Annotated in this window: 59 protein-coding genes (2 of these 59 cut by a window edge); 25 read left to right on the plus strand and 34 right to left on the minus strand. The window is 49.6% G+C overall.

Going from position 1 to position 56,875, the window contains the following annotated elements; translation table 11 throughout:
- Positions 1–215 carry the end of an NAD-dependent DNA ligase LigB gene (gene ligB / locus KRX19_02850; GenBank protein ID MBV7433953.1) on the plus strand. It extends 1,507 nt beyond the left edge of the window, so only the last 215 of its 1,722 coding nucleotides appear in the window; its start codon lies beyond the left edge, outside the window; it ends in the stop codon at positions 213–215.
- On the opposite strand, the gene KRX19_02855 is transcribed toward ligB, so the two are convergent.
- From KRX19_02855 to lptF, 11 genes are all read right to left on the minus strand, one after another.
- The gene (locus KRX19_02855) at positions 212–811 is read right to left on the minus strand and encodes a sulfite exporter TauE/SafE family protein (GenBank protein MBV7433954.1); all 600 of its coding nucleotides are present in this window, start codon (positions 809–811) and stop codon (positions 212–214) included. The two genes, ligB and KRX19_02855, sit on opposite strands and share 4 nt — an antisense overlap.
- Positions 812–898: 87 nt before the next feature.
- A complete protein-coding gene (ccoS, locus tag KRX19_02860) occupies positions 899–1,090 on the minus strand; it encodes a cbb3-type cytochrome oxidase assembly protein CcoS (GenBank protein ID MBV7433955.1) in 192 nt (63 codons plus the stop codon).
- 2 nt (positions 1,091–1,092) lie between these two features.
- Complete coding sequence (locus tag KRX19_02865) at positions 1,093–3,513, minus strand: heavy metal translocating P-type ATPase (GenBank protein ID MBV7433956.1); 2,421 nt, start codon at positions 3,511–3,513, stop codon at positions 1,093–1,095.
- Positions 3,506–4,012 carry a FixH family protein gene (locus KRX19_02870; GenBank protein MBV7433957.1) on the minus strand — a complete coding sequence of 169 codons (507 nt, stop codon included), beginning with the start codon at positions 4,010–4,012 and terminating at the stop codon, positions 3,506–3,508. Before KRX19_02870 ends, KRX19_02865 begins: the two co-directional genes overlap by 8 nt.
- Positions 4,009–5,379 (minus strand): cytochrome c oxidase accessory protein CcoG, encoded by a 1,371-nt coding sequence (ccoG, locus tag KRX19_02875; GenBank protein MBV7433958.1) that lies wholly within the window; start codon positions 5,377–5,379, stop codon positions 4,009–4,011. The genes KRX19_02870 and ccoG overlap by 4 nt, the downstream gene beginning before the upstream one ends.
- Before the next feature lie 115 nt (positions 5,380–5,494).
- Entirely contained in the window at positions 5,495–6,415 is a 921-nt protein-coding gene (ccoP, locus tag KRX19_02880) for a cytochrome-c oxidase, cbb3-type subunit III (GenBank protein ID MBV7433959.1), read from the minus strand.
- A gap of 10 nt (positions 6,416–6,425) precedes the next feature.
- Entirely contained in the window at positions 6,426–6,593 is a 168-nt protein-coding gene (locus KRX19_02885) for a CcoQ/FixQ family Cbb3-type cytochrome c oxidase assembly chaperone (GenBank protein MBV7433960.1), read from the minus strand.
- Positions 6,594–6,596: 3 nt separating this feature from the next.
- The gene (gene ccoO / locus KRX19_02890) at positions 6,597–7,211 is read right to left on the minus strand and encodes a cytochrome-c oxidase, cbb3-type subunit II (GenBank protein ID MBV7433961.1); all 615 of its coding nucleotides are present in this window, start codon (positions 7,209–7,211) and stop codon (positions 6,597–6,599) included.
- Positions 7,212–7,232: 21 nt separating this feature from the next.
- On the minus strand, positions 7,233–8,708 hold the full coding sequence (gene ccoN, locus KRX19_02895; GenBank protein ID MBV7433962.1) for a cytochrome-c oxidase, cbb3-type subunit I: 1,476 nt from the start codon (positions 8,706–8,708) through the stop codon (positions 7,233–7,235).
- 237 nt (positions 8,709–8,945) lie between these two features.
- Positions 8,946–9,995 (minus strand): LPS export ABC transporter permease LptG, encoded by a 1,050-nt coding sequence (gene lptG, locus KRX19_02900; GenBank protein ID MBV7433963.1) that lies wholly within the window; start codon positions 9,993–9,995, stop codon positions 8,946–8,948.
- Complete coding sequence (lptF, locus tag KRX19_02905) at positions 9,992–11,044, minus strand: LPS export ABC transporter permease LptF (protein ID MBV7433964.1); 1,053 nt, start codon at positions 11,042–11,044, stop codon at positions 9,992–9,994. The genes lptG and lptF overlap by 4 nt, the downstream gene beginning before the upstream one ends.
- Before the next feature lie 209 nt (positions 11,045–11,253).
- Here lptF and KRX19_02910 point away from each other — a divergent pair, with 209 nt between their 5' ends.
- From KRX19_02910 to glmU, 14 genes are all read left to right on the plus strand, one after another.
- Positions 11,254–12,699 carry a leucyl aminopeptidase gene (locus KRX19_02910; GenBank protein MBV7433965.1) on the plus strand — a complete coding sequence of 482 codons (1,446 nt, stop codon included), beginning with the start codon at positions 11,254–11,256 and terminating at the stop codon, positions 12,697–12,699.
- The gene (gene rsmG / locus KRX19_02915; protein MBV7433966.1) at positions 12,699–13,337 is read left to right on the plus strand and encodes a 16S rRNA (guanine(527)-N(7))-methyltransferase RsmG; all 639 of its coding nucleotides are present in this window, start codon (positions 12,699–12,701) and stop codon (positions 13,335–13,337) included. Before KRX19_02910 ends, rsmG begins: the two co-directional genes overlap by 1 nt.
- Positions 13,330–14,106, plus strand: coding sequence for a ParA family protein (locus tag KRX19_02920; protein ID MBV7433967.1), 777 nt, complete (start codon positions 13,330–13,332; stop codon positions 14,104–14,106). Before rsmG ends, KRX19_02920 begins: the two co-directional genes overlap by 8 nt.
- Positions 14,107–14,985, plus strand: coding sequence for a ParB/RepB/Spo0J family partition protein (locus KRX19_02925; protein ID MBV7433968.1), 879 nt, complete (start codon positions 14,107–14,109; stop codon positions 14,983–14,985). It abuts the gene before it with no gap.
- A 64-nt stretch (positions 14,986–15,049) separates the two neighbouring features.
- Positions 15,050–15,394 (plus strand): ATP synthase subunit I, encoded by a 345-nt coding sequence (locus KRX19_02930; protein ID MBV7433969.1) that lies wholly within the window; start codon positions 15,050–15,052, stop codon positions 15,392–15,394.
- Between the two features lie 11 nt (positions 15,395–15,405).
- Positions 15,406–16,200, plus strand: coding sequence for a F0F1 ATP synthase subunit A (atpB, locus tag KRX19_02935; protein MBV7433970.1), 795 nt, complete (start codon positions 15,406–15,408; stop codon positions 16,198–16,200).
- Between the two features lie 55 nt (positions 16,201–16,255).
- The gene (gene atpE, locus KRX19_02940; GenBank protein MBV7433971.1) at positions 16,256–16,522 is read left to right on the plus strand and encodes a F0F1 ATP synthase subunit C; all 267 of its coding nucleotides are present in this window, start codon (positions 16,256–16,258) and stop codon (positions 16,520–16,522) included.
- Between the two features lie 34 nt (positions 16,523–16,556).
- Positions 16,557–17,027: a F0F1 ATP synthase subunit B gene (locus KRX19_02945; protein ID MBV7433972.1), complete on the plus strand. Its 471-nt coding sequence runs from the start codon at positions 16,557–16,559 to the stop codon at positions 17,025–17,027.
- A 3-nt stretch (positions 17,028–17,030) separates the two neighbouring features.
- Entirely contained in the window at positions 17,031–17,576 is a 546-nt protein-coding gene (locus KRX19_02950; protein MBV7433973.1) for a F0F1 ATP synthase subunit delta, read from the plus strand.
- Between the two features lie 10 nt (positions 17,577–17,586).
- Entirely contained in the window at positions 17,587–19,128 is a 1,542-nt protein-coding gene (gene atpA / locus KRX19_02955) for a F0F1 ATP synthase subunit alpha (protein MBV7433974.1), read from the plus strand.
- Positions 19,129–19,141: 13 nt separating this feature from the next.
- Positions 19,142–20,011 (plus strand): F0F1 ATP synthase subunit gamma, encoded by an 870-nt coding sequence (gene atpG / locus KRX19_02960; protein MBV7433975.1) that lies wholly within the window; start codon positions 19,142–19,144, stop codon positions 20,009–20,011.
- Between the two features lie 19 nt (positions 20,012–20,030).
- A complete protein-coding gene (gene atpD, locus KRX19_02965; protein MBV7433976.1) occupies positions 20,031–21,413 on the plus strand; it encodes a F0F1 ATP synthase subunit beta in 1,383 nt (460 codons plus the stop codon).
- 24 nt (positions 21,414–21,437) lie between these two features.
- Complete coding sequence (locus tag KRX19_02970; protein ID MBV7433977.1) at positions 21,438–21,854, plus strand: F0F1 ATP synthase subunit epsilon; 417 nt, start codon at positions 21,438–21,440, stop codon at positions 21,852–21,854.
- 78 nt (positions 21,855–21,932) lie between these two features.
- Positions 21,933–23,303 (plus strand): bifunctional UDP-N-acetylglucosamine diphosphorylase/glucosamine-1-phosphate N-acetyltransferase GlmU, encoded by a 1,371-nt coding sequence (gene glmU, locus KRX19_02975; GenBank protein ID MBV7433978.1) that lies wholly within the window; start codon positions 21,933–21,935, stop codon positions 23,301–23,303.
- A 165-nt stretch (positions 23,304–23,468) separates the two neighbouring features.
- Here the strand turns inward: glmU and KRX19_02980 are convergent, their stop codons facing one another.
- On the minus strand, positions 23,469–24,509 hold the full coding sequence (locus KRX19_02980; protein MBV7433979.1) for a galactose ABC transporter substrate-binding protein: 1,041 nt from the start codon (positions 24,507–24,509) through the stop codon (positions 23,469–23,471).
- Positions 24,510–24,602: 93 nt separating this feature from the next.
- Here KRX19_02980 and KRX19_02985 point away from each other — a divergent pair, with 93 nt between their 5' ends.
- From KRX19_02985 to KRX19_03005, 5 genes are all read left to right on the plus strand, one after another.
- On the plus strand, positions 24,603–26,789 hold the full coding sequence (locus KRX19_02985; GenBank protein ID MBV7433980.1) for an Hpt domain-containing protein: 2,187 nt from the start codon (positions 24,603–24,605) through the stop codon (positions 26,787–26,789).
- Positions 26,790–26,798: 9 nt separating this feature from the next.
- Positions 26,799–27,158, plus strand: a complete 360-nt coding sequence (locus KRX19_02990) for a response regulator (protein ID MBV7433981.1) — start codon at positions 26,799–26,801, stop codon at positions 27,156–27,158.
- A gap of 2 nt (positions 27,159–27,160) precedes the next feature.
- On the plus strand, positions 27,161–27,619 hold the full coding sequence (locus tag KRX19_02995) for a chemotaxis protein CheX (protein MBV7433982.1): 459 nt from the start codon (positions 27,161–27,163) through the stop codon (positions 27,617–27,619).
- Positions 27,620–27,761: 142 nt separating this feature from the next.
- The gene (locus tag KRX19_03000) at positions 27,762–28,310 is read left to right on the plus strand and encodes a VUT family protein (protein ID MBV7433983.1); all 549 of its coding nucleotides are present in this window, start codon (positions 27,762–27,764) and stop codon (positions 28,308–28,310) included.
- Between the two features lie 59 nt (positions 28,311–28,369).
- Entirely contained in the window at positions 28,370–28,672 is a 303-nt protein-coding gene (locus tag KRX19_03005) for a hypothetical protein (protein ID MBV7433984.1), read from the plus strand.
- On the opposite strand, the gene KRX19_03010 is transcribed toward KRX19_03005, so the two are convergent.
- From KRX19_03010 to KRX19_03030, 5 genes are all read right to left on the minus strand, one after another.
- Entirely contained in the window at positions 28,669–29,517 is an 849-nt protein-coding gene (locus KRX19_03010) for a penicillin-insensitive murein endopeptidase (protein ID MBV7433985.1), read from the minus strand. The two genes, KRX19_03005 and KRX19_03010, sit on opposite strands and share 4 nt — an antisense overlap.
- 40 nt (positions 29,518–29,557) lie before the next feature.
- A complete protein-coding gene (locus tag KRX19_03015) occupies positions 29,558–30,502 on the minus strand; it encodes an ABC transporter permease (GenBank protein ID MBV7433986.1) in 945 nt (314 codons plus the stop codon).
- Entirely contained in the window at positions 30,499–31,479 is a 981-nt protein-coding gene (locus KRX19_03020; protein MBV7433987.1) for an ABC transporter permease, read from the minus strand. Before KRX19_03020 ends, KRX19_03015 begins: the two co-directional genes overlap by 4 nt.
- Before the next feature lie 140 nt (positions 31,480–31,619).
- Positions 31,620–33,167, minus strand: a complete 1,548-nt coding sequence (locus tag KRX19_03025; protein ID MBV7433988.1) for an ABC transporter substrate-binding protein — start codon at positions 33,165–33,167, stop codon at positions 31,620–31,622.
- 35 nt (positions 33,168–33,202) lie between these two features.
- Positions 33,203–34,930 carry an ABC transporter ATP-binding protein gene (locus tag KRX19_03030; protein ID MBV7433989.1) on the minus strand — a complete coding sequence of 576 codons (1,728 nt, stop codon included), beginning with the start codon at positions 34,928–34,930 and terminating at the stop codon, positions 33,203–33,205.
- 192 nt (positions 34,931–35,122) lie between these two features.
- Between KRX19_03030 and ykgO the strand changes: the two genes are divergently transcribed.
- Positions 35,123–35,248, plus strand: coding sequence for a type B 50S ribosomal protein L36 (gene ykgO / locus KRX19_03035; protein MBV7433990.1), 126 nt, complete (start codon positions 35,123–35,125; stop codon positions 35,246–35,248).
- 66 nt (positions 35,249–35,314) lie between these two features.
- Here the strand turns inward: ykgO and KRX19_03040 are convergent, their stop codons facing one another.
- Genes KRX19_03040 through KRX19_03050 form a run of 3 tightly spaced genes read right to left on the minus strand, consistent with a single transcriptional unit; the run spans position 35,315 to position 38,345 of the window.
- On the minus strand, positions 35,315–36,421 hold the full coding sequence (locus tag KRX19_03040) for an FUSC family protein (protein ID MBV7433991.1): 1,107 nt from the start codon (positions 36,419–36,421) through the stop codon (positions 35,315–35,317).
- Between the two features lies 1 nt (position 36,422).
- Positions 36,423–37,676 carry a sodium:proton antiporter gene (locus KRX19_03045; GenBank protein MBV7433992.1) on the minus strand — a complete coding sequence of 418 codons (1,254 nt, stop codon included), beginning with the start codon at positions 37,674–37,676 and terminating at the stop codon, positions 36,423–36,425.
- A 36-nt stretch (positions 37,677–37,712) separates the two neighbouring features.
- On the minus strand, positions 37,713–38,345 hold the full coding sequence (locus tag KRX19_03050; protein ID MBV7433993.1) for a hemolysin III family protein: 633 nt from the start codon (positions 38,343–38,345) through the stop codon (positions 37,713–37,715).
- 120 nt (positions 38,346–38,465) lie between these two features.
- On the opposite strand from KRX19_03050, the gene KRX19_03055 reads away from it, so the two are divergent.
- Positions 38,466–39,086 (plus strand): methylated-DNA--[protein]-cysteine S-methyltransferase, encoded by a 621-nt coding sequence (locus KRX19_03055; GenBank protein MBV7433994.1) that lies wholly within the window; start codon positions 38,466–38,468, stop codon positions 39,084–39,086.
- Positions 39,087–39,099: 13 nt separating this feature from the next.
- Here KRX19_03055 and KRX19_03060 read toward each other — a convergent pair whose 3' ends face one another.
- The 14 genes from KRX19_03060 to KRX19_03125 all read right to left on the minus strand — a co-directional run bounded on the left by KRX19_03060 (position 39,100) and on the right by KRX19_03125 (position 54,634).
- Positions 39,100–39,342, minus strand: coding sequence for a hypothetical protein (locus KRX19_03060; protein ID MBV7433995.1), 243 nt, complete (start codon positions 39,340–39,342; stop codon positions 39,100–39,102).
- Between the two features lie 428 nt (positions 39,343–39,770).
- Positions 39,771–40,787, minus strand: coding sequence for a catalase (locus KRX19_03065; GenBank protein ID MBV7433996.1), 1,017 nt, complete (start codon positions 40,785–40,787; stop codon positions 39,771–39,773).
- A 270-nt stretch (positions 40,788–41,057) separates the two neighbouring features.
- Positions 41,058–42,203: an iron-containing alcohol dehydrogenase gene (locus KRX19_03070; protein ID MBV7433997.1), complete on the minus strand. Its 1,146-nt coding sequence runs from the start codon at positions 42,201–42,203 to the stop codon at positions 41,058–41,060.
- Between the two features lie 162 nt (positions 42,204–42,365).
- On the minus strand, positions 42,366–42,854 hold the full coding sequence (locus tag KRX19_03075) for an HXXEE domain-containing protein (protein MBV7433998.1): 489 nt from the start codon (positions 42,852–42,854) through the stop codon (positions 42,366–42,368).
- 21 nt (positions 42,855–42,875) lie between these two features.
- Positions 42,876–44,054 (minus strand): VWA domain-containing protein, encoded by a 1,179-nt coding sequence (locus KRX19_03080; protein ID MBV7433999.1) that lies wholly within the window; start codon positions 44,052–44,054, stop codon positions 42,876–42,878.
- Positions 44,044–44,868 (minus strand): MoxR family ATPase, encoded by an 825-nt coding sequence (locus KRX19_03085; protein ID MBV7434000.1) that lies wholly within the window; start codon positions 44,866–44,868, stop codon positions 44,044–44,046. The genes KRX19_03080 and KRX19_03085 overlap by 11 nt, the downstream gene beginning before the upstream one ends.
- Positions 44,869–44,934: 66 nt before the next feature.
- A complete protein-coding gene (locus KRX19_03090; protein ID MBV7434001.1) occupies positions 44,935–46,296 on the minus strand; it encodes a TolC family protein in 1,362 nt (453 codons plus the stop codon).
- Positions 46,297–46,298: 2 nt separating this feature from the next.
- The gene (locus KRX19_03095) at positions 46,299–48,221 is read right to left on the minus strand and encodes a MacB family efflux pump subunit (protein ID MBV7434002.1); all 1,923 of its coding nucleotides are present in this window, start codon (positions 48,219–48,221) and stop codon (positions 46,299–46,301) included.
- Positions 48,221–49,384: an efflux RND transporter periplasmic adaptor subunit gene (locus tag KRX19_03100; protein MBV7434003.1), complete on the minus strand. Its 1,164-nt coding sequence runs from the start codon at positions 49,382–49,384 to the stop codon at positions 48,221–48,223. The genes KRX19_03095 and KRX19_03100 overlap by 1 nt, the downstream gene beginning before the upstream one ends.
- Positions 49,385–49,512: 128 nt before the next feature.
- A complete protein-coding gene (locus KRX19_03105) occupies positions 49,513–50,337 on the minus strand; it encodes a transferrin-binding protein-like solute binding protein (GenBank protein ID MBV7434004.1) in 825 nt (274 codons plus the stop codon).
- A 119-nt stretch (positions 50,338–50,456) separates the two neighbouring features.
- Positions 50,457–51,713: an FtsX-like permease family protein gene (locus KRX19_03110; protein ID MBV7434005.1), complete on the minus strand. Its 1,257-nt coding sequence runs from the start codon at positions 51,711–51,713 to the stop codon at positions 50,457–50,459.
- On the minus strand, positions 51,710–52,423 hold the full coding sequence (locus KRX19_03115) for an ATP-binding cassette domain-containing protein (GenBank protein MBV7434006.1): 714 nt from the start codon (positions 52,421–52,423) through the stop codon (positions 51,710–51,712). Before KRX19_03115 ends, KRX19_03110 begins: the two co-directional genes overlap by 4 nt.
- Positions 52,401–52,832, minus strand: a complete 432-nt coding sequence (locus KRX19_03120) for a hypothetical protein (GenBank protein ID MBV7434007.1) — start codon at positions 52,830–52,832, stop codon at positions 52,401–52,403. The genes KRX19_03115 and KRX19_03120 overlap by 23 nt, the downstream gene beginning before the upstream one ends.
- Positions 52,833–52,834: 2 nt before the next feature.
- A complete protein-coding gene (locus KRX19_03125) occupies positions 52,835–54,634 on the minus strand; it encodes an alkaline phosphatase (protein MBV7434008.1) in 1,800 nt (599 codons plus the stop codon).
- Between the two features lie 229 nt (positions 54,635–54,863).
- Between KRX19_03125 and KRX19_03130 the strand changes: the two genes are divergently transcribed.
- From KRX19_03130 to KRX19_03140, 3 genes are all read left to right on the plus strand, one after another.
- Positions 54,864–55,454 (plus strand): DUF1007 family protein, encoded by a 591-nt coding sequence (locus KRX19_03130; GenBank protein MBV7434009.1) that lies wholly within the window; start codon positions 54,864–54,866, stop codon positions 55,452–55,454.
- Positions 55,445–56,500 (plus strand): nickel/cobalt transporter, encoded by a 1,056-nt coding sequence (locus KRX19_03135; protein ID MBV7434010.1) that lies wholly within the window; start codon positions 55,445–55,447, stop codon positions 56,498–56,500. Before KRX19_03130 ends, KRX19_03135 begins: the two co-directional genes overlap by 10 nt.
- A gap of 207 nt (positions 56,501–56,707) precedes the next feature.
- A protein-coding gene (locus KRX19_03140; protein MBV7434011.1) for a polysaccharide deacetylase family protein crosses the window boundary here: on the plus strand, positions 56,708–56,875 show its start. The gene runs 414 nt beyond the window's last position; the window shows 168 of its 582 coding nt (coding positions 1–168); it begins with the start codon at positions 56,708–56,710; the stop codon falls past the right edge of the window.

Raw genomic sequence — 56,875 nt, forward strand, 5'->3', positions numbered from 1 at the left:
TTGGTCTACCCGCCAATCGCGACGAATGGCAATACTGGCAGCAAGCCGGACTACCTGACAGCATCAGCGATCTTGCAGTCCTAACTGTACATGATTGGCAAAGCTATTCAGGCATCGGCAACCACCGCGCTGCAACCCTCATTCGCTTCTTCCAAGAATGGGAACAGCGCGGCTGGACACAGCGGCTGCATAATGCTGGTGTCATGGTCTTTTAATGCATGTGCAGGGCTTGCCATGCTGACCAGCAGCCGAGGGCGATGATGGTCAGGGCGAGGGTAATTTTACCGGCATCCGAGGTGAGGGGTTTGATGATTGCGGCTGAGAAGAAAGTGACCGAGAGCATGGACGGCAATGTGCCGATACCGAAGCAGAGCATAATCAGGGCAGCGGTGAGTGGATTGGCACTACTGATGGCAAGCCCGAGTGCGGAATAAATAAGGCCGCAAGGCAATAGTCCCCACAAAAGACCAAGAATAAAACCGTCACTGTGGCTGCGCACAGGGATAAAGGCGCGGGTGAGCCTGGCAATCGGTTGCCACAGTGTGTAGCCATAGCGTTCGAGGCGGCGTAATGGTGTGGCGGGCAGCAGCATAAAAATGCCGGTGAGAATAATAATGATGGCGCTGAACCAGCGTAAAGCAGCACTCCAGCGCGGCATTTGCGCGTGAATACCGAGCAGCGGCAAGACGATACCGAGTACGATGCCGAGCAGCGTGTAACTCAACAAACGGCCGCCGTGATAAGCGGGGATAAAGCGCTTGTGGCTGGCGTTTAAACCAAGGCTGGCGCCGATGCCGCCACACATGCCCATGCAGTGGGCGCTCCCTGCGAGTCCGGTAGCAAAAGCGCTGAGCAGTAGTGTAGATAGGTCTGTGGTGAGCAAATGGATACCGCGTACTTATGACTGTTTTTCTTGTTCGCTATTTCTGCGTTGGCGCTCGCGTTCGGCGTCGCTGTCATCAAGCAAGGGAATCATGCTGGGTGCGTCGAGGTCGTCGAATTGTCGGTTTTTGATCGCCCAGCGGAAGGCAATGATGGCGATGACGACCATCATGATCGATAGGGGAATGAGCAGGTAGAGGATGGTCATGTTTAGCTGTCCGTTGGGTTGTGTGCGGTGGGTGGTGGCGGGGTGCGGTGCACGCGCAGGGCGTTGAGGACGACGAGCAGCGAGCTGGCAGACATGCCGAGCGCGGCAATCCACGGGGTGAGCAGGCCGAAGATGGCGAGTGGCAGTACGGTGAGGTTATAGACGGCTGACCACACGAGGTTTTGCTTGATCAGGCGTTTGCTGTTCGCCGCGAGGTCGAACAGAAAGGGCAATGCTTCGGGGCCGTGGTGTAAAAATACGATGTCGGCGTGGGTTTGCGATAGCGGGTTGGCTTTGCCAACCGCGACGGATACGTCGGCGGCAGCGAGGACGGGCGCATCGTTGATGCCGTCACCAATCATTAGCGTCGAGCCTTGCAGGCTGTTGAGGTAGTCGAGTTTGGCGGCGGGGGTGAGGTCGCCATGTGCATCGTTGATGTGTAGGGCATTGGCAATACTGCGTACGTTGTCGCTGCGGTCGCCGCTGGCGATGTGCAGTTGGTAGCGGCGCAGTTGTGCGAGGGTGCGTGCGAGGTCGGGGCGTAGCGGGTCGGCAAAGGTGAAGTGTGCCTGTATGCCGTCGGCATTGGCGAGATATACATCTATGCACGGTTGGTCGTGCGTCGGGTCAGAGAGCGGTTGGTGACCGTGCTGCTGCATGAGTGTGGCGCTGCCGATGTACCACGTTTCGCCGTCGATGTTGCCGCTGATGCCCATGCTTTCGTGTTGTTCGATGTTGGTTGCGTTAGCTGCTTCGATGGGCTGACGGATAAAGTACCACGCGATGGGGTGGCTGCTGTTTTGTTCGAGGGCTTTGGCGATTTGCCAGATGCGGGCTGGGTTGGGGTGGCTAATGTGTTCGTGGGTGAGGGTGAGTTGCCCACCGGTGAGGGTGCCGGTTTTGTCGAACAGGATGTTGTTTATGTCGCCGAGGCGGTCGATGGTGTTGCTGTCTTTGATCAGGATGCCGAGGCGGTTGGCGTGGTTGAGTGCGCTGGTCAGTGCGGTGGGGGTGGCGAGCGACAGGGCACAAGGGCAGGTGGCGACGAGGACGGCGAGGGCGATGTCGAAGGCGCGTTCGGGGGCGATGAATTGCCACACGAGGTAGCCCGCAGCGGCAAGAACGAGGACGAGGGCGATGGTGTGGCGTGCGATGCGTTCGTTGCGGTCGATGATGGGCGAGCGGTGTTGCGCGGCGCGGTCGATAAGGCGGCGGATGGCGGCGAGGGTGGTTTGTTGGCCGGTTTGTTCGACGTGGATGTCGATCGGGCTTTGCAGGTTGGTGCTGCCGGCGAGGACGGGATCGCCGATGCTGCGCGTGAGCGGGGTGCTTTCACCGCTGAGCATGGCTTCGTCAATACGCGTGCTGCCGCTGGCGATGGTGCCATCAACGGGGATGGTGTGTCCGGCGTGGACGGTGATGGTGTCGCCGTGCTGGACGGTGGTGAGTGGAATGAGGGTGTGGCTGCCGTCGGCTTCGCGGCGGCTGACGGCATCGGGTAGCAATTTGGCAAAGCGGATGTCGTTGAGGCGGGCGCGGCGGCGGGCGAGAAATTCGAGGAAGCGGCTGATCGAGAGGAAAAAGATGAACATAGTGACGGAGTCAAAATAGACTTCGCCGCTGCCGATAAGGGTGTGGTAAACGCTGGCGAGGTATGCGCCGAGGGTAGCGATGGCGATGGGTAGATCCATGTTGATGCGGCGTACGCGCAGCCCTTGCCATGCACCAGCGAGGAATGGCCAGCCGCTGTAGAACATGACGGGCGTGGTGAGTGCCATGCTGACCCAGCGCAGCAGTTCGCTGTATTCGCGTTCGATACCGAGGAAGTCGCCGCTGTAGAGGCCGGTGGCGAACATCATGACTTGCATCATGCCGAGGCCGGCGACGATGAGGCGCAATAGGCTTTGGTTGCGGATGCGGTGCTGGTGCGATTCGTCTTGTGATGGGGTAAAGAGATTGGGGGTGTAGCCAAGGCGGGCGATGGTGATGAGGATATCGCTGAGTTGGCTGTCGTGCCAGCGGATTTCGGCGCGGCCGTTGGTGGTGTTGACGCGTACGTCGTCGACCAGTTCGGCGCGCTCAAGGGCGCTGCGGATTAGCCAGCTACAGGCGGCACAGTGGATGCCGTCGATATAGAGGTGTAGCTCGTGGCTGCCGCTTTCATCGGTATAGACGTATTGTTCGGCGACGGCGGGTAGGCCGTAGGCGCGCCAGTGCTGCTCGTCAGTGATGTTGTCGGGACGTGGGGCGGCGTTGTCGCGTGCTTGGTAATATGCGCCAAGGTCTTGCTGATGAATGAGGCTGGCAACACCGAGGCAGGCGTGGCAGCAGAAGTGGCGTTCTGCGCCGTTGAGGTCTGCGTGGACGTCGATGCCGGTAGGGATAGGCAAGCGGCAGTGGTAGCAGGTGGTGGCGTCACTCATGCAGGGTTAGCGGTATGGCCTTGGCGTTCTTTTGGTGGCGGACATCACTGATGCCCTGTAGTTCCCAAGTTGGATTTTCGGCTGGCCGTAGGCGCACGTACCATTTTTGCCCAACCAAGGTATTGATAAGGGTATCAGTCAGAGGGTAGGTATTGGGCGCAAAAGCTTTGAGGGTATGGCTTTGGTCGGCATCAGCACGCGTGGCGTGCTCAAGTACGAAGGTTAGCGGCTCGCTGATCGGCGGGTCGGTGTCGAGCACAATCGCGACTTGTGCCGGATCGAGCGTGGCGCTGATAGCGATATCGTTGGCATAGATGCTGTGTTTACCCGGCGCCAAGCCTTGCTTTTGATAGCTTTCCATTACTGCTGATTCCTTGCTCGATAAGGCGAGGTAAATCGTCACTGCACTGCCACATACAGTGAGAAATGGCACGACGATAATCAGGATAAGAATATAGTTTTTATACCACGGGATGTGTGGCGTTGATTCGTTACTCAATGCAATGGCCTTAAAAATTTACTTTCGGTTTCAGCGCTGTCACTCTGGTCATCGCTTGGCGTGACGATGAAACGAATGGGTTGGCTTGGCACGGTCAAGTCATGCGATGGTACGTTGACGCGAACTGTCTCATCATACACCTGTGCGGGGGCAATCGTGAAGGTGGTTTTGCCGTCAATCTCTGCGCCAGTTATACCATCAATACTTAAGGTGTAATCGCGGACACGCTCAGTTTTGTTCATGATTTGGACGGTATAAATATTCTGAATGCGATCGCCGGAAATGGCACGCGAGAGGACGTTACGGTCACGCAAGACGCTGATGTCGACGTTACTTTTGTTAATCAGTGCAACCACAAACAGGACGAAGGCAATCGATAATACAAATCCATAAGCGAAAGTTTTTGGGCGCAGGAAGCGGGTCGGCTTGCCGGCCAGTGCCTTGGTCGAAGTGTAGCGGATCAGGCCGCGTGGAGCGTTGATTTGATCCATCATGTTGTCGCAAGCATCGATACAGGCGGCACAAGCGATACACTCAAGTTGCAGACCATCACGGATGTCGATACCGGTCGGGCACACTTGTACGCACATGGTGCAATCGACGCAGAAGCCGAGATTTTCAGGGTTATCGCGGTCTTTTCTTTTCAGGCGGCGACGTGGTTCACCGCGGTTTTCGTCGTAGGCGATGATCAGGGTGTCCTGATCAAACATTGCACCCTGAAAGCGCGCATACGGGCACATGAATTTACAGAATTTCTCACGCACGATACCCGCTTGAAGGTAGCAGAAGCCACCGTAAAACAGTACCCAGAAATAAGTGATGATGCCGAGGTTTGCGGTGAAAAAGTCCGGGATCAGTTGGCGGATAGGGTAGAAATAGCCAACGAAGCCAATGCCGGTGAAGATGCACACCAGCATCCAGGCGCTGTATTTACCGAAGCGCTTGCTGATTTTTTTAGCATTCCATGGTGAGCGGGTCAGCTTGAGCTGCTCGGAGCGGTTACCTTCGATCTTTTGCTCAATCCACAGGAAAACTTCGGTATAGACAGTTTGCGGGCAGGCATAGCCACACCAGACGCGCCCGAGCAAAGAGGTGAAGAAGAACAGGACAAGCGCAAGGCCGAGCAGAATGAAGGTAAGCAGGATGAAGTCTTGTGGCCAGATGTTGAGGCTGAAGATGTAGAAGCGGCGGTGTGCGAGGTCAAACCAGATTGCTTGACGGCCATCCCACTGGATGAAAGGCAAAATATGAAAGATACCGAGTAGGGCGAGAACTGCTATTTTGCGCAGATTTTGAAAGCGGCCTTTAACTGGTCGCGGACGGATTTTGACGTGTTTGTCGTAAGCCGGTGCGGAAACGTTTGCCATGGTATTTAAGTTTCATGATGAAAATGGATGAGTGGCACTGATATAGTCATTATGTATAAAGCGGCCGTGCCAGCCGTAAAAGAAACTGGCGCGGCTTAATGCCGCGCCGGTTGGTTTAGTTGTTAGATGCGCTTGCCGGGTCGTGGCTGAGTGAGTAGATATAAGCCGCAACAACCTTGATTTTTTGTGGGCCAAGGTTTTCACTCCATGCAGGCATGACGTGGTTTTTCGGATGTACTATCTGGCTGATGATGTCGTCGATAGTGCCGTCTTGACTATAGAGCCAAATATCATCGGTCAGATTCGGTGCGCCGAGGAGCTGGTTACCGGTGCCGTCTGCGCCGTGGCAGGCGATACAGCTTTGGTTATAAAGTGCTTTGCCTTTCTCAGCGAGTGCTTTGTCGTAGTCACGTCCGCCAAGCTCATGCACATAGTTAGCCACCGCAAGCAGGTTTTCTTCTGAAGGATCTGCAAGTGCCCCGTTTGCCGGCATGTTGCCAATACGGCCGTTGGTGATGGTTTGGACGATCTTGTCCGCTTCACCGCCCCACAGCCAATCGTTGTCAGTCAGGTTCGGGTAGCTGCCCGGGGTGCCTGCTGCATCAGAGCCGTGACAAACAGCGCAGTTCTGCAAGAAAATACGGCGACCAGAAGCAACGGCTTGCGGGTTTTCAGCCAGTTCTTCGACGCCTTTGGTGTCGTAGAAAGCAAAGTATTCAGCTTCCTGCATGTCAGCTTTTAGGCTTTGCTCTTCGTATTGGCCGACCTGTGTCCAGCCGAGTACGCCACGCCAAACGCCCGGGAACAGGATCAAATACACCACAGCCACGCCGATCATGCCGTAAAAGAGAACCAGTATCCAACGTGGTGAAGGGTTATTGATTTCTCGCAGATCACCATCCCAAGTGTGGTTGATGATTTCACCCGGGGGTGTGTTGTCGTCGGGGCGGATGTTGGTTGTCCATAGGACGAATACCGCGTAGGCAATCAGGTGTCCGACCGTGATGATGCCGATAATCCATGCAATCGTCGTCATTGTTTACCTCTCATGATTTTTTGTCTTGCCGTGGCGTGATGATTTCATCATCATCTTTTAGCGCCAGTTTTTCGGCATCTTTATAGGGTTTGTCACCACGGCGTGGCCAGTACAGCAATATACCCATCAGGATAAATGCTGTGAACAGGACCGCCGTAGTGATGCTTTGCCAGTTCATGGCTTAGCGGTTCTGCTGGAAGGCAACGCCAAGGCCTTGCAGGTAAGCAATTAATGCTTCCATCTCGGTCTTACCTTCAATGGCTGCAGGAGCTGCTGCGATGTCTTCTTCCGTGTAAGGTTCGCCAAGCGCCATTTTGGTACGCATGCTCTTAACGGTGCGTTCGACGTCAATTTCGCGCTCAGCAAGCCATGGATAAGCTGGCATATTTGATTGCGGTACAACGTTGCGCGGGTTCAGTAGGTGCAGGTAGTGCCAGTCATCTGAGTACTTGCCGCCAACGCGTGCGAGGTCAGGACCGGTACGCTTTGAGCCCCACTGGAACGGACGGTCATAGATTGACTCTTCCGCGACTGAGTAGTGGCCGTAGCGCTCTGTTTCCCAGCGGAATGGGCGGATCATCTGCGAGTGGCAGCCGTAGCAGCCCTCGCTGATGAAGACGTTAAACCCGGCAAGACGCAATGGATCATAAGGTTTGACGTATTCGGACGTCGTGAGTGATTTGTCGAACGGCAACGGCAGGATCTGCACCATGCCGCCCCAAATGACGGCAAGGAAAGTGAGGATACCGAGCAGGACGACGCTTTTTTCAACGTATGCGTGACTGAGTAATTTCATGATGATGTTCCTCTACAGTGATCAAGCAGTTTGAGCAGTTTGTCCGGCAACAGGCGCAGTCTCTTTAGACCGGCTGCTGAGGACGGTACGCAGGCAGTTATATGCCATTAGAACCATGCCACTGAGGAAGAATGCACCGCCAAGGAAGCGCACGAAGTAGAAGATGTACTTACGCTCGAGGATCTGCACGAAGGTGTAAACCAAAGTGCCGTCTTCGAAGGTTTCACGCCACATCAAGCCTTCCATGATACCGGCAACCCACATTGAGGTAACGTAGAGAATGATACCGATGGTTGCGAGCCAGAAGTGTACGAAGATCAGGTTGCGGCTGTACATTTCGGTTTTGCCGTAGAGGCGTGGCAGCATGTGGTAGATTGAGCCCATGGTGATCATAGCTACCCAGCCGAGCGCACCAGAGTGTACGTGGCCAACAGTCCATTCAGTGTAGTGCGACAGGGCGTTGACGTCTTTGATTGCCATCATTGGGCCTTCAAAGGTCGACATACCGTAGAACGACAGCGCGACGAACATGAAGCGGATGATTGGGTCAGTGATCAGCTTATGCCATGCACCGGAGAGTGTCATCATACCGTTAACCATACCACCCCATGATGGAACCCAAAGGACAACCGAGAATGCCATACCAAGAGACTGAGTCCAGTTTGGCAGTGCAGTGTAGTGCAAGTGGTGCGGGCCAGCCCACATGTAGATTGAGATCAGTGCCCAGAAGTGCATGATCGACAGGCGATAAGAGTAGATTGGGCGCTCAGCCTGCTTAGGTACGAAGTAGTACATCATGCCGAGGAAGGCCGCAGTGAGGAAGAAGCCTACCGCGTTGTGACCGTACCACCACTGGGTCATCGCACCAGTTGCACCAGAGACGACCGGGTAAGAGTGCAGCCAGTCGATTGAGGCAAAGAATGCGCCGGTACTTTCCGCCTGATAGTTGGCGACCGGGATTTCCAGGTTGTTGAAGATGTGCAGCAGGGCAACGGCGATGATGTATGCGCCAAAGAACCACAGGCCAACGTAAATATGCTTTTCTTTACGCTTGCCGATGGTGAAAAAGAAGACGATCGCGTAAGCCACCCAAACCACGGTCAGGAGTAAATCCAAAGGCCAAATCAGCTCAGCGTATTCTTTGCCTTGAGTGAAGCCAAACGGGTAGGTGAGTACTGCACCGAGGATAACGGCGTTGTAGCCGTAGAAGGTGAAGGCTGCGAGTTTGTCTGAAATCAGGCGTACCCCACAGCAACGCTGTACGACGTAATAAGAAGTCGCAAACAACGCATTACCGCCAAAGGCGAAGATTACCGCACTGGTGTGCAGTGGGCGTATGCGACCGTATGCAAGCCATGGAATGCCTTCTGTCATATCCGGCCAATAAAGCTGCGCGGCGATGATTACGCCGACCAGCATGCCGATGACGCCAAAGATGATCGCCGCCCAGGTAAACTGTTTGACGATGCGGTAATTATACGTCGTATCCGCTGTCATAATTAATGCCTCTTACTTATGATGATTTAGTGCTGTGACCGCACCTTGGGGCATTAATATTAACATCCAGATAAGGAGTTCTCAAAGTATTTTTCTAAATCAGTTTTTTGGATTTTTCCTGTAAGCACAGAATGTTATGAGAACCAATTTTGTTCTATATAAGCAAGGCTGAATGGGTTATTTTGAAAAATTTATAAAAAAATAATGCTAAATTTGATTTTTTTCAAAGGGATAGTTCTATCCTTTGAGCACGATCAGTGCCGGAATGGCAAAAATGATGATTGGTAACAATGCGCCAAGGAAGGGAGGCCAACCGAGAATAAGTGCGAAGTTTGTCAGGATGCCCTGACATATATAAAAAGCAACACCGAGCAAAATACCGATGACCAGTCTTGTGCCTTGATGTGCACTGCGTCCACGACTAAATGCAAGAGGCAGTGCGAGCAGAACCATGGTGAGGATGGTCAGTGGTAAAAAGAGTTTTTGCCAAAAGGCGAGGCTGTGCTCTTGATAATTGAGGCCGTTGTTCTTGAGAAATTGAATTTGTCGATAGCGCTCAATGAGCCCGGGGTGGCTATTTTGCTGGAATAGATAGGAGATATCTTGCGGCGCGATATTATTCGACCATTCTGTGGCACCTGGCTTAGGCGATGCATTGTCCTTATCTATAGTTAAAGAGCGACTGTCTGTTAAAAGCCAACGCCCATTTTCATAAGTGGCTTTGTTTGCTTGCTGAATGGTGGTCTGATTTTTTTCTGGGGTGATGCGTAGTAAGTCGCTGATGCTGCCGTCAGGGTTGACGTTGCCGATGCGTGTCATCGTGCCATGGTCATTGAGCCACATGCCTTCTTGGGCTGTTAAGGTTGCTGATTGCCCAAGTGCCTGACTGCGCAGTAATTCCCCTTTTGCCGCGAGGCGTGGCGCAGTGGACTCACCAAGTAGTAACAGGCAAAGGCCAATAATGGTTGCCAATATTAGGCCGCCACGGACTAGGCGCAAGCGGGAAACGCCGCTAGCGAGTACGATGGCTATTTCATTTTGGCTGGCAAGTTGGCCGAGCCCCATAATCGCGCCGATTAGCGTGGCTGCGGGTGCAAAAAGCAGCAGTTTTTCTGGTAACTGATAAATTTGGCTCACTACCATGATTGCTACGGTGTAGTTGTTTTGTCCTATGTCACTCGCTTGATCAGCACTTTGCAGGAGAAAATCAATGATCAACAAGAAAGTCACGGAGATCAGGGTCGTCATGAATAATGTGCGTATCAAGTAGCGGTCAAAACGGGTCATGCTTTGCGCCTCCATGATTGCGGCCGCCAAATGATCAGTAATAGCAGGATAATTGGAATATGAACCCATAGGCTGCCTGGCCATGGCGCAAGAGATTCGTTTCTGATCGCTGTGGTGGTCATGCCTAAAACGTTCAAGTAGATGGCGAACAGGACGAAAATCGGAATCAATTTTTGGTAGCGACTGCTACGTGGCCGGGTGCGCGCTAAAAAGGGCAATAGTGCGGAAAACAGAACCAGAGCTAAAGCCGGATTTATGCGATTTTGCAGTTCGGCGTTACCCTCGGCATTGTTCGGCAGAAGGCTTAAGGGTAAATTACGTAACCGATCACTGGCTGTGGCCCGATTGTCCGGTAGGCGCAAAACGCCGTGGGCGAAGTAGCTGAGCTGACTGTGCTGTGGTTGAAAAGATGAGCGCCAACTGGTGCGCATACCATCATCAAGCTCGAGGTATTTTCCTTGATCATTGCTGCTGAAATGGCCTTGAGGTGCAACGATAATACTTTGTTCATCATTTTGGCTGCGATAGACAAAAAACTGCGATAGTTGGTCGCCACTTGCATCGCCGGTAAAAACGACTGTTCCATCATCTAGTCGGCGAAATTCATTGGCCCGAAACAGAATCATGGCTGCTTCCTGCTCAGCCTGGCTGCGCAATGTATCCTGGCGCTCATATACTTCAGGAAGAAGAAATAGATTGCTGGCAGCGATAATCGCAGCAACCGGAATACTGAGTAGAAGGTTTGCTTTACAGATTTGCTGCTGACTGATGCCGCATGCAAGTGCTGCGGGCATTTCTTGTTCGCTGTAGAGACGCCCCATGCTCATGGCAAAGGCAAGAATCAGCGAGACCGGCATTAGAACGATCAAAAAACGCACTGATTGCAAGCCGATTAACTGCCATACCGCAGACAGGGATAGATCGCCCGTTGCCGCGCTGCCCAATAGATTGGTCAGGCGGAAGCTGATGATGATGGCAAGCAGAATCAGGCATGTTGCTGAGAAAATGCCCAGCGTTTCACGCGTGATATAGCGGTAGAAAATTGGCATAGCTGCGGTGAGTATAGGGTTTGCCCATAAAAATTTATGCGGATCAGTATAAACTGGCTTTGCCTAATTCCCAACGTCCATAAGCGATTACAGAGCACCCTGCGTGGTGATTATCACAGCGACTATATGGTATTCTAATATTTTGATTTGATTTTGAAGTGACAGCATCCTGATTATGGTATTGGATGGTGTCGAACCAGGAGAAATAAATGACTTTTAAAGTAAAATCTGCGGCTTTGCAAAATATTGAAGCCGATTTGCTGGTTTGTGCGATCAATGAACAAGGCGAGTTGCTTGCCAGCCTTGGTGAAGAAGCTGATGCTTATATTGCCAAACAGTCAGAGCAGGGCAACTTGCCGTCTAATAATGGCGATTACACGGTTTTTTATGAAGTATCTGCAGTTAAAGCTGCCCGCTTGATGGTGATTCGCGTCGGTGGTCACAAAGGTTTGGAAAAAGCGGCAGAAAAAGCAGCTGAATATGCGGTCTCTCGAGAGTGGCAAAATGTTGTTGTTGCTTTGACTCAAGATTTGGCCGAGCAAACCATCGTTGCACGTAAGCTAGCCTGTTCATCGTATCGCTTTGATCAATTCAAATCAGATAAGAAAAAAGCCGTAAAGGCAGTAACATGGCTGTTTAGCGTAGAACGAAAAGATATTAAAGATCTGGAACGCGATTTGGTTTTGGTTGATGCATGGGCCGCAGGTACGGCGCTGACTCGTGATCTTGGCAATATGCCACCGAATGTGTGTAACCCTCGCTATCTTGGCAAGCAGGCTGAAAAACTTGGCAAAGAATACGACTCACTGAAAGTTGAAGTGCTGAAAAAGAAAGCCATCATTGATTTGGGTATGGGTGCTTTGATGGGCGTTGCACAAGGGGCGGTTGCGCATCCGCGTTTCATCATTATGGAATACAAGCCGAAAAATGTCGTGAACAGCAAGCCAGTCGTACTGGTCGGTAAGGGTGTTACCTTCGATAGTGGCGGTATCTCACTCAAGCCGGGTGCTGATATGGACTTGATGAAATACGATATGGGCGGTGCTGCTGCTGTGTTTGGTGCAATCAAAGCACTGTGTGAATGTGAATTACCGGTGCATGTTGTTGCATTGATTCCTTCCGTGGAGAACATGCCTGATGGTGGCGCAACACGTCCGGGTGATATTCTCACCAGTATGTCTGGCAAGACCATTGAAGTACTTAATACCGATGCGGAAGGTCGCCTGATTTTGTGTGACGCACTGACTTATGCCGAGCGCTATAAGCCACAAGCAGTTATTGATATGGCAACTTTGACAGGTGCTTGTGTGGTTGCGCTTGGTTCGCACCGTGCAGGATTGTTGGGTAATGACGATAATCTTACTCAGGCGCTGTTCGATGCTGGTGAGCGTGCGCATGATCCTGTCTGGCGTTTGCCTATTGATCAGGAATACAAAGATCAACTCAAGAGCCCATTTGCAGATTTGCAAAATATTGGTGGGCGTGAAGCTGGCACAATTACTGCTGCTGCATTTTTGAGTGCCTTTGCCGAGAAGTATTCTTGGGCGCACCTTGATATTGCTGGTGTTGCTTGGCACTCAGGAAAGAATAAAGGTGGTACTGGGCGTCCTGTTGGTTTGCTGCTGGAATACTTCCGCAAACTGGCTGAGAAATGATGTTACCTTCTGCCGCTGAGCAGGCTTTAGGGCAAGGTATTGCAGCCTTGCCCTTTGCCATTACTGATGAGCAAATTGAGCAATTCCGCGCCTATTTGCAATTGCTCAATCGTTGGAACACCGTACATAATTTGACTTCTGTGCGTGATCCTCGTGAGCAAGTTATTGTGCACTTGCTGGACTGTTTAGCGGTATTACCGCATTTGCCTGACGTGAAAACACTGGCCGATATTGGCAGCGGCGCAGGATTGCCGGCATTGATTATTGCGATTATGCGCCCTGAAATGATTGTTTATGCTGTTGAGTCGAACAATAAAAAATCAGCATTTATTCGTCAGGTGGCTACGGCGTTGCACCTGTCTAATGTGAAGGTTGTTAGTGAGAGAGTGGAATCATGGTTGCCTGAACAAGCCATTAACTGCGTTATCAGTCGTGCAATGGCTGCACCACAAATGCTGCTTGATTTGACTGCTCATTTAGGCGACGCACAAACGCAGTGGTTAATGATGTGTGGTCATATGCCACAAGACGCGGAAACCAAACGATTTGTGGTTAAGAAAAAAATATCAGTCAAGGTGCCGATGCTTGATGCCACACGCTCATTGTTGGTGATGGTCAAGGAGGATGATGATGACTAAGCTGATTGCGGTCACTAACCAAAAAGGTGGTGTAGGCAAAACAACCTCTGCGGTCAGTATTGCAGCTGCACTTGCTGAGAATAACGCCAGTGTATTGCTGATTGATCTTGATCCCCAAGGGAATGCAAGTGTTGCTTGTGGGCAGCGTAAAAATGAAATGTCGCATACGGTGATGGACGTCATCCTTGGCGATGCTGCGGCCGAAGACGTTTGCTTGCCAGTAGCGGATAATGCCTTTTGGCTGTTGCCAGCTAATGATGAGTTGAGTGCATTGGAGAGTAGCTTGCATGATCATCCTCAGCGCCATTCATTGCTGAAACAGCATACAGCTGGCTGGATTGAGCGCTTTGACTACGTGATCATTGATTGCCCGCCAACGCTTAACTTATTGACGGTTAATGCGATGGTTGCTTCGCAATATATTTTGGTACCAATTCAGTGTGAGTATTTTGCTCTTGAAGGGGTAAGCAGCTTACTTGATACTGTCGGGCAAATTCGGCAGAGCGTTAATCCGGATCTGCGCATTGCCGGTTTTTTACGCACCATGTATGATTCTCGGTCACGGCTGACCCGAGAAGTTTCGGCGAGCTTATTCAAACATTTAAAAGATTTGGTCTTCCCAAGCGTTATTTCACGCAATGTGCGCCTTGCCGAAGCACCAGGCTATGGTATGCCAATTACTATTTACGATCGCCACTCGAAAGGTGCAAAAGAATATCGTAAAGCGGCCAAAGAGCTGCGTAAACGTATTGATGGAGGGAATGCTTAAGTGTCAGTTCAGAAAAAACGAGGATTGGGTCGAAGTCTGGATGCATTGATTGGCGATATTGGCCAATCAGTACTGGAGCAGCCTGAATTCGAGGCACTCAAGCAAATAGATGTATCTCGTATTGAGCCTGGGCGCTATCAACCGCGCAAGCGCTTTGATGAAGAGGCCTTACATGAGCTCGCCCACTCGATCGCTGAGCATGGGGTATTACAGCCACTTGTAGTGCGTCCAATTGGTGGTGAGCGCTATGAGATTATCGCCGGTGAGCGCCGTTTTCGTGCCGGGCAACAGGCTGGGCTGAGTCGTGTGCCTTGCGTGGTAAAAAACTACGATGACCGTCAGGCACTTGCAGTAGCACTGATTGAAAACCTTCAGCGCAGCGACCTGAATGTGCTCGAAGTCGCAGAGGGCTTACAACAATTGGTAGAAGACTTTACCTTGACGCACGACAGGGTTGCGCAGTTGGTTGGTCGGTCTCGCTCTTCAGTTACTAATACACTACGTCTACTAGATCTAGGTAGTACTGCCAAAAAAGCACTTGGTGAAGGTTCTATAGAAATGGGGCATGCCCGGGCTATGCTTGCTTTGAGCGAGGGTGAGCAGAATGCCTTGGTCAATGAAATTATCCGCAAGCATTTAACTGTCCGTCAGACTGAGCAGCGCGTTAAGCAGATCATGTCTGGTGCCGAGCCTGAAGCAACGACAGACCTCAGTGCAGGTAAAGAAGATATCTCAGCACTTGAATCTCAATTGACGGAATTTTTAGGTGCAAAGATCGCTATCACACATAAGAAAAAAGGTCACGGGAAACTAGTTCTTAAGTACGATAATGTCGATGAGCTAGAGCGCATTCTCAGCTTATGGGGATTTCGTCAATAAAAATAGCGTTTTTCATTTGACCTATTAGTAACGAACTTCTATAATCGCTGAGAATTTTGCATATATGCAAAGAAAATTAAAAAAGTTATTGCGGATTCAGACACTCCTGATGCTGGTCATTCTAATAATAGGATGGCTGTCAGGTTATCAAAATTGGCTTCCTGGCCTTGTTGCAGGTAGTTTGATCGCAATATCAACAACCATCATGGCAATGATTATATTTCGCCGCCTGCCAAAGGTCGTGCCGGCAAAAATGTTTTACGGAGCCATGATATTAAATGAAGTCATGAAATGGCTGCTGGTTGCGGTATTGACAGTATTGCTGGTACAGCATGTTGCTCCATTCGCGCTAATCATCGGCTTTGTCGTGACTTACCTTGCTTATTTTTGGCTGATTTTGGTGGATTGAAGAGGATCACAATGGCAGCACACGGCGGCGAACAAACCAGCGCGGAATTTATTCAGCACCACATGACCAACCTTGTGGTTGGAGAAGGCTTTTGGGCAGTACATATAGATACACTGCTCTTTTCAATTTTATTGGGCGTGGCTTTTTGCTACTTTTTGCATCGTATGGCGCTTAAAGCGCATAGTGGCGTTCCTTCATGGTCTTTAAACTTGGCCGAAATGGTGTTTGACTTTGTCGATGGTACAGTCAAAGACTTCTTTGGTGAGTCGCGCCGCGATATTGGCTCACTGGCTATGACTATCTTCTGCTGGATTCTGCTGTGGAATACGATGGACCTCGTGCCAGTTGACCTGTTGCCAGGCGCTGCTGCATTGGTTGGTGTACCGTATTTGAAAGTCGTCCCTTCTACTGACGTTAATGCCACATTTGCTTTGTCTATTACCGTTGTCGCTTTGATGTATATCTATGGCTTCAAGGCTAATGGCGGCGCATTAGGTATGTTTAAGTCTATGGGAGCTCACCCATTCGACGCACAATCTCCAGTTCTCAAGGTTATCTTGTTCCCGATCAACTTCGCTCTGCGCCTGATTGAAGACTTCGCAAAAGTCATTTCATTGTCATTGCGTTTATTCGGTAACTTGTTTGCAGGTGAGCTGGTATTTGTCCTCATCGCATTGCTGCCGTTCTTCGTGCAGTTTATACCTGGCGGTGCATGGGCAATATTTCATATCCTGATCGTGACACTTCAGGCATATCTATTTATGATTCTGACTGTCGTCTATTTGTCGATGGCAGAAGCACATTAATTTCCATTCCATTTGTTATTAATTTTAGGAGGCTATTATGGAAAGTTTGGAAACGTTGATGGCGATTGCAGGTATTCAAGGCCCTACAGCGATCGCAGTTGGTATTATCCTTGGCTTGGCAGCTGTAGGTACTGGCATCGGCTTCGGTATTCTTGGCGGTAAATTCCTTGAAAGCAGCGCTCGTCAGCCTGAAATGATGAACCCACTGCAAGGTAAGTTCTTCATTATCGCAGGTCTGCTTGATGCGGTTGCTATGATCGGTGTTGTTATCGCGTTGATCATGGTATTTGCTAACCCGCTTTTGAGCTCGATCAACGTTTAATTACTTCGCTTGCCCAGAAGGAGGCGCCTAAACGATGGACATTAATCTCACGCTAATAGGCCAAATGGGCACGTTTTTGGTGTTTTGGTGGTTTGTCTACACATATGTGTGGCCAGTTTTCGCCAAAATGGCCGAAGAGCGTCGGCAGAAGATTGCTGATGGACTCAGCATGGCTGATCAAGCCAAGCATTCCATGCAGGCTGCAGAAGAAGAATCCAAGGCAATGATTGCTCAGGCGAAAAGCCAAGCGACAGAAATTGTCAGCCGTGCACATAAACAGGCTGATCAAGTTGTCGCTGATGCACGCAATGAAGCACAGGAAACCGGACGCCGTGAGCTCGATCACGCACGTGAAGAAATTGAGCAGGAAAAGCGCCGGGTTCGTGAGCAGTTGCGCGCGCAATTAGCTGATTTGGTCATTGAGGGCGCAGAGCAGGTTATTGGCCGTGAAGTCAAAGCCGACGATCACGCCCGTCTTTTGCAAGAACTGAGCGAGAAACTCTAAACCATGGCACAACCACAAACCATCGCCCGGCCTTATGCCAAAGCCGTCTTCGACTTGGCTGAGAATGACGCTGAACAGCAGCGTTGGCAGCAGTTTTTGTCGGCAGCAGCAGAATTGGCCAATGAACCTGAAGTCATGCAGCACATGCATACACCGGGATTCAGTACGCTAATAGAGCAGTGGCTCAATGAATGGCTGGAAAAATCCCGTGAACAAGGTGTAACCGAACAGGAGCATAACTTTTTGCTCCTGCTTGAAACCCACGGCCGCTTCGCTGTTTTACCCGAAATTGCGGAAACTTTCGTAGAGCTTTGCTCCGCCAGCCACAACAGCTGTATCGCACACGTAAAGAGTGCGCAGGCACTTGACGATAAAGCGCAACAAGCTTTGATCGGAATGCTTGAGCAGAAACTTGGCAAGACAGTTACGCTGGAAGTTGAAGAAGTACCGGAATTGATGGCCGGGGTTGTGATTGAATACGATGGGCAGGTGATTAACCAGTCCCTGCAAGGCCGCTTGCAGCAATTTGCCCGAAAACTCGACGATTAGAGGAACGAACATGCAATTAAATCCTGCTGAAATCAGCGGCTTTATTAAAGATAAAATCGCTGATTACGAAAATAAAGTAGAAACCAAAGCAGAAGGTACGATCATCAGCTTGTTTGATGGTATTGCCCAAGTTGAGGGTCTGCGCCAAGTCATGCTTGGGGAAATGATTGAGTTTCCGGGCGGCGTATATGGTCTGGCGCTCAACCTTGAGCGCGACAGCGTCGGTGTGGTTATTCTTGGTAGCTATGAGCACCTCAATGAAGGTGACAAAGTATCTTGTACTGGCAAAATCCTTGAAGTGCCAATCGGCCGTGGTTTGCTTGGTCGCGTCGTTAATGCACTTGGTGAGCCAATTGATGGTAAAGGTGCTATTGAAAGTGAAGGCACTGCTCCAATTGAAAAAATCGCACCAGGTGTTATTGAGCGTCAGTCAGTTGACGAGCCTCTGCAAACTGGTCTTAAGTCAATTGATGCGATGGTGCCAATTGGTCGTGGTCAGCGTGAGCTGATTATCGGTGACCGCCAAACTGGTAAAACAGCGATTGCTATTGATGCGATCATTAACCAGAAAGATACTGGTGTTAAGTGTATTTACGTTGCAATTGGTCAAAAAGCCTCCTCTATTGCTTCCGTTGTGCGTAAACTTGAAGAGCACGATGCACTCAAGCACACTATCATCGTAGCTGCAGCGGCTTCTGAATCTGCTGCTATGCAGTACATTGCACCTTATGCTGGCTGCTCAATGGGGGAATATTTCCGTGACCGTGGTGAAGATGCACTGATTATCTATGATGACTTGACTAAGCAGGCATGGGCCTACCGTCAAGTATCGCTGTTGCTCAAGCGCCCACCAGGCCGTGAAGCATACCCGGGTGACGTTTTCTACCTCCACTCTCGTTTGCTTGAGCGTGCTTCACGTATTAATGCTGATGAAGTTGAGCGTTTAACCAATGGTGAAGTCAAGGGTAAGACTGGCTCACTGACAGCGTTGCCAATCATTGAAACGCAAGCTGGTGACGTATCAGCGTTCGTTCCTACCAACGTTATTTCAATCACTGATGGCCAGATCTTCCTTGAAACAGATCTGTTTAACTCAGGCATTCGCCCTGCGATTAACGCCGGTCTTTCAGTATCACGTGTTGGTGGTGCAGCTCAGACCAAGATCGTTAAGAAACTCGGTGGTGGTGTACGTTTGGCACTTGCGCAGTATCGTGAGTTGGCTGCATTTGCCCAGTTCGCTTCTGATTTGGATGAAGCTACTCGTAAGCAGCTCGAGCGCGGTCAGCGCGTTATGGAGCTGATGAAGCAGCGTCAGTTCAGCCCAATGAGTATTGCTGAGATGTCTGTATCGCTGTTTGCAGCAGAGAATGGTTATCTTGATGAAGTCGAAGTAGACAAAATCATGGATTACGAGCAGGCACTAATGGGCTTCATGCACAGTGATCATCAAGATTTGCTCGATAAGATCAATGAAAAAGGCGACTTTAGTGATGAGATCAAAGATGGCCTGAATAAGGCTCTCAGCTCATTTAACGAGAAAGGCGCCTGGTAAGTAAGGAGCAATCATGGCCAACGCAAAAGACATACGCGGGCAAATCAAAAGCATTAAGAGCACGCAGAAGATCACCAAAGCCATGGAAATGGTAGCGGCATCAAAAATGCGTCGTGCGCAAGCAAACATGCAGCATGGTCGGCCATACGCAGAAAATATTCTGCGCATGGTCTCTCACCTTGCAGGTGCCAACGTTGAAGGCTCGCATCCTTTTTTTACCGAACGTGAAGAAGTCAAAAAAGTAGGCTATATCATCGTCAGTACTGACCGCGGCTTGTGTGGCGGCTTGAATATTAACTTGTTCAAGGCTGTCCTTAAGCATATGCGTGGTCAAGAAGAAAAAGGCCGTAAGATCGAAGCCAGTGTATTTGGCCGTAAAGGCGCAGGCTTTTTGAGCCGCATCGGTGTGCCGGTTGTAAGCTCAGTTGAAGGTTATGGTGATAATCCGAAGCTGCACGACTTGCTCGGTGGTGTGACGGAGATGGTTAAGGCGTACCGTGAAGGCAAAATTGACCGCGTCTATTTGGTCGGTAATGTGTTCGTTAATACCATGACCCAGCAACCAAAGGTATTGCAGATGTTGCCAGCACAAGTAGGGCTTGACAACGATATCGTGCCTAACCATCAGTGGGAGTATCTGTACGAACCATCTGCTGAAGAGCTGCTTGATACGATCGCACATCGTTATCTCGAATCACTGGTTAAGCAGACTGTGGTTGAGAATATCGCCTGTGAGATGTCGGCGCGTATGATCGCGATGAAGAATGCTTCTGATAATGCCGGTGGCCTGATCGATGAATTGCAATTGAAATACAACAAAGCTCGTCAGTCAGCAATTACTCAAGAATTGACAGAAATTGTCGCCGGCGCTGCCGCTGTTTAATGAATTAGAGAGGTTTTACATGAGTACAGGCAAAATTGTCCAGATTATCGGCGCGGTTGTCGATATCGAGTTTCCACGTGGGAGCGTACCCAATATCAATGATGCTTTGGTATCTGAAAAAGACGGTATTACATTTGAAGTACAGCAGCAGTTAGGTGACGGCGTTGTTCGTACCATCGCGATGGGTTCTTCTGAAGGTTTGGTTCGTGGTACAGAAGTACGCAATACTGGTGAAGCGATTTGTGTACCAGTCGGTAAGCAGACGCTTGGCCGTATCATGAACGTTTTGGGTGAGCCAATTGACCATCAAGGCGATATTGGTGCAGAAGAGCAATGGCCAATTCACCGTAAAGCACCAGCTTATGATGAGCTGTCTAACTCTACTGAGTTGCTTGAAACGGGTATTAAGGTTATCGACTTGCTGTGCCCATTTGCGAAGGGTGGTAAGGTCGGTCTGTTCGGTGGTGCCGGTGTAGGTAAGACCGTTAACATGATGGAGCTGATCCGCAACATCGCGATCGAGCACAGTGGTTACTCTGTATTCGCTGGTGTAGGGGAGCGTACTCGTGAAGGTAACGACTTCTACTACGAAATGAAGGACTCAAACGTACTTGATAAAGTATCTTTGGTTTACGGTCAGATGAACGAACCAGCCGGTAACCGTTTCCGTGTTGCATTGACTGGCTTGACTATGGCGGAATATTTCCGTGATGAAGGCCGTGATGTACTGTTCTTCGTTGATAACATCTACCGTTATACTCTGGCCGGTACAGAAGTATCAGCATTGCTTGGCCGTATGCCTTCAGCAGTAGGTTACCAGCCGACTCTGGCGGAAGAAATGGGCCGTTTACAGGAACGTATTACTTCAACCAAGACAGGTTCAATCACGTCGATTCAGGCGGTTTATGTTCCAGCTGATGACTTGACTGACCCATCACCAGCAACGACTTTTGCCCACTTGGATGCAACAGTTGTATTGTCACGTCAGATCGCAGAGCTGGGTATTTACCCTGCAGTTGATCCACTCGATTCAACCTCACGTCAGCTTGATCCATTGATCATTGGTGATGAGCACTACGAAACTGCGCGTAATGTCCAAAACGTTTTGCAGCGCTATAAAGAATTGCGCGACATTATTGCGATCCTTGGTATGGATGAATTGTCTGAAGAAGACAAGCAAGTCGTTTACCGTGCTCGTAAGATCCAGCGCTTCCTGTCTCAGCCATTCTTCGTTGCAGAAGTCTTTACTGGTTCACCGGGTAAGTATGTTTCTCTGAAAGATACCATTAAGGGCTTTAAAGGCATTATCGAAGGTGAGTACGATCACTTACCAGAGCAGGCTTTCTACATGGTAGGCTCAATCGAAGAAGCCGTCGAAAAAGCCGAAGGCATGAAAAAATAACCAGCTCAACGGCAGGAGATGAATATGGCCAAGACATTTAAAGCCACTGTAGTCAGTGCTGACCGATCCCTTTTTGAGGGCTCGGTGAGCATGATTGCGGCCAGTTCCATCGCTGGTGAGTTGGGCATCCTTGCTGGTCATACGCCTTTACTCGCAGCCTTGAAACCAGGTCAGGTACGCCTGACTAAGGAAAACGGCGAGGAAGAAGTACTGTATGTGTCAGGTGGTGTTGTTGAGGTACAGCCGGGCATGACCATGATCCTCGCTGACGAAGCTGAGCGTGCTGAAGAGCTTAATCCTGAACGGGTAGAGGCAGCGCGTAAAAAGGCTGAAGAAAGAATGAGAGAGGCCAGCGAAGGCAAGGTAGATTACGCAAAAGCCCAAGCTCAGTTGGAGCAGGCGACTGCACAGCTCGCTGCTATTCGCCGTAGTAAGAAATAAAATACGGCAAATTTCTGCGTGTAGCTGTAAAACACTTAAGCCGGCATTACTTGTCGGCTTTTTTATTGGAGAACCATAATGAATACTTCTATTCTCGCACTCATACTTGCAGCCGGTGAAGGCAAACGTATGAAATCTCGCCAATCAAAAGTGATGCAACCAGTAGGTGGCAAGCCAATGCTGGTGCGTATTCTAGAAACTCTTGGTGGCATTAGTGGCGTAGAACCAGCAGTGATCTATGGGCATATGGGCGACTCCTTAAAAGCCGCGATCACGCCTGATTATCCGCAAATTAAGTGGGTTGAGCAGCGTGAACAGCTTGGCACCGGCCATGCAGTGCAGCAGGCGCAGGCACTTATATCAGAAGTTGGGACTGTGTTGGTCTTACTTGGTGATGTGCCTTTGATTCGCCGAGGGACAATTGAGCAGCTGTGCGCTCAGGCGCAGCAAAGTGGCTTTGCTGTCCTTAGTGCCAAGGTAGAGAATCCATTTGGTTATGGGCGTATTGTGCGTGATGATCAGGGGCGGGTACTTGGTATCGTCGAGGAAAAAGATGCAACAGATGAGCAGCGCCAAATTCAGGAAATTAATAGCGGTATTATGGCCTTTTCGGCGGAAGTATTGCAGCGTTACCTTCCTAAGCTCAATAACAATAATGCTCAAGGGGAATACTATTTGACTGATCTGGTCGCATTGTGTGCGCAAGATGGTCAAGAAGTTGTAGCCAAAATCGTTGATGAAGCAGATGAAGTGATGGGGGTCAATAATCGGCGCCAATTGGCTGAAGCTGAAAACGTCCTGCGCCGTCGCGCTGTGGATGCGTTATTTGAAGCAGGGGTCACCTTGATTGATCCTTCACGCATTGATGTGCACGGCAGTGTTCAAGCTGGAAAAGACGTCATTATTGAAGCCAATGTGCTATTGAAAGGGGAAGTGGTTCTAGGCGATGGTGTTGTCGTTGAGGCTGGATGCGTGCTTGAGGATTGCGTGATTGGGGACGAAACATTGGTTCGCAGCCACAGCTGTATTGAAAAGAGCACCATCGGTAAACATGCTTCAATTGGTCCATTTGCAAGAATACGACCTAATACAGCGTTATCTGATCGTGCTCGAATTGGGAATTTCGTTGAGACCAAGAATGCGGTGATTGGTGAAGGAAGTAAAGTTAATCATCTGAGCTATATTGGCGATGCAGAAGTAGGGGCTGGTGTAAATATTGGCGCCGGTACGATTACGTGCAATTATGACGGCGTCAATAAGTTTAAGACCAAAATTGCTGATGGCGTGTTTATTGGCTCAAATAGTGCATTGGTTGCACCAATTGAGATCGGAGAGGGTGCCACAGTTGGTGCTGGATCGACGCTGAGCAAAAACGTGTCTGCTCAATCTTTAGCTTTAACCCGTGCACCTGTTAGAGAAATTAGCGGTTGGCAGAAGCCTAAAAAATAGCATATGTTCCTCATTTATTTGATATTGTGAAATGTGTCGACGAGTTTATTTTTTCTGAATAAAATTTCTAGGATCATATTATATTTACTGCTCGTAAACATTAAAGGAACTGAATCATTAAGCTTGATTCAGTTCCTTTATTTTATGAGCACTACGCAATCAAAGTTAGAAGGTTGGTACTTCAGACTTAACTTGGTTGATATTGGTATTTGGTACTTCCCGATATGGAACTGCAATTTCTTGATAAGAAAGGTGATAATCAGTATTTTTGTTAGCTGGCAAGCCATTAATTAAATTAATGGCTGCTTGGATGCTAACTTCTGCTTGAGTGACGGCATCATTAAGAACCGTTCCGGCCAACTCACCTTCAGCCATCAGTTTTTCGGCTTCTGGTGTAGCATCTATTCCGAATGTTGGGATGAAAAAATTGTACTTTCGTTGCGCATCAATAGAGCCGATAGCCATACTGTCGTTATTGGCAAGAATAACTTCAATATTGCGGCTATCAGGATGGTTTAGCCAGCGCTCGGTAACTTTATTAGCCTCATCTGAGCTATACATTGCCGTCTCATTGAAAATCTCTTCTACAGGGGTGCCTAATTCGGGATAGCTGGTTAAAGTACTAATGGACCACTTGGTTCTTGCAATTGTATTTGCAACGCCAGGAATACCTTGTAACACGGCGTATTGAATTACCCCATCACTGTTGCGATCCCATTCAGGATGGGTATTCCATGCACTTAATACTGATAATCCTTGTACGACACCAGCCTGAGTGTTATCACCACCTATAAAAACGGCATTTTTATAACCAAAGAGCTCCGTATCAGAGGGTTTTCGATCCCAAAATACAACGGGTATATTGGCGTTTCTTGCCATTTGGAGAATTGTGCTAGCTTCACTGGTGTCTACCATATTGACAATTAATGCTTGTGCACCTTGCTCGACCATTTTCTGTAAGGCCTGAACTTGTGCTTGACTGTCTTCCTCCGCATCGTTAAGTAGAATTTTACTTTCGGGGTGTGTATCGGCAAAATTTTGATAAACATCATAGCCAGTTTGGAAATAAGGGTTACCTATGGCATTACTGACGGAAACCCCCAGTGTATAGTGCACTTCATCTGTAGTAGTGTCTGAGGAGGCTATAAAATCATCACAACCCATGAGTGTAAAAAGAGAAATGATAATGATTGACTTGGGGGACATAAAACGCTCTATACTAATGAATCAATATTTTCATTGTATTGTATGTTTGAGAGAAGATAAACTAGGGCGGCATATTTGATATTGGGGAAGTTAATGAAAGGTAATGAAGTTGTCTCTACGTATTCCAGTGATGTAATAGCAAATACATCGCCTTGGAAAAAATACCGCACGATTATCATTTCTGTTGCATTGTTTTTATTTTTTGACCTACTAATTTTGGGGTTGAACTTTTATTATTCATTTCTTGTAGAGCGATCAGCCCAGGAAGTCAGTATTGCTGCTAGACAAGGTGTACTGATCCAGCAGATATCTAAAAACCTCAGCGATATTAATCTCCTTTCTGTTGTTGAATATGAGAAAAATAGCAGTATGGATATTAGAGAGCTTAAATCACAGGCATTTCGCCAGTTTGATGAGCTCAAGTATGCAAATAACCTCTTCCAGCAATCTTTGTCAGCACTAAAAAATGGTGGCGAAACCATTGGTGTAGAAGGTCAATTAGTGTCTATTAGTCCCATTGATTTGCCCCAAGCACACAACCGTTTAACTCAGGCAAATGACATTTGGGAACCCTTTTATGGTCTAAATAATGCCTTCATCAAAGATTATGAAAACAACAACTTTTCCCTTAGTTCAATTTCATATGCCGCTGAATATGCAAGAATTTATAATATTCGATTACAAGAGGATATGAATGATATCGTACGCATTCTTGAGGATCGGAGTGCTGGACAGGCAATGGTACTCAGGGTGATACAGGTTGTTGGTATCGTGATTGCACTATTGTTGTTTTTGTTTATTGTATTTCGCGCACTTGGTCAGTTATTTAAGGCTGATCATGCATTGTCTGATGCACGTCGGGAAACTACAGAAATTTTTGATACAGTGAGTGAGGGTTTATTCCTAATAGATGAAAATCTGCAAATTGGTTCTCAGCACTCACGAGCACTGCGTCATTTGCTTGGTATTGAGCACATAGCTGGTCGTTCTCTTGAAGATGTTTTGGCTGAAATTGTCTCCCGTCAGGATTTGGAAGTCGCGACCGAGTTTATTCAGCAGTTATTTAATCCACGCGTCAAAGCTAAGTTGATTCATGACTTAAATCCGCTTGATCGTGTGCGTGCTGGGGTCACAGACGAGAGTGGTTTGATTGATGTTCGTTATTTTAAATTCAGCTTTTCACGCGTTTATGAGGGCAAGCAGATTGTTCGCGTGCTTGTTAGCGTTGCCGATATTTCTAAGACGGTTTTGCTGGAGGAACGCTTGGAACGTGAACGCACGAAAAATGACGAGCAAGTGGAAATGCTGACAGCGATTCTGAAGATTGATAATCGCATGATGAGTGACTTTCTACGTAGTACCCAAACGACAACAAAAAATATCAACAATATTTTGCGTGAACAGACGCGCTCTGATGTAGGACTGAAAGAAAAGGCACGACTTATCTTCCGTGAGACCCATAGCTTGAAAGGGGAAGCTTCTGCAATAGGATTACGCAGCTTTGTGAATATTTTGGAAGATATGGAATCTGAGATCAAGCTGTTAAATGATAAGTCAAAATTGGTTGGTGATGACTTTCTTCCATTAGTTGTATCACTAGAAAAATTGATTGCAGTATTGGATCGTGTAGCTAGCCTAGTTAATAGAATAGGTAGTATGGCTAGTGCAAATACTCAACCAACACAAAGAGCCTCGGCCTCTAATCAGAAGATTATTCCATCACACTTTGGACACTATTTTAGTCAATTTGCTGAGCAGGTTGCTGAGCGCAATGGCAAACTGGTTAAAGTTGATATTCAAGGATTCGATCAAATTGAAATAAGTGAACACCAAGCTGGTTTAATCAAGGATATTACAGTTCAGCTGATTCGTAATGCGATAGTTCATGGTATCGAGACGCCCAAAGAGCGGATGAGCAAAAATAAGTCTGAAATTGGTCATATGGGAATTGAATTGAAATCGATGCAAGGTAATGGACAGCTTCAATTAACGGTTGAAGATGATGGGCTGGGTATCGACTTTGCGCTTATTCGTGAAAAATTACGTATTGAAAAGCAGCTTTCTGCTCAGGATGCAGAGGCTTTGACCAAGAAAGAGTTATTGATGGCCATATTTCGCTCTGGGTTTTCGACTTTGCAACACAGTAGTGAGGATGCAGGTCGTGGTGTAGGTATGGATGTAGTTAGAGCACGAATTCTAGAATTGGATGGAAGAATAAATATACAAAGTGAGCGGGATCTGTATACTCGTTTTGTAATACGCTTTGCCACTGCAAGCTAGGGATAAGTGATGTATAAATTGATGGTCGTTGATGACTCTAATATCATTCGCAATCAAATTGCTAGGATGCAAAAAGATAAGCAGTTTGAGATTGTCGCAAAAGCACGTAATGGGCTTGAAGCAATTAAATTTGCAAAAGTGCATCGGCCTGACGTTGTGACGATGGATTTAACTATGCCAGAGATGGGCGGATTAGAATGTATCAAGGCTCTGGTTGCAGATAATCCGAAGATCTTAATTCTGGTCATTTCTGCATTGTCAGATAAAACAACAGGTATTCGTGCGCTTAGTTTGGGTGCGAGTGGGTTTTTATGTAAGCCATTTACAGAAGAAGAACTTCTTGATGCACTACAAGAGTTGGTAAATTAGTTATGTTAGAAGAAAAGCGCTTTCAAGTATTTATTAATAGTGTAAATCGCTATTTTTATGAAGTGAACAAAGTCAATGTCAAGGTTGGTACACCATATTTGGTGAAAAATAACACACCTGCGTTACAAGCTTATACAGGTATTATTGGAATTTCAGGGCCATACCGTGGTTCTGTTTATTTCACTGCTCCGCGGATCTTGCTCAGACACTTGCTACTTTCACTTCAAGAGCCTGATGAATCAGAAGAGAATATCTTAGATTTAATTGGGGAAATAGCAAATACAATCTCAGGTAATGCACGTACTGAATACGGTGCTGACTTTATGATATCTGTTCCAGTAGTTGTGAAAGGTACTCCTGATCAGATTTACTTACCAAAGACAGCGCGTAGCTTTGTGATACCAATCACCTGGAAGGAATACACGGCAGCGATTGTAGTCAGCCTTGAGAGAGGTAGTTAAAAGGTATTGTTTGTGGACTTTACCGCGAACAACGGCTAGTATCTAACACGATTTACGAATGGCATTGGGGCGCGGACTATTTTCTGCCAACCCCATTAACAAATAAACCTGCGGCCTGTTTCGTCGCAAGGTGAGGAACACAATGAACAAAACTCTCTCCCCATCGGGGTGGCAGCTGCCATGCCTGATTGCCTTATATGTTGGTGCGATTTTACTCGCTAACCTTACGCTTGATGATTTTATACCATTGCCGGGCTATGGGCTTCTGAGTATCGGTACTATCTTTTTTGCGGCCATTTTCACCTTGCGTGACCGTATTCATAGGGTAGGTGGTGTATGCAGCGTCTTCATTGCCATTACGTTGGCTGTGATCATCAATACCGTCACAGCCGGTGTTCTTGATACGCCAATTCGCTTTATTTGTGCGTCGTTTATCGCTATTTTGTTTGGTGAGCTGGCTGATACGGCGGTATATCATCGTCTACTGCACCGTAGCTGGGCGTTACGCGTTGTGGCTAGTAATGCCGTCAGCGTGCCACTCGATAGCGTGTTATTCACTTTGCTGGCATTTTATGGTGATTTGTCCGGCGCTGAAATTGCACAGATTATTTTTGCTGATATCGCCGTTAAATACTCGATTTCTTTGTTGTTTATGTTGCGTTTGCGTTCATCTCGAGTGGTGAACATATAATGGAGGCGCCTACTATTCCCCGACTCAAAACAATTGAGAATACAAAGCCACAGATGCGCATGAGTATCGAGCACGTTCTTCTGCTGCCTGAATTGTGTCCAGCATCCAAAAACCCCAAGCAAGGCAGTACGCTGACTTTGCAATACGATGCAGGTGCGCAGCTTTTAGAGTTATTCAGCCTCGATAAATATATCAATGCCTATATTGGTCATCCAATTGTGCGTGATATGGAGTTTTTCACCCAAACTGTGGCGCAGGACGCCGCAGATGCGTTGGGTTGTGAGGTCTCAGCGACTGCTGAGCTGGCGTATAACATGATCGCTCAACGCCAGCGTATCGTGGTCATCGCACAAGCGAGCTAAGATCCGATCAGTGCCACGCACTGTGGGTGCAGTGGTTTTGGCAGCTTAGGCTTGCTTGGCTTGGGTGGCTTTGGATGCAGAATTGCATCGCTTTGATCTGCGATCCAGTTATCGAGGTCGGCATTACATCCATCTCCCGGAGGAGGCGGTGCTTGTGGTTCACATTCCGGGCTACCTTCAGGACAGCGCATACGCACATGGAAATGCGCGTCGTGCCCCCACCATGGGCGGATCTTGCGCAATCGCTCGGTTGCATCAATTGTGTAATGCTGCTCGCACAGGTGCTTTTTGATTACTGGGTTGACGAAGATTCGCGTGGTGTCTGGGTGTTCCGCAGCAGCCATGACGGCTGCCGTATAAGCCTCCTGCCAACGACCGGGGACTAACGTATCACGTGCTTTATCAACCATTGTTGGCGGCTCAATATCAGCAGGTGGCATAGTGCCTTCGGATACGGTATAGAACCAAAAGTCTACGTCCAATCCATTCTGGTGGCTGGTGTGACCAAAAGGCATCTTACCCCCCACAGGCTGGCTCATATCGCCGATGAGAATCTGCGCATTGTAAATACTGCCCATGTAGTTGGCGATATGATTAATTGCACCAAGAGTAATCGGCTGGGTGTAGTAACGGTTGCGATGGCGGCGGATACTGACGTAGCCATATCCGCGCTCTGGCAATACTTGTGCCCCAAGCTGACAACCATTTGCGTAGCCACCAATAGCTTGCGGTGTATTGCCAATTGGTGAAAGGATCTTACTCCATGCATTGCTTTTTTGTGGATCAGCCGCAAGTGCAGTACCTGCGGCCAAAAGCATAGAAAGGCAAAGTGCTCGAGTTGCCATGACGTTATAAGCTGATGTGCTTTGAGCAGTTGAGCACTGTTTATTCCTTATCCAACTTGGGATTGAATACGTCGCGTAGCCAGTCTCCAAGCAGGTTGACGACCAGCGTCAGAATAACCAGTACCAAACCTGGGAACAGGGTGATCCACCATGATCCGGAGCTGAGGTATTCAAAGCCGTTGGAAATCAGTGAACCGAGTGAGGGCTTGTCTGGTGGCATACCAAGGCCGAGGAATGACAGCGCAGCTTCACTCATGATTGCGTTGGCAATCTGTACGGTCGAGATGACGAGAATTGGCGACAAGCAGTTCGGCAAGATATGACGGAACATGATGCGCAGAGGATTAAAGCCCATCACCCGCGCAGCTTCGACGTATTCCTTGGACTTTTCTGACAAGGCACTTGAACGGATGGTGCGTGCGTACTGCGGCCACTCTGCAACGCCGATGATGATGACCAGGATCAGCACCGCATGGGCGGCAAAAAATTCGGCACCAAAGGCGGTTTTGAAAATGGCTGAGATGATGATTGCGACCATCAGGGTTGAAAAAGACAGCTGAACATCGGCGATACGCATCAGGAAGTTATCCAGCCAACCACCGTAATATGCTGCATACAAGCCAACAATAACCCCGATGATCATCTGCAAGCCTACAGCAAAAATACCAATCGCAAGTGAGGTACGCAGGCCGTAGAGGATGGTCGAGAGAATACCGCGACCTTGCTCATCTGTACCGAGTAAGAAACGCTCTTCACCACCACTCATCCACACTGGAGGCAGCTCGCTGTCCATGAGGTCTATAGATGAGAGATCATAAGGGTTGTTGGGGGCTAGCCATCCTGCGAAGACAGCAGCCATAATAAAGATACATAGGGTTAAAAATGAGAGCACAACAACTTTGTCGCGCTTAAAGTAATACCAGAAGTCCGAGCTGCGAAAGCGCTGGAAACGGCTGGGGTTGCCCATTTCTACTGGGGTACTCATGATTTTTTGCCTCCAGAGAGGTTGACGCGTGGGTCAATCAGACCATAAATCAGATCGACAATAGTATTGGTGACGACGAAGATAAATCCGACGAAGACGATATAAGTGGTCAGGAGCGGAATATCTGCGCGGTTGACTGCTTCGAGGAACATGAGTCCCATGCCAGGCCACTGGAATACAGTTTCGGTGAGGATGGTATAGGCAAGCATCATACCGACCTGCACACCGCCGACGGTAATCACCGGCAACATGGTATTACGCAGAGCGTGCTTGTAGCGGATTTCGCGCTTGCTCAGCCCTTTAGCACGTGCAAAGCGGATGTATTCCTGCCCGAGTGATTCCATCATTTCTGCGCGGATCAGGCGGATAAACAGTGGCAGCATGATTGAAGACAATGCTACAGCGGGCAAGATAAGGTGCAGGAAGCCGTCCCACGTTAGCAGGCCAGTACTCCAGTATTTAAACGTGACGATTTCACCACGCCCATAAGAGGGGAGCCAATGCAGGGTTTGTGAAAAGACGTAAAGCAGTAGGATAGCCGTGAGGAATACGGGTATGGATATACCGATGGTGCTCACGCCCATAATAATTTTAGTCAGCCAGTTGCGTGGGTGAATGGCGGTGTAAATACCGAGTGGTATTGATAAACCAAAGACGATCAGCGCAGAGGCGATTACCAGCTCAACGGTTGCTGGCAGCTTTTCCAGAATAATGTCGATGGTTGGGCGCTTGAAAAAGTAGCTGGTGCCGAAATCGCCATGTAAGGCATTATTCAGGTAGTGCCCGTATTGGACGAGAAACGGCTCATTAAGCCCAAGATGTTCACGCAGGGCGGCCTTTTCCGCAGCTGAGGCACTCATTGCGGTCATTTGTGCGACTGGGTCACCGAGTTTACTTTGCACCGCAAAGGCGATGAAAGAGATAACCAGCATCACGATGATGAGTTGAAAAATACGTTTGATCAGAAATGTCAGCATGGTATTTGTGGTTTGAGGCGTTAAGGCGCCCGGCAATTGCCGGGCGGGCTTTTGCAGCTTTTAGAGCCGTAGCAGCAAAAGTGCCACGGGCTGCAATGGCAGTACTGCGTTATACACCAGTACTGCTTACATATGTTGTGTTATTTTTCCTCAACAACAATATTCTGGAAGAGCGGGAAGTTCTTCAAGTTGACAGATTCCGGGAAGTTGGTGATTTTGTCACTGTAGCCCCAGTTGAGGTTCTGCCAGTGCAGTGGCACGAAGATCGCTTCATCATATTCGATCTTGCTGGCTTCTTGCAGCAGTTTGTTGCGCTCTTCACCATCTGGCAATGCATTGGCTTGGTTAATCAGCTCATCGAGCTTCGGCTGCGTGTTGCCGTTACAGTTGTACTGACCAACGCCGGTGTCTGCATTGCGGGTCATGGTCAGGTATTCGCTAAAGTTGGCGCTGTCGCCAGTATCAGAACTCCAGCCGATCATCGGCATGCCCGCCGCACACTTGTCGAACTCATCCCAGTATTGCGCTTTTGGCATAGTAGTCAGGTTGACGGTGATGTTGATCTTTTTGAGCATCGCGGCAACGGCTTGTGCGATTTTTTCATCGTTCACGTAGCGGTTGTTTGGTGCGATCATGGTGATGGTGAAGCCGTCTTCATAGCCTGCTTCTTTCATCAGCTCTTTAGCTTTTTCAAGGTCATAGCGTGGCTCAAGATCGGCATTGTGGCCGCTGTAGCCTTCTGGTGAGTTTTGACCAGCAGTGGTCGCAAAGCCGCGCAGAATTTTCTGAACGATACCGTCGTTATTGATCGCGTAAACAACTGCTTGACGCACGCGCTTGTCTTTAAATGGCTCAACAACATTTTGGTTCATCTGGAACGTGATGATGCGGTCACTTGGGATGCTGTAAAGCTCATAGCCTTTAGCGTCCTTGATGCGCTCAAGGTCAGTTGGTGGTACAGGGTAGATCCAGTCAACATCGCCAGAAAGCAGCGCTGATACGCGGGTAGCATTTTCTTTGATTGGAACAAGCGTGAACTTATCGACGTTACCGGTTTCACCCCAGTAATCAGCAAATTTCTTATAGACGCTCTTCACGCCTTGCTGACGGCTTTCAACCATGAATGGGCCAGTACCTGATGCATTTGCAGAAGCAAATGTGCCAGTGCTCTTTTCGATTTTGGCTTTGTCGTTGCCTTTGTCGTCAGTGCCGGTGTAGAAGTCTTCGTCCATAACGAACAGGTACGACATATTTGGTACAACCAGTGGGTATGGTTCTTTGGTGGTGAACTCAACAGTGTAGTCGTCAACCTTGGTGATGCCTTCGTAGGCGGTAAACAAGCCTTTGAAGTCGCCAGAAGAGAGCATGCGGTTGAAGGTGAAGACAACGTCGTCAGCAGTCATTTCGTTGCCGCTGTGGAACTTGACGCCTTTGCGCAGGTGGAAGCGGGTCACAGTTGGAGAAACTTCTTCCCAGCTTTCGGCGAGAACAGGCTGGATTTCCAGATTGTTGTCAAAGCGTACCAGTGGGTCAAATACCCAGTTTGCCATTTGCAGTGTGCCGCTTGAAAGTTGCTCTTGCGGGTCAAGTGAGACAGGGTCTGCATCAAATGCTGCGGTGATTTCTGCAGCATTGGCGGTTGCCATTGCAGCAGCAATGGAAAGGGTTAGCAGGGTCTTTTTCAACATAGTGTTGGCTCCTTGGGTTAAAAATTAGGTTTGTATCAGCTTAGTGCCTGACGTTGGATGCCACGGTCAAAACGCGGCATCAGATCAATCAGTTCGCGGGTATAAGCATTGTCCGCGTGTTCAAACAGCTTGTCTGTATCGTTGACCTCGACCAGCTTGCCGAGCTTCATTACGCCGATGCGGTCGCACATTTGGCGAATAACCGGTAAATCGTGGCTGATAAACAGCATGGTCAGGTTTAGCTCAGCCTGCAGATCCTTGAGCAAGTTGAGTATTTGTGCTTGAACCGAGACGTCGAGCGCAGAAGTTGGCTCATCACAGATCAATAAGCGTGGGCGGGTAGCTAATGCACGGGCAATGGAAATACGCTGGCGCTGACCGCCGGAAAATTCATGTGGAAATTTATCCGCAGCGTTGCTTGCAAGGCCGACGTGCTCAATCAAATCGCGCACGATTTCACGTTCTTGCTGCGCTGAATCAGCGAGCTTGTGGAAGCGAATTGGTTCGGCAATGATGTCCTTGACGCGCATACGCGGATTGACTGATGAGTACGGATTTTGGAAGACCATCTGCATCTGGCGGCGCAACGGGAGGCGCACTTTATCAGACGTCATTGCGGTGAGATCTTGCCCTTCAAAGAAAATTTTGCCGCTTTGTGGCGGATGCAGGCCGGTGATTGCGCGTGCTGTGGTCGATTTACCTGAGCCGGATTCACCGACCAGCCCAAACGTCTCGCCCGCGTGGATATGGAAGCTGACGTGATCAATCGCCTGAACGTATTCACGCTGGCTCTTGAATATTGAATGGCGGGTGATAAAGCGCAGGGAAATGTCTTCGACGCGCAGGATGGGGCCATCGTATTCCGGGATAGCTTCTTTGCGCCCTAGCCAGTGGGTTTTAAGGTCGAGTGGTATGTGCGCATTGGCATCTTCAATATAGGTGACCAATGGGAAGCGATCGAGCTTAACGTCAGATGGTGGTACCGCTGAAATCAGGCTCTTGGTGTATTCATTTTGCGGATTGCGCAGTACTTGCTCTGTCTCGCCAATTTCCATCAGGTTGCCGCGATAAGTAACCATGACGCGGTCTGTAACCGAGGCAACAACACCCATATCGTGAGTGACGAGCATACAACCGACGTTATTCTCACGGCACAATTTGCGCAGCAGTTGCAGAATCTGGTCCTGAATTGAGACGTCTAGTGCCGTGGTCGGCTCATCGGCAATGATGAACTTGGGTTCAGTCGAAAGGGCTATCGCAATAACGACACGCTGGCGCATGCCGCCGGAAAACTGGTGCGGGTACTGCTTGAGGCGGTTTTCCGGCTGTGGAATCCCGACCGCATTAAGCAGCTCTATCGCGCGCTTTCTCGCTTCGCTACGGCTGACTTTAAGATACGCAAACATTGGCTCCATCAGCTGCTCACCAATGGTCAGAAGCGGATTGAGTGAGGTCATCGGATCCTGAAAGATAAAGCCGATATCTTTACCGCGCAGATGGCGCATTTGTTCGCGGTTGAGCTGGCGCAAATTTTGCCCATCGAGATAAACCTCACCGCTGCCAACGTAGCCTGGAGGGGTGAGTAGATCAGCAATTGCATTACCAATAGTTGATTTGCCCGCACCGGATTCACCAACAATACCGAGGATCTCACCGGGGTAAAGATCAAAGGAAACACTATTCACCGCAGTAAAGTCCCCGTGTCGCGACGGATAAATAACGCTTAAATCCTTAACGCGCAAAAGTGGCTCGCCTGAGTGCATGGTGTCTCCTGATGATTTTTGAGGATTGTTAATATTACTTTGAACAGCGCGAAGGCGCAAATAGTAACGTATAAAGATAATGTTTATGGCGGAATAAGACAAGGGTCAGTAATGGAATGAGAATTAAGGGGACAGGCTTGTCATGATAAATATAAATGTTATAACATAACTCTTTTACTCAAGAGGTGTCTTATGAAAGTTGTTTCTTCTCTCAAGTCCGCCAAGACTCGTAGCCGTGATTGTCAGGTTGTACGTCGTCGTGGGAAAATTTTTGTTATTTGCAAGAGTAACCCACGCCTGAAAGCACGCCAGCGTTGATTGTCAGCTATATTGTGCTGTTTGGAAGCCGCCTTGCTATAGGCGGTTTTTTGTGTACAAGACGGGTTAAATCTCGTCTTTTTCTTGATCTTGCTCAGCTGCAATAGCTTGCTTTGCACCATCACGACGTAGTTCGTCAATACGCTCAAGGACGATATAAACGTCTTCAATACGCGCAATACAGCGCCGCCAAACAATGTTGCCATCTTTGTTGGCATCAATTTTCCCAATATGTAACGGCAGTGCCGAAGTTGGAGATTTACCATCAGCAAAGTGATAAATAGTGTGGCTGAGTTGCTCAATGGCATTAATCAGCCCTTCTGGCGGCAGATCGGCTTCGCCGCGTTGATTGCGGCGCAGGCCTGCGCCAATTGCTTCTGAAAGTAGCAGGACGCTGGCGTATAGCCGCACAATCCGGCGGTCATATACCGTCGCAAGATTGTAAATCGTAGTTGCTTTGATGCGCCCACGCAGTGACCAGCGCGCCGTATTGCGTGCATTGACGATTGCAGCATCGAGCTTGGTCAGCTGCTCGTGTGCGGCAAAGATATTGCCAGTTGCTTCGCGGGCAATTTTACTGTTGCCTTCTGTGAGCGCAGCTGCGCTGCGAGCTACATTGCTGCTGAGTAGGCGCAATAAATCCTGTAAATCGCGATGCAGGCGTGCCATTGGGTCGGGCGTGAGCAATACCTGACTGAACAGCAGCCCGGTAGCGCTACCAATGATGACGTCAATCAGGCGTGTAAAGCCCGCGGTTTCTGTGCCAAAAGCCAGAATTAGCACGGTTGAAACGCCGGACTGAATCATCACCACTGGCGGTAGCCCGAATGAAGCACCTAAAATCATCGCTATCGGTACACCGCAAAGGATTTTCCATTCAATCGCATCAAAGGGGAGATGCTGCATCACTTCACCGACCAGAATGCCAGTTGTGACGCCAAGTACGACACTGACGCCTTGCAGGCCGTGGTTGGGCAGACCTGGTGCGAGGCAGATGATAGCGGTGATCGCAGCAAACATCGGCCGTGGATGGCCCAAAAGATAATAAGAAATTAGCCAAGCCAAAGTACCGGCAACAGCAGCCATTGCTGCATTGCGCGATGCTTTTTTCCACCGAGGGAAAATTGTTCGCCGAAAAATGGCGCTGATTTTGCTGATCAGTGGTTGTGACATTTTATAAATTGGGTAAATCCGGGTGAGTGAGGTTCTTGGCAAGTTTACCGACCGTCATACCCTGCACAATAATTGAAAATAGTACGATGGCATAAGTCATGGTCAATAAAATATTACGCTCAGATCCATCCGGTAACGATAACACCAAGGCAACGGAAATACCGCCACGTAAGCCGCCCCAAACCAACACTTGCCATGTGTCTTTAGGCAGTGAGACGTCTTGGCGCAATATTCCCATCACTGATTTTACGGCAATGAGTCGCGCGAGTAATGCAATTGCAATAGCACCAAGTGCAGCCCACCACACATTGCCAGATATGGTTAGGGTGACAATCTCGAGCCCGAGCAAGACAAACAGCAGGGCGTTAAGAATTTCATCGATCAGTTCCCAAAATGAATCGACATATTTTTGTGTCTGACCACTCATTGCATGCGCGCGACCTTTGTTGCCGAGCAGCAAACCAGTCATCACCATTGCCAGTGGGCCGGATAGATGCAAGTACGTGGCAAGTGAGTAACCGCCGAGTACTAATGCTAGCGTAATCAGCACTTCTTCCTGGTAGCTGTCGATGCTTTTTAATAAGCGATAGCCACACCATCCAAGCACGAAGCCGAAGACCATCCCGCCACCAGCTTCAACAGCAAATAGTTCAAGGACATCCAGCATAGTGGGCAGCTTGCCCATATGCAGTACTTCAAGCAATGCAGCGAAGACGACTACGCCAATGCCATCATTAAATAAAGACTCACCGGAAATCACCGTCTCGACCGACTTTGGTGCACCGACTGACTTTAAAATACCCATTACCGCGATCGGATCAGTTGGTGAAATCAGCGCACCAAACAAGAAACACCAAATCAGCGCGACATCTAGCCCCAGCCAACTGAGCAGATAATAAGTCAGCATCGCAACAATCACTGTTGAGAGCAGCGTACCAACCACAGCCAGCATGCCTACCCGCCATTTGTGTGCGCGTAAATCTGTCGCCTTGACGTGCAGCGCACCGGCAAACAGCAGCATCGAGAGCATAATGTCCATCAGAACATCCGCAAAATCAATATTGCCGAGCAATTGGCGCTCGTAAGTCAGCAGCGACTTGATCCCCAGCGCATTGAGTACGATCAGCACGATCGACATCATCAGCGCAATGAACATTACCCCGATCGTCGTCGGCAAGCCAATAAAGCGTTTATTGATGTAGGCAAAAGCGGCGGTGATGCACAAGCAAATCACGCCAGTATAAAAAGCGCTCACGAAGACTCCTTGTCTTTTTGGGGGCGATAGCGCCCATTATCCACGATAGCCAATTACCCACCCATAAATACTGATAAAGTGCGCCACGCTACCTGCGAGGACGAATAAATGCCAGATACCATGGCCGTGCTTGATCTTCTCGTCATTAATAAACCAGTACACCCCGACCGTATAGCACAGCCCGCCGATAATAAGCCACACCAGCCCACCAGTTGGCAATAGCCGCACCGTTGGCACAATTGCATAAAGAATCAGCCAGCCCATCAGCATATAAATGATCAACGACAAAATTCGCTGACCCTTGCCGAAAATGAACTCTTGAATGATCCCGAACAGCGCCAGCCCCCAAGAAATACCGAATAGTGACCATCCCCAGCCACCGCGTAGCGTCACCAGTGCATAAGGCGTATACGTACCCGCGATTAATAAATAAATAGAACAGTGATCTATCTTTTGCAGAATAAGCTTTGCACGCTGTGAGCGTACACTGTGGTAAATCGTCGAAGCACCATAAAGTATGATCAGGCTTGCCCCGTATACACTTGCCGCCACTACATCATATACGCCACCATGATAAGCCGCGCGCACGATCAAAAGCACTGTTGCTGTGATAGCAAATACCGTGCCGAGTAGGTGAGAAATACTGTTAAAGCGTTCACCGTGATACATAACGTACTCCAGGTATCGATGAGTAGATATTATTATAACTAGCGCCGCTGATAGATTGAACCGCGCAACTTTGAAGCTGCAATGCAGTAAACTGTTACCACACTCCAGCCGGGCATAATCATGACCACCAATCAGCCACTCAGCCCTATGAATAACCAAATGGCTTACGACAGCCTGCTCGCTACCATTGAGCATCTTGGGCAAACCTGCAAACCCAAATGTAGCGAGCCAAGCAAAACCCTGATCATGGATTTTATGCCGTCACCGCTTGGTAGCATGTGCCTCGCCGCTGATCAGGATGCGCTGTATTTACTCGAATTTGTTGACCGAAAAAACATCGCTAAAGAACTCGAAGACCTGCTCAAAAAATGCAACGCCGTTATCGAATATGGCGAAAACCACATCACCCGACAAAGCAAAACCCAGCTAGAGGAATACTTTAGCGGCACACGGCAAACCTTCGATATACCCACGCACATGCTCGGTACTGACTTCCAAATCAGCGTATGGCAATCCCTGCTTACCATCCCTTACGGTGAAACCATCAGCTATGCTGAGCAGGCCAAGTACCTCAAGCGTGATAAAGCCGTGCGCGCAGTTGCCAATAGTAATGGCATGAATCGCATGGCAATTATCTATCCCTGCCATCGCGTTATCGGCAGTAATGGCAAACTCACCGGCTATGCAGGCAAAATCGAACGCAAGGCATGGCTACTTGCGCATGAAAAACAGCATATATGACATCACGTAGCAATTATAAGTACACGAATAGGGCATACACAGCGCCAACAGCGACAATTGCCAAGCCGGAATAGCTCAATTTTTTTGCCCATTTAAGCTGATACTCATGTGCCAGCATGCCCGCAGTGCGAATGAATAAACCCGTACTCAAAACGGCTTTGGGGTAATCTTCTTGAACGAAAGAGGGAATGACTATGGCGAGGCCGATGATCATCATCAGCACGATGGATAAAATGATGTTGATTGTGCGACGCATAAAGCTATTATTTGTTTTTGTTTAATGTTAACAGATAAATAATTATATTATAGTATGCTGTGATTATATTGGACATATATCCATTCGTTAAGGTTACAGATATTAAGGCGTCTCAAATTCTATTGAAAGTGAATGGGGCAGATAGCGTGATGCTGTATGGATGTTGGAAACTATTTATACAGGACTGGTATGGGTAGTATCTGTAATGACTTGGAGAGGTGGTCGCAGAGCTAGGGTTACTAGCTGGTGAGTCAACCAGAGTTACCAATGCAATAAAAGTAATTTAATCATCAGATTAATAGGATGCCGCCATAGCATAGAAAACCTGTGTAATAGGTACATGTTATGGCGGGCATACCCTGATCAGCTTACTTTTCCAAAGAAAAGTTGATTACAGCTGTGATTTAGTAAGAAGCACTTCAACAATTCTAATGTGATATTTCACCTTGAGCTTCTTTTTCTAAATCACGCGGCATTTCATCAGGTAAACCGGCACGTTGGCCAAATTTAATAGCGTACGCAGTATTACGGGCGTCAAATAATGGATCTTGTGGTGGAGATACGCCTTTAGGAATTTGCGCTGGGAAATAAACCTCGCTATCACAAGACAAATCATCATAGCTGGTGATGGTTAACTTGCCGAGCTCGATTTCATGATGTTCCCCTTGCCAAAGTGCCGTAGTGTCATCAGTCTTGTCCTCAGGGTTAGCAAAGGTAAGGTAGAGCGTATAACTGGCTTCTCCATTTTCTAAGTCTTGTAATGAATTTTTAAGTAAGAAATTGTCTGATGTATTTGCCAATTCTTCTTCGCTTAGGTCTTGTACCCCTTTTTCTGGCTGCCAATACCAGCGCGCAGCAACTTTTGTACCGTCTTTTAGCTCAAACCAGAACGTATGCACACTGTAAAAAGCAGTTTTGGTCAGGGATTTGGTGACTCCAACTGTCTTGCGGAATTCAGCAAAATCACGAAATGACGGGATTTCTTCGGTAACTTTTTGAATCAACTCTTGGTCAACTTTGCCATCTTTTGGTAGTCGTATTTTGAAGAATAAACCAAAGTCATCTACCGTCTTTGCAAAATTGATTGGTGAGCTAAGCATGACTTGCGTCCAAACCTCATCGTTACCTTGTAGGCGCAATGCCATACCGCGAGTTTTTGATTTGTCGCTCCAATTATTGCCACCCAATGAATAACGGATTTGCACTGGAATTTTTTCTTGGTTAAATAGAGGTACATTCAGTTCACTATCTTGTACGGGAACAAATTCACCCGTCGCGCACCATCCTTTAGTGTGATTGACTTTTGATTTTGGGTGGTTCGGGTCGCCATTCAGCTCAGTCAATATTTCCGCAATGGTTTGTGCTGTGTAGTGCTCCGGTTCGTTTGCGAAAGTTGCGCTTGCAAATAGAGCTAAGCCTAAGCAGCTATAACGTATCATCCTCATGATATACTCCTGTTTTTAAATGATATTTTTAGTGTTAAAAATTATATCCTAAAGAGGGGTATTTCACTAAGTAAATATTAATGAATTTACTGTAATTTATATAAAATTATTTTTAATAACGCGGATTTATATTTATCAGTTACGAGTACATATGTAGGTTCTCGCTATATTTTCTAAGGCTAATGCATATAAAGAGCGGCACCAGTGGCTCATAAAAAAGGATTGGTACAAAATTGCACCAATCCTTTACTTCTGAGCCAGGCTGGAAAGTCAGGCGATTTTCTTGAACAGTTCGATAATCAGTTCTTTGTCAAAGTACTTGGGATTAGCACCTGCACAAGGGTCGACCATCGCGTATTCAGCCATCTTGTCGTAGTCAGGGTTTTCTACGCCCAGCTCGGAAAGTTTTTCTGGAATACCGACTTCCTTGGCCAATTCGCGAATCCGCTTGATCACATAATCAACACATTCCTGATCGCTCTTGCCTTCGGTGTGCATGCCAATAACTGATGCAATCGGGCGGAATTTATGCGGTACTTCTTTGGCATTTTCTTCTTCGACATCTGCGAGCAGCATCGCGTTGCACACACCATGCGGCAAGTCGTAAATTGCGCCGAGCTGGTGAGCCATTGCATGCACATTACCCAAGCCGCAATTACTGAAGGCAATACCATTAAGGAAGCAGGCATAAACCATATTTTCACGTGCCTCGATATTGCTACCGTCCTTGACCGCAGTTGCGAGGTTTTCAAAAATCAGCTTGATCGAATAGAGTGACGTTGCATCGGTAACAGGATAGGAAAATTTGGAAATAACCGACTCGATTGCGTGGGTCAGCGCGTCCATCCCTGTTGCAGCGGTCAGCGCAGCTGGCTTGGATACCATCAATTCCGGATCGCTGACGGTGATTTTGGCAATTGCATTATTATCGACCAGCACCATTTTTACCTGACGCTCTTCATCGGTAATCACGTAGTTGATGGTGACTTCCGCAGACGTACCCGCAGTAGTCGCAATCGCCACAATCGGCAAGCACTCTTTGCTGGTCTTATTAATGCCTTCGTAGTCCTGTACATTACCGCCATTGGTCGCGAGCACGGCAATTGCCTTACCGCAATCTTGCGCTGAACCGCCGCCAAGGCTGACGACAAAATCGCAGTTTTCTTTTTGCAACAGCGCCAAACCGGTCTCGACATTTTCAACCGTCGGATTGGGTTTTACCTTGGAATAAGTGACATGCTCAATGCCGCATTCATCCAAAATAGCGCTGACCTTGTCGACCATGCCATTTTTAGCCAAAAATGGGTCGGTCATGATGAATGCTTTTTTGTAGCCTAACTTGCCAAGCGCATCTTTAAGTTCTTGCAGGCAGCCACGACCAATAAGATTGATAGATGGTACGAAATACATACTCATAGCACACCCCATAGTTGATGAATTATATCTAAATTTATACTTATTATTTTAATATAACCACTTGCATCAATCCAGAAGATGGTCGCCTATTTAGAATAAATTTTGGTTATATATCAAAATCTTGAAATAATGTAAATCATTTTTATTTGAATGGATTTACTACTATCTTTTCCTGCTATAACTGTAGATAGCATGTGCAGTGGCAAGATTGACCGCTGCAAAAGCAGTCCAAATTACTGAAGCAAAAATAAGGGATGTCACAGGAGCAACAGACAGGCTTTGGGACAGAATATAAAAACATAGCGGCAATTCTAAAGGTACGGTTATCAGCTTCGGCACAGGTAGCCCGTACTTTTTCAACATAAAAAACTGCCCGCAATGGAGCAGCAAATGCAGTGTATAGGCTGCAACCATGCCGAACCACCAAGCGCTTTCAGGAAGCAGCAGGCTCACAGTGGCAATAATCATGCCTTCCCAAAGTGCAATAACAGCAAAGCCTGTTCTAGATATGCTAAGAACAGGCTGTAATTTCGAGGGCAATATTTTTGCCAACTTGTGGCGATGATGCCGTAACCACGGCGGCAAAAGCATCACTTCTTCCAGTTCATGGGCAATGAAGCAAGCTATGAATAAATAGATTTCGATGTTCATAGCCATTTTTCCTCATTGAGTTTAGGTCAGTGCGCGCATTGCTTCATCAATACCCGCAACCGTGAGCGGATACATGCGCTCGTCGATGAGTTGCTGGATCATGGCGACGGATTGGGTGTACGGCCAGTAGCGCTGGTCGGCGGGGTTGAGCCACACGAGGTGATCGAAGTGGTCGGTGAGGCGTTTGAGCCACACGGCGCCAGGTTCTTCGTTCATGTGCTCGACGCTGCCGCCGGCGTAGGCGATTTCAAACGGGCTCATCATCGCATCACCGACAATAATCACGCGCCAGTCGCTGCCGTAGCGGTGCAGCAGGTCGGAGGTAGGGATGCGTTCTTGCCAGCGGCGCGCGTTGTCCTGCCACACCGATTCGTACAGGCAATTGTGGAAGTAGTAGTGCGCGAGATGCTTGAACTCGCTGCGTGCAGCAGTGAATAGGCTTTCGCAAAAGGCAACGTGGTCGTCCATCGAGCCGCCAACGTCGAACAGCAGCAATACTTTGGCGGCGTTGTGGCGCTCACGGGTCATTTTTAGGTCGAGGTAACCGGCATTTTTGGCGGTGGCGGCGATGGTTGCATCAAGGTCGAGGATGTCTTCTGCGCCGTGACGGGCGAAGATGCGCAGGCGTTGTAGCGCAACCTGAAACTGGCGCACGTCAAGGGCGCGTTGGTCGTCGAGGTCTTGAAAGTGACGTTCTTCCCAGACTTTGATGGCGCGGCGGTGGCGAGACATGCCTTGCCCGATGCGGAAGCCTTGCGGGTTGAAACCAAATGCACCGAATGGCGAAGTGCCGCCGGTGCCAATCCATTTGTTGCCGCCTTGGTGACGCTCTTGCTGTTCTTTGAGGCGTTGCTGGAATTTTTCCAGTAGTTCGTTGAGGTCGCCTTGCGCTTGTACTTGCGCCATTTCTTCGTCGCTGAAACTGCGCTTGAGGGCGTTGTTGAGCCAATCTTCGGGGATGTTGAGGTCGTCGATGCTCAAATCGAGCGATTCAATGCCTTTGAAATAGGCGGTAAAGGCGCGGTCGAATTTGTCGTAGTGGCGTTCGTCCTTGACCAGTACCAGGCGCGACAAGTGGTAAAAGTCTTTTATCGAGGCGAAGACGAGGCGCTTGTCGAGTGCGTTAATCAGGTCGAGCAGTTCGCGGATGGTCGCGGGTACGCCTGCGGCGCGGACGGCACTGAAAAAATCAACGAGCATGGAAATTGCGATTGATCAGTGCCAAATCCTGTTCATTTTTGAGCAATGCGCCGAGCAGTGGCGGCAAGTCTTTGCCGCTTTGGCGCATGGCGTCGATGCCGAGGTCGTCGGCCATCAGCAGCTTGAGCCAGTCGAGCAGTTCCGAGGTCGAAGGCTTTTTCTTCAGCCCGTGAACCTCGCGCAGGCGATAGAACACGGCGAGCGCTTCTTCGACCAGCTTTTGTTGCACGTCAGGATAATGCGCTTGCACGATTTGGCGCATGGTGTCGCGGTCGGGGAAGTCGATGTAGTGGAAAAAGCAGCGGCGCAGGAACGCAGCGGGCAATTCTTTTTCGTTATTCGAGGTGATGATGACCAGCGGACGGTGCTTGGCGACGATGTCTTGATGCAATTCGTAGCAGTGGAATGCCATGCGGTCGAGCTCGAGCAGCAGGTCGTTGGGGAATTCGATGTCGGCTTTGTCGATTTCGTCAATCAGCAGCACGACCCTCTCATCGCTGGCAAAAGCTTGCCACAGTTTGCCGCGTACGATGTAGTTGCTGATGTCGTGAACTTTGTCGCTGCCGAGCTGTGAGTCGCGCAGGCGTGATACGGCGTCGTATTCGTAGAGCCCTTGCTGTGCTTTAGTGGTGCTTTTGATATGCCAGCTCAGTAGTGGCATATCGAGCGCAGCGGCGACTTCTTCGGCAAGCACGGTTTTGCCGGTGCCGGGTTCGCCTTTAATTAATAGTGGTCGCCCGAGTACGTTGGCGGCATTGACCGCCTGCCGCAGGGCATCGGTGGCAATGTATCGTTCGCTGCCGGTAAATTGCATAGGAAATTCCCAATGGTTTTTAGTTATCCCCAATTACAGCAAATTGTGTGGATAAATGCCACTTTGTTATTCATGACCGCCGCCGAGGGCAAGAGTGAGGTCGACGCTGGCGATGAGTTGTGCGTGGCGGTTGGCGAGCAGTGCTTGTTCGGCATCGCGTTGGCTTTGTTCGGCGTCGAGCAGGGTTTGCAGGCTGTCAGCGCCGAGTTGATAGCGATCTTTAGTGATTTGCGTGAGTTTGCGCGTTCGTTGCAGGGATTGTTGCAGTAGCTGCTGTTCGCTGGTGGTGCTTTGTCGTGCGAGCAGGGCGCTGTTGACGTCTTGCAGGGCGCGGTAGAGCTTTTGCTCGAAGTCGTTGAGCGCTTGCTGGTAGTTGAGTTCGCTTTGTTGTTTGTTGAGGGTCAGTTTGTGGCTTTGCAGGAAAGGCAAGGACAGGGTTGCGCCAAGGCTGCTAACCGGATTGCTGAGTAGTTGTGCGAGGTCGATGCCGCCGCCAGACAGTCCGGCGCTGAGGTTGATGTCGGGGTAAAAGGCGCGTTCGGCTATGCTGACGTCATTGAGCTGCTGTTGCAGGCGGTATTGTGCGGCGCGCAGGTCGGGGCGCTGGCGCAATAAACTAGCGGGTAGCGGTGCGTTGGTAGCGGGTAATTTGAGTTCGGCAATTGGTGGCGGGTTGAGGGTGAGCAGTTGTGGCGGTTCACCGAGCAGGGTGGCGAGTTGCAGCAGTTGTTCTTGACGGTTTTTGTTGAGGTTGGCGGTGTTGATTTTCTGCTGGTTGAGCGCCTGTTCACTACGTATTACATCCACTTGCGCGACGTCGCCAAGGGTAAAGCGGTCGCGCATGCGCTTGAGGTTGTCTTGTTGGTAGGCGAGGGTTTGCTGGTTGAGGCGGATCTGATCATTGAGCCATGCAAGGTTGAAATACGCGCGTACAACGTCGCCAATCAGGCTGAGGCGGGTGGTGAGGAGGTCTTCATTGCTCGCTTCTGCTTGCCACACGGCATTGGATTCGGCAAGACCGAGTTTTTGCCACAGGTCGAGCTGGTAGCTGGCGCTGAAACTGCTGGCAAAATTGCGGCTGCTGTGTTCGCCGTCGAGTGGGCGGCTGATGTTGCCACTTGCCGAGCCGCTGAATTGTACGGCGTTGTCGGCTTGGTTCTGGCTAACGCCGAGGCGGGCTTTTTGCCAGTTGAGCGCGGCGTCGCGCAGGTTATGGTTATGGGCAAGTGCGCGCTCGATGAGCTGATTGAGTTCATTGCTGCCGTACTCGCGCCACCATTCTTGCTTGAGTGCAGCGCGTTCGTCAACCGGTGCGAATAGCCATGCATCGGGGACGGTGATTTGCGCGATGTCTTGTTGTGCATCGTGCGGGGTAAGCGAAGCACAGCCGCCGAGGATAAGCAGGGTAATGGGCAGTATTTTCTTCATGGTTATTCTCGTGATAGGGCTTGTACAGGGTCGAGGCGGGCGGCGTTACGCGCGGGCAGGTAGCCAAACAACAGACCAATTTCAGTGGCACAGCTGAATGCGGTGATGATGGCAGCGGTTGAGTAAATGAGTTGGAAGCTGCTGCCGCTGAGTGCAACGAGCTGACCAAGCCCAAAGGCAAGCCCGATACCGAGTAGCCCGCCGAACAGGCATAGCATGATCGCCTCAATTAGAAATTGGCGCTGAATGTCGCTTGGGCGTGCGCCGACTGCCATGCGGATGCCGATTTCTTGAGTGCGCTCGGTGACGGATACCAGCATGATGTTCATCACGCCGATGCCGCCGACGACCAATGAGATGAGAGCGATTGAGGCAATCAGGAGGGACAAGACTTGGGTGGCGTTGGTGATTGCTTGGCGTAGGCTGTCGGCGTTGAATAACGAGAAATCTTTGCTGCCGTGGCGGCGGGTGAGGATGCGGGTGATGGCGTCTTCAGCGACGCCGCTTTTGACATCGTCAGCAATGCGTACGCTGATGCTGCTGACGTGGTTTTGCCCGAGTAGGCGGCTCATCACCGAGGTATATGGTGCCCAGACGCTGATGTTGTTGCCGCTAAACTGGCGCTTGTCGTTGCTGACTACGCCGATGACTTTCGCCGCCATACGCCCGAGCAGGATCACTTTGCCAAGAGGGTCGTCGTCGGCAAATATGCGCTTGGCACTGCTTTGGTCGAGGATGACGACGGCGGCGTTGCTGTCAATATCTTTGGCATTGAATAGGCGGCCTTGGATGAGCTGACGGTTTTGTACCTGAAAATACTGCATACCAACGCCTTCGATGCTGGCGTTTAAGTCGAGGTTGGCGTAGCGCAGGTTAGCGTTGCTGGAGACGTTGGGTGTGGCGCTGTCGACAAAGCTTTGTTGCGCGAGGATGTTGGCGTCGTCGGCGGTTAGGGTGTGGATACGTGCTGAGCGGCGGTCGCCGAGTTCGCCGGGGTAAATTTCGATGGTGTTACTGCCGAGGTCGCTAATATCGGCGAGGACTTGCTGCTGTGCACCTTGGCCAAGGGCAACGACGCTGACCACGGATGCGATGCCGATAATGATGCCAAGCATGGTGAGGAAAGCGCGCAGTTTATGCCCGATGATGGCACGTAAAGCCATGTGGAATGCTGAAGTATAGCGGGCGAAGCTGAGCCGAGATGGCTTGAGAGGGCTAGGCGGCGCGGGTACGGGTTCGACAGGTTTACTGCGGCTGTCATTGATGATGCGGCCGTCTTTGAGCTCGATGATGCGGTCGGCGCTGGCGGCGATTGCGGGGTCGTGAGTGACGAGGATGATGGTATGCCCGGCTGCGTGCAGTTCGCGCAAAATTGCCATCACTTCTTGGCCGCTGTGGCTATCGAGTGCGCCGGTGGGTTCGTCAGCAAAGATGATTTTGCCGCCGTTCATTAAAGCACGCGCGATAGAGACGCGCTGCTGCTGGCCGCCGGAAAGTTGCGCCGGTTTGTGTGTGGTGCGGTCGGCGAGGCCGAGACGGGTAAGCAGTTGATCGGCTCGACGCAGCCCTTCTTCACTTGGCACACCGGCGTAAATCGATGGCAGGGCGACATTTTCACGGGCGCTGAGGTCGCTGATCAAATGATAGCGCTGAAAAATGAAGCCAATATGCTCACGGCGCAGGCGGGCGCGCTCGTCGATACTCAGATTGGCAGTATTGTGGCCGTCGAGGGTGTATTCACCGGCAGACGGGCGGTCGAGGCAGCCGAGGATATTCATCAGCGTCGACTTACCCGACCCCGAGGCACCAACAATTGCAACCATTTCGCCTGCTTCAATATCGAGGTCGATGCCGTGCAAAATGGTGGTCTGTTGATCTTCCTGACCAAAGTGGCGGTATAGACCGCGAACCTCAATCAGCGCCATTAGAAACCGCCATATTGGTCTGGAGTTGTACCACTGCCTTGGCTGATGATCACTTCTTCGCCTTCTGTGAGGCCATCAAGTACTTGTGCATTGACGCCGTCTTCAATACCGATGGTTACTTGGCGGCTTTGCGGCTCACCATTAACCAGCACTTGTACGCTGTCTTGCCCCTGTTCATTGGGGGTAATTGCGGTCAATGGAACCAGTAGGACATCGTGTGCTTGTGCAGTGATGATGGTGACGTTCGCAGTCATGCCGATGCGTAGTAGATTATCGGGGTTGGCGGCATCCATCTTGCCATAATAGTAAACCGCGCCATCACTGCTCTTGCTGTTATTACTGACGCTGAGTGGCGCGGGATCAATAGACTTTAATGTGCTGTCGAAGCGACGGGCTGGGTTGCCGATCAAGCTGAAATAGGCGGGCATCCCGGCGCGCACTTTGCTGATGTCGGCTTCGGCAATTTCCGGCTTAACCACCATGGTGTCGGTTTGTGCAATTTTGACCAAGGTTGGCACATCCTGCACCGCGTTGACCGTCTGCCCCTGCCCGACCAATACCGCAATCACCGTGCCATCAATCGGGGCGGTAACGCTGGTGTGACCGAGATTTAGCCCCGCGTTATTGAGCTCGATACGGCTGGTTTCAACCGCCGCTTTGGCTTGCTCAACGCTGGCTTTTGCGCTTTGCAGCGCAGCGTTAGCTTTCTCAACTGCTTCTTTGGCAACCGCACCACGGCGCAATAAAGCACGCTGACGGTCGTAGGCTTGCTGTGCTTCATTGAGTGCCGCTTGCGCGCTTTGTAGCCCGGCTTCCTGACTTTGCAGCTGCGCCTGCGCGGTATTTCTGCTGTTGATTTGGCTGCTTGCATCAATTTCTGCGATCAGATCTCCGGCCTTGACCACATCGCCAATCGCCACTGATAGCGTACTGATTTCCCCCGATACCTGCGCACCGACGTCAACCTGCTTTGCTGCTTCCAGTGAACCACTCGCCAGTACCGATGATTCTATATCACCACGGGTTACTGCTGCAGTGAGATATGGGGGTGGGGCATTTTGTTCGGCTCGATACTGATAATACTTCCAGCTGGCCGCAATAACGATAATAAGCAAAATAAACAGCCACTTTTTTCTGAAAATGGCTCGTCGGAATGTGTTCATGAAATACGCATTGTGATTGTAATGCAGGAATTTTACGCACTTCCATTGTTTTGTATTCGTAACATTTTGTTAGTTTTGATAATAAAAAACCCCGTAACAGCGTTACGGGGGGGTAGGATGTGGGGAAGTTACTGTTTTGTAGCACCAAATATGCCGCCAGTCCCTTCCTGTTTTGAAGATGCATATGTGCCTGCTAATTCTGCACCATTTGACCCGAAGAACATGCCATCTGTGGCGATGCCATCTTGCTCACCGGTAAAAGTGTGACCATGGATCTTAGCGTGAATGTCTACTAAGGGATCGTCCTGTCCCGAGATGACACCGGATACAGTCCTCTTGCCAAAATCAACATGGAAAGAAGCATTTGTTTTATAGCCTTTATGGGTTGGCGAAAAATGGATGGCCTGGCCTTGGTAGTTTGCCGTACCAGAAACAGGCATATCTGTGGTTATTGCGCCGTGATAAAAGATATAATTGACTTTTTCTGCTTTATCTCGCAGATAGCCGTAGCGAGCATGAGTAAGCTCGTTGCCAATGATCATTTCTTCGCCATTGTTGACTAAATGAAAGGCTTTGCCATCGATGATCAGGGTATCAATATTATCTTCGGTCACAGCGCTTAGGACTTCTCGCCTAGTATTTGGATTCGGCTTATCCTTGTCTTCTACCCTAATGTAGCCCCCTCGATATTTACCGCTTATATAGCCACCATATACATCTTTTCTACCGTCATTTAGACCATCGCCATAAATATGTTTAGAGCTGTTGCTATTATTGCTGGAATTATTACTACTAGAATTATCACTATTGGTATGAGCCTGACTATCCGTATTGTGGGCGTCATGATGGTTGTTTTGCTGTGGGTTGGTGTGGTCACTTCCGTTACTGCCGCCACCGCAAGCTGCTAAGGCAATGGTGCTGGTTAGTATGAGCGTGATATGGGTATATTTCATAATTTTGGCCTTGTTGAAATATTGATTAAGTCATGACATGAGATGTATGATTTGTTTAATATATGTTTTTATTATAAAAATGGCAAGAAGAACCTTTTTAAACAAGTCTTTAAACTCCCCTAATGCAATATATCCGCCGGAGCGCTACGGTAGTGGCGTAGGGATGGGATGAGCAGGGTCACAGCGGCGACGGCAAACAGAATCAGCAGTAGCTTGGTGTCGTCGGCGGTGAAATGCACGGGCAGGACGAAGCCGTTTTGCTCGGTGATGACGCTCGACGCAGCACGCGCGATGAAATAGCCGATACCGGCACCGAGCACGATGGCGCTGGCAATCATGACCAGTAATCCGCTCCATACCAGCAAGAATATGCGCCCGCGTGGTGCGCCAAATGCACGAAGTGCGGCGATGTGGCGCTGTTGTTGGTTGAGGTAGATGGCGATGATGACTGCAACTGCAAGCGCGACGAGGATTTGCGTGACCACCGCAATAATGGTCAGTAGCTTTTTCGCATCACCGAGCGTGCCGTAGAGTCGCACCAGCACTTCGCCGGGGAATACCGCTTGTGTGCCGTTGCCACGGTATTGGCTGCGCATTTGGTACGCACCGGCGATGCTTTTTGGCTTGACGATGACCGCCGGTGCACCGGCTTGTGCGCTGTAGTCGATTGGCTCGTGCCATGTGGGTGGTGCGCTGTGCTGGTGGGCGTGGCTTTGTTCGCGCAAGGGTTTGCTGTGGTCATGCTGGTGGTCGTGATGTGCTTCGCTATCGTGCACCAGCCATACGCTTTGAATGGGGACAAGGATGGATTGATCCCACACGCTGCCATCTTCGGGCAAGATGCCGACCACGGTGTAAGCAGTGCTGTCGTGGGTGTGTGCGTCGGGGTCGCCAATGTTGCCGTGCATCGGGATGATGGTGTCGCCGATGGCAAGTCCGCTGCGTGAACCGGCAACGGCTTCGTTGTGGTGGGTGAATACGCGCCCCTGTTGCATATTGCGCGTGCCGCCGAGGGTCAGCAGAGCTTCGTTAACGCCAACAATCGGGTGACCTTGATAATAGTCACCAAAGCCAACCGGTGAGGACCATGCGGTCAGCGGGTTGTTGTCGATATCGGCAAGTTGTTCGGGGGTGAGCAGGCTGAGTGCGCTGGCTTGTAAAAAGACGGTCGAGAGAACGAGCTGGGTTTCGCTACCGGGCGCACCAATGACGAGGTCGAATTTGTCCGCGGCACGGGCGCTGCCCTCGCGCAAGGCGCGCTCTTGCAGGTTGACTGCAACCGATAGCGCGGTAGTGGCGGCAATGAGCAGGACGATAAACAGGCTACCAATCGGGTGGCGGCGCAGGTTGTTGGTGAGAAAATGGAGTGCGGTCATGATTGTGCCCCGCTATCAAGGGTAGTGCTGAGGATGCGGCCGTGCTCAAGCACGAGTTGCTGGTTAAGGCTGTCACGCATCATTGGGTCGTGGCTGACGCAGATGAGTGTGGCATTGTGTTCGTGGGCAATGTCGCGTAGCAGGTTGGCAATGTGTGTGCCGTTTTCGGCATCGAGGCTGGCGGTGGGTTCGTCAGCGATGAGAATATCGGGGGTGGTGAGCAGGGCGCGGGCAATGGCGATGCGCTGCATTTCACCGCGTGAATGGGTTTCGGTGCGCTGCTCTGGTCGGGCAATGCCAAGGCTGATGAGTAATTCATGAGCGCGTTGTTTTAATGGACTGGGCTTGGGGAAGCAGCGGATGGCGTGTGGTAGCAATACGTTATCAAGCGCGGACAGTCCTTCGATTAAATGGAAATCCTGCATGATGAGCCCGATGTGCTTGCCGCGCCACAGGTCGCAGGCTTTGGCACTGAGCGCGTGGATGTCGGTATCGCCCCACAAGACGCTACCGGCTGTGCCGCGTGCGAGGCCGCAAAGATGGTTAATCAGGGTGGTTTTGCCACTGCCTGATGCGCCACTGATGGCGAGGCTGTCACCGTGTGCGAGGTGCAGGGCGGGAATATCGAGAATCGGCGTTTGCTGGCCGGAGATGGTGACGGTCAGGTTGTTGATGGTGAGGTTCATATCAAAGGGTTTTGAAACGGGCATCACGTAGGCGTAACTGGCTGACGAAACCGGTGTCGGGGTCTGTCCACGAGCCGATGTCGAGTGTGCCTTCGACACTGATGCGCTGGTTAAAATCGACGAAGGTTTGTCGTTTGTCGAGGTAAACGACCATGATGTCGGCCGGCCAGTCTGCATCGCTGGAGCAGAACGGGCAAACACTCATCGGCATTTTGGTGAGGACAAAAAACTGCGCTTCGGCTTTGAGCGGTGGCGCCATAAAGCCCTCAATGCGCACGGTATTGCCGACGTTCTCTTTAACCGTGTCGGAAAAAGCCAAGCCCAACGGCGAGAAAGTGCCATAAAGGCCATCGAAATCGAGCGTTACTGCGTGACAAAGATTAACGAAAAAGAGGAGCGCACCGAGGCACGCTCCTTTGATTGCTTTAACCATGATTACTTGGCTGTGTTTTCAGGTGAGAAATCAACAGCATCATCAGGGCGCTGGGTTGGCTCGTCCTGCAAGCGGCTGGAGAGCGACAGTGCATCAGCCATGACCTTGAACGCATCGCTGTTTTCCATGTAGCCGTGGAATGCTTCTGCGCCAGGGCCTTGTGCAGTCAGGATAACGTCGTCAACCGCGTGTACACCGGTGCTGGCATTGTGTGGCAAGTTACCGATGCGCAGCTGTGCGCCTTCAACGTCTTTGTACTGTTCGTTGGCAATGTAGTTACCGTTTTCATCCTTGATCGCAGGAACGAATGTGCCATCGAGTTTCGGACGGTAGGTTTCGTAGTGGTCAGGGAAGTTGTTGTAGAACACCGCGAGGCGCTTGCTTACGTCGAGCTTGTCTGGGTAGCCGTCGCCGTTTTCATCGGTATAGTTCGGGTAGCCGGCTTCATTGTATGTACCGACTTTGTCGCGCATTTCGCCTTCTTTGTCATCATCAACCGTACCGACGATGCCAATACCGTGGGTATGGTCAGCGGTGACGATAATCATTGTATCCGGATGCTCTTCGGCAAATTTCTGCGCGATTTCAACCGACTTGTCGAGCATGATGGTGTTCATGAACGAGCGTTCCCAATCGAGCGGGTGTGATGCCTTATCGATCAGCGCTGATTCAACCATCAGGAAGAAGCCTTCGTCATTGTCTTTAGAAAGAATGTCGAGTGCAGTTTGGGTCATGGTAGTGAGATCAGGCTGGTCAGGGAAGTTTTTGGTGACATCATTCTCAGCAAAGGCACGGTCGTAGATACCGTCCATATTTCCGGTGTGGAACAGGCCGAGCAGCTTGGTGGTGTCTTGCGGCAAGCTGGTCAGTTCGCTGTTGTTGGTGACGACGGTATAGCCCTGATTTTGGAACTTCTCGACATAGTTGATGTCATCTTTGCGCTTTGAGCCGGGGGTGCTTTGCGGCAGGAAGTATGCTGAACCGCCGCCGAGCACAACGTCAGGCTGGGTGTTGTAAATCATGCCGACGATTTTGTCTTTATCAGCGCGACGACGGGTGTGTGCGACAACCGCAGCAGGGGTCGCATCTTCAATTTCTGCATCAGAGACGATACCGAATTTCATACCGGGAATACGGCGTACCATTTCGCCAATGGTTTCATGGCGTGGGTGATTGAGGTTGTCTTCTGAGCGGCTCAGATATACGCCCAGTGCGTTAACTGCTGATTTATGACCAGTCATATACGCGCTCATGGTGTTCGCTGAGTCAGCAGCGATGGTGTCTTGTGAAGACGTGCCGATCATCGCCATGTATGGCATTTGATCCATAGCCAGCTTGCCGTTGGCTTTACCTTCAGCAACGCCCTTGGAAAGAATACGTGCGCCAGTGCGGTTCGCGACACTCATGCCGTCACCGAGGAAGAAAATCACGTTTTTAACCTTCGGTGCTTCAGGGTTGGCATACACTTCCCAAGATACACTGCTGGTCTTGTCGCCTTCTTTGACTTCAATGGTGTATTCACCCGCATCTTTTATGCTTGCATCACGCAGCCAAACAGACGATACCGGCTGGCCGTCTTCACTTTCAACAAATTCATAGCTGCCAGCTAGAGCATCCTGCAATGGTTGGCCGTTGACAGTAATCTGTACATCATCAGCATTAACCTGACCATCGTACTCGACCTTAACGTCAAATTTTGAGCCGGCAAGGATAGTTGCGCGGTCAAGCGGATAAATGGTTGCTGCTTGTGCATGCAAAGCCAGTGCCGCAGAAATGGCAATCGCCAGTGAAGAAAAACGCATATTTCATCTCCAGAATGTTTGCAAAAACGTGATACAGGCGTATCAGTTGTCGCGTATTTTGGGCGGTGAATATTGCAGAATTGTGTCAAAGAGAGAAAAATTGCAGTAAGATTAAAATGTTATGTTATAACAAAACATTCAAAATGCCTATTGATCGCCGTGTTGTAACCGTCCTGTAAACTGATTAAGTTATGATGCGCTGCAATTATTTGATTTGATCACCCAATCTATGAAAAAAATCTTCTTTGTTTTTTCCTTCTTAATTGCCGCACCTCTGTGGGCGCATCCGCATGTGTGGATTGATGTGGATGTCAGCCCGCAAACGGACAGCAATGGCAATATTACCGCGCTGCACGAACGCTGGGTATTTGATCCGTTGTATGCACAGATGCTACTTGAATCAATTTTGGTTGAGCGCGATGCAGCTACACAGGAACAGTTATGGGTACACCTGCAAGACGACATCCGAGAAAACCTTGGTAAAGAACACTATTACACCTTTCCGCACCAGCAGTTTGGCGAAGCGCAGGATGGCAAGCTGATTAACGAAAATGGCGAGCTGTATTTTGATGTGACTGTACCGCTAGAAGAGCCGGCTAAAACGCTGCAATATCAAATATATGAGCCGGAATATTTTGTCGAAATTCTGCATAGCCCTGACCAGAGCAAAACTTTTGACAATGGCTGTACGCTGAATATCGTTCCTGCTGATCCCGACCCTGAAAAATACGAGCAGGCTGCGGCGCTCGATCGTAACCAAAAAGGTGAGGACAATCTCGGCCACTATTTTGCGGAAACCGGAGTGATCACATGCCCGTAAGCAGAAAATGGCTGTGGTTGGGCATAGCCGCCGTTGTGCTGTTGTGTGTGATTTTTGCCGCAGATATTCACCAGCTATGGCGTGAATTACTGTTTTATGTGCAGCGCGAGCAAAACAGCTTGCGCCGCGAGATCACCAAAAGCTTATCAGCATTGCGTCAAGGTGGTGATCCGGCAGCGTGGTGGGGAATGGTCAGCCTTGGTTTTGTCTATGGTGTATTGCACGCAGTCGGGCCAGGGCATGGGAAAGCAGTGGTCAGTACCTTTTTGCTTACCCAGCCGAGTGGCTATAAAAGTGCGTTGGGATTGGCGGTTGGTGGTGCATTGTTACAAGGCGTTAGTGCCATTCTTTGGGTCTCGGTGACGCTGGGCTTGATGCAGTGGTTAATCCGCGAAGCCGTCGGGCAAGTCATTTGGGCGGAGCGCTTTAGTTATACGCTGATCATTGTTGCTGGTGCGTATATCGTATGGCGGCAATGGCGGCGCCTGCGCCAACCCGATGCTGCTTGTGGTTGCGGGCATGATCATCACCACAATCATTCAGAACATGAACATGCCCACAATCATATAGCTGGTGAAGTGCAGCACTGCTGCTCTAATGAACATCATCACGAGTGCCAACACGGTAGTGATGATGCTGAAAATAACCATCAACATTGTGATCATTACCACCATAACCACGGCGAATTTGAAGCATTGCCAACGTCCTCGCGTCGTACGCACTTGCTCGCCATGCTGGCTATCGGTGCGCGCCCGTGTTCCGGCGCAATTCTTGCCTTGGCCGTTGCCGCTGGCTGGGGACTGTGGGGTGTTGGCATCGCGATGACCTTTGCCATGGCACTTGGTACCGCCATCACCGTACTCAGCCTTGCCTTGCTCACCGTATTTGGCCGCGAACGCCTCGCGTTGTCCTTGAGCCAAGGGAGTACGCATTGGCAAAAAGCTTTCAATATCCTCGTGATTGTCGGTGGACTGATATTGGTCGCATTGGGGGTTGTGATGCTGATGGCGAGTGGTGGTAGCAATGGTGCGTTGCCACGTGTGTAAGTAGAATAGCCAATAACTGGCGGGTAGCCGTTGGAAATAACAAAATAAAAGGTGTGATATGACCATGTAGGTAAAAATTCCAATTTTGATGTATCACAGCATTGTGCGACCACAAAAAGGTGCGCCAATGAAGTGCTTACATGTTCCCCTGATGCGTTTTCATAACCACATGCGCTTGCTCAAGATGCTCGGCTATCCGCATTGTCTATGCAAGCATTATTGCCATATTTACGTGGTGAGCAGCATGGCAAAGTGGTTGGGCTGACATTTGATGATGGCTACCGTAACAATTTGTCGGTCTTGCCGATTTTGCAGCGCTACGGCTTTAGTGCGACTTGTTATCTGGTGAGTGACTTGATCGGTAAACACAATATC

The sequence above is a fragment of the Cardiobacteriaceae bacterium TAE3-ERU3 genome (genome assembly GCA_019218315.1).
GTDB lineage: Bacteria > Pseudomonadota > Gammaproteobacteria > Cardiobacteriales > Cardiobacteriaceae > JAHUUI01.

What these genes read in the sequence shown, in the direction of transcription:
- KRX19_02855 (MBV7433954.1), bottom strand. Translation starts at nt 811, where the DNA reads ATGGGCATGTGTGGCGGCATCGGCGCCAGCCTTGGTTTAAACGCCAGC.
- ccoS (MBV7433955.1), bottom strand. Translation starts at nt 1,090, where the DNA reads ATGACCATCCTCTACCTGCTCATTCCCCTATCGATCATGATGGTCGTC.
- KRX19_02865 (MBV7433956.1), bottom strand. Translation starts at nt 3,513, where the DNA reads ATGAGTGACGCCACCACCTGCTACCACTGCCGCTTGCCTATCCCTACC.
- ccoG (MBV7433958.1), bottom strand. Translation starts at nt 5,379, where the DNA reads ATGGCAAACGTTTCCGCACCGGCTTACGACAAACACGTCAAAATCCGT.
- ccoP (MBV7433959.1), bottom strand. Translation starts at nt 6,415, where the DNA reads ATGACGACGATTGCATGGATTATCGGCATCATCACGGTCGGACACCTG.
- KRX19_02885 (MBV7433960.1), bottom strand. Translation starts at nt 6,593, where the DNA reads ATGAACTGGCAAAGCATCACTACGGCGGTCCTGTTCACAGCATTTATC.
- ccoO (MBV7433961.1), bottom strand. Translation starts at nt 7,211, where the DNA reads ATGAAATTACTCAGTCACGCATACGTTGAAAAAAGCGTCGTCCTGCTC.
- ccoN (MBV7433962.1), bottom strand. Translation starts at nt 8,708, where the DNA reads ATGACAGCGGATACGACGTATAATTACCGCATCGTCAAACAGTTTACC.
- lptG (MBV7433963.1), bottom strand. Translation starts at nt 9,995, where the DNA reads ATGACCCGTTTTGACCGCTACTTGATACGCACATTATTCATGACGACC.
- lptF (MBV7433964.1), bottom strand. Translation starts at nt 11,044, where the DNA reads ATGCCAATTTTCTACCGCTATATCACGCGTGAAACGCTGGGCATTTTC.
- KRX19_02910 (MBV7433965.1), top strand. Translation starts at nt 11,254, where the DNA reads ATGACTTTTAAAGTAAAATCTGCGGCTTTGCAAAATATTGAAGCCGAT.
- rsmG (MBV7433966.1), top strand. Translation starts at nt 12,699, where the DNA reads ATGTTACCTTCTGCCGCTGAGCAGGCTTTAGGGCAAGGTATTGCAGCC.
- KRX19_02920 (MBV7433967.1), top strand. Translation starts at nt 13,330, where the DNA reads ATGACTAAGCTGATTGCGGTCACTAACCAAAAAGGTGGTGTAGGCAAA.
- KRX19_02930 (MBV7433969.1), top strand. Translation starts at nt 15,050, where the DNA reads ATGCAAAGAAAATTAAAAAAGTTATTGCGGATTCAGACACTCCTGATG.
- atpB (MBV7433970.1), top strand. Translation starts at nt 15,406, where the DNA reads ATGGCAGCACACGGCGGCGAACAAACCAGCGCGGAATTTATTCAGCAC.
- KRX19_02945 (MBV7433972.1), top strand. Translation starts at nt 16,557, where the DNA reads ATGGACATTAATCTCACGCTAATAGGCCAAATGGGCACGTTTTTGGTG.
- KRX19_02950 (MBV7433973.1), top strand. Translation starts at nt 17,031, where the DNA reads ATGGCACAACCACAAACCATCGCCCGGCCTTATGCCAAAGCCGTCTTC.
- atpA (MBV7433974.1), top strand. Translation starts at nt 17,587, where the DNA reads ATGCAATTAAATCCTGCTGAAATCAGCGGCTTTATTAAAGATAAAATC.
- atpG (MBV7433975.1), top strand. Translation starts at nt 19,142, where the DNA reads ATGGCCAACGCAAAAGACATACGCGGGCAAATCAAAAGCATTAAGAGC.
- atpD (MBV7433976.1), top strand. Translation starts at nt 20,031, where the DNA reads ATGAGTACAGGCAAAATTGTCCAGATTATCGGCGCGGTTGTCGATATC.
- KRX19_02970 (MBV7433977.1), top strand. Translation starts at nt 21,438, where the DNA reads ATGGCCAAGACATTTAAAGCCACTGTAGTCAGTGCTGACCGATCCCTT.
- glmU (MBV7433978.1), top strand. Translation starts at nt 21,933, where the DNA reads ATGAATACTTCTATTCTCGCACTCATACTTGCAGCCGGTGAAGGCAAA.
- KRX19_02980 (MBV7433979.1), bottom strand. Translation starts at nt 24,509, where the DNA reads ATGTCCCCCAAGTCAATCATTATCATTTCTCTTTTTACACTCATGGGT.
- KRX19_02985 (MBV7433980.1), top strand. Translation starts at nt 24,603, where the DNA reads ATGAAAGGTAATGAAGTTGTCTCTACGTATTCCAGTGATGTAATAGCA.
- KRX19_02990 (MBV7433981.1), top strand. Translation starts at nt 26,799, where the DNA reads ATGTATAAATTGATGGTCGTTGATGACTCTAATATCATTCGCAATCAA.
- KRX19_02995 (MBV7433982.1), top strand. Translation starts at nt 27,161, where the DNA reads ATGTTAGAAGAAAAGCGCTTTCAAGTATTTATTAATAGTGTAAATCGC.
- KRX19_03000 (MBV7433983.1), top strand. Translation starts at nt 27,762, where the DNA reads ATGAACAAAACTCTCTCCCCATCGGGGTGGCAGCTGCCATGCCTGATT.
- KRX19_03005 (MBV7433984.1), top strand. Translation starts at nt 28,370, where the DNA reads ATGAGTATCGAGCACGTTCTTCTGCTGCCTGAATTGTGTCCAGCATCC.
- KRX19_03010 (MBV7433985.1), bottom strand. Translation starts at nt 29,517, where the DNA reads ATGGCAACTCGAGCACTTTGCCTTTCTATGCTTTTGGCCGCAGGTACT.
- KRX19_03015 (MBV7433986.1), bottom strand. Translation starts at nt 30,502, where the DNA reads ATGAGTACCCCAGTAGAAATGGGCAACCCCAGCCGTTTCCAGCGCTTT.
- KRX19_03020 (MBV7433987.1), bottom strand. Translation starts at nt 31,479, where the DNA reads ATGCTGACATTTCTGATCAAACGTATTTTTCAACTCATCATCGTGATG.
- KRX19_03025 (MBV7433988.1), bottom strand. Translation starts at nt 33,167, where the DNA reads ATGTTGAAAAAGACCCTGCTAACCCTTTCCATTGCTGCTGCAATGGCA.
- KRX19_03030 (MBV7433989.1), bottom strand. Translation starts at nt 34,930, where the DNA reads ATGCACTCAGGCGAGCCACTTTTGCGCGTTAAGGATTTAAGCGTTATT.
- ykgO (MBV7433990.1), top strand. Translation starts at nt 35,123, where the DNA reads ATGAAAGTTGTTTCTTCTCTCAAGTCCGCCAAGACTCGTAGCCGTGAT.
- KRX19_03040 (MBV7433991.1), bottom strand. Translation starts at nt 36,421, where the DNA reads ATGTCACAACCACTGATCAGCAAAATCAGCGCCATTTTTCGGCGAACA.
- KRX19_03050 (MBV7433993.1), bottom strand. Translation starts at nt 38,345, where the DNA reads ATGTATCACGGTGAACGCTTTAACAGTATTTCTCACCTACTCGGCACG.
- KRX19_03055 (MBV7433994.1), top strand. Translation starts at nt 38,466, where the DNA reads ATGACCACCAATCAGCCACTCAGCCCTATGAATAACCAAATGGCTTAC.
- KRX19_03060 (MBV7433995.1), bottom strand. Translation starts at nt 39,342, where the DNA reads ATGCGTCGCACAATCAACATCATTTTATCCATCGTGCTGATGATGATC.
- KRX19_03065 (MBV7433996.1), bottom strand. Translation starts at nt 40,787, where the DNA reads ATGAGGATGATACGTTATAGCTGCTTAGGCTTAGCTCTATTTGCAAGC.
- KRX19_03070 (MBV7433997.1), bottom strand. Translation starts at nt 42,203, where the DNA reads ATGAGTATGTATTTCGTACCATCTATCAATCTTATTGGTCGTGGCTGC.
- KRX19_03075 (MBV7433998.1), bottom strand. Translation starts at nt 42,854, where the DNA reads ATGAACATCGAAATCTATTTATTCATAGCTTGCTTCATTGCCCATGAA.
- KRX19_03080 (MBV7433999.1), bottom strand. Translation starts at nt 44,054, where the DNA reads ATGCTCGTTGATTTTTTCAGTGCCGTCCGCGCCGCAGGCGTACCCGCG.
- KRX19_03085 (MBV7434000.1), bottom strand. Translation starts at nt 44,868, where the DNA reads ATGCAATTTACCGGCAGCGAACGATACATTGCCACCGATGCCCTGCGG.
- KRX19_03090 (MBV7434001.1), bottom strand. Translation starts at nt 46,296, where the DNA reads ATGAAGAAAATACTGCCCATTACCCTGCTTATCCTCGGCGGCTGTGCT.
- KRX19_03095 (MBV7434002.1), bottom strand. Translation starts at nt 48,221, where the DNA reads ATGGCGCTGATTGAGGTTCGCGGTCTATACCGCCACTTTGGTCAGGAA.
- KRX19_03100 (MBV7434003.1), bottom strand. Translation starts at nt 49,384, where the DNA reads ATGAACACATTCCGACGAGCCATTTTCAGAAAAAAGTGGCTGTTTATT.
- KRX19_03105 (MBV7434004.1), bottom strand. Translation starts at nt 50,337, where the DNA reads ATGAAATATACCCATATCACGCTCATACTAACCAGCACCATTGCCTTA.
- KRX19_03110 (MBV7434005.1), bottom strand. Translation starts at nt 51,713, where the DNA reads ATGACCGCACTCCATTTTCTCACCAACAACCTGCGCCGCCACCCGATT.
- KRX19_03115 (MBV7434006.1), bottom strand. Translation starts at nt 52,423, where the DNA reads ATGCCCGTTTCAAAACCCTTTGATATGAACCTCACCATCAACAACCTG.
- KRX19_03120 (MBV7434007.1), bottom strand. Translation starts at nt 52,832, where the DNA reads ATGGTTAAAGCAATCAAAGGAGCGTGCCTCGGTGCGCTCCTCTTTTTC.
- KRX19_03125 (MBV7434008.1), bottom strand. Translation starts at nt 54,634, where the DNA reads ATGCGTTTTTCTTCACTGGCGATTGCCATTTCTGCGGCACTGGCTTTG.
- KRX19_03130 (MBV7434009.1), top strand. Translation starts at nt 54,864, where the DNA reads ATGAAAAAAATCTTCTTTGTTTTTTCCTTCTTAATTGCCGCACCTCTG.
- KRX19_03135 (MBV7434010.1), top strand. Translation starts at nt 55,445, where the DNA reads ATGCCCGTAAGCAGAAAATGGCTGTGGTTGGGCATAGCCGCCGTTGTG.